We start from the raw sequence: 56,525 nt of genomic DNA on the forward strand, positions 1-56,525 counted from the left end.
ATTGGGCGGCTGCGGAAGGGCTGCTTTCGATCGCAGCGGCCCAGCCCGGACGCTTACCGATCCGGGCAGGTGCCCTGCCTTTCCCCTCGGCGCACGGAGGGGAACGAAAAAAATACGAAGCGGCAACAAAGGGCGAATTATTCGCTTTCGTTTGGCGGTTCGGTGACTCATAGAATCGTCATGCCAATCCGCCCCGAGAACCGCTGGCTCTACCCGATCGATTGGCGGCAGCTGTCGCAGACGGTCCGGTTCGATCGCGCCGGTGCCAAGTGCGAGGGATGCGGCCGACCACATCTGCGCCGTGTGGTCCATCTCGGCGACGGACGCTGGTGGGATGCCGATATCCAGTGCTGGCGGTCGAACCGCGGCAAACGTATTTCGATGAAGGCCGGGTTCGCGCTGGCGTCGGTTCGGGTGACCTATGTGGTCCTGGCCTGCGCGCACCTCGATCACGATCCGGGCAACAGCGCGTCTTCGAACCTCAAGGCGCTATGTCAGCGCTGCCACATGATCCATGATGCAGCCGAGCATCGCTGGCAGCGCTGGTGGAATGTCTTTCGGCTCCGTGCGATCCGCGATCTTTACGAGGATCCTCGCGTCACGCGCGAACGTGTTGCCAGCCGCTAGAGATCGATGTTTCGGGCGCGCATCGCTCCGGTTGCCAGGTCGGCGATCGGCCCCTGCCCTGCGATCACTTATTCGACGTCGGCGACACCATGATCCGCGAGCGTATCCAGCATGAGGCGGACCGCCGCGACGCTCATGTCGTCCAGTACGGTCTTTGTCTCGTCGTTCGCCATGGCTAAGGTCCCGCCGGTGTTTCCAATGGAGAACGAATAGCATGAACATAAGTGACCTGGCCAAGGGCGTCGCCGAAGCGACCGGTTCGAACGAAGCCGATGCAAAGAAGGCGATCACCGCCGTGTTCGACCACATCGCGGCCGCAGCCGTAAAGGGTGAGGAGGTTTCGATTCCAGGGTTCGGAAAGTTCACCGTCAAGGACCGCCCGGAGCGCGAAGGCCGTAACCCCGGCACCGGTGAGGCGATCACGATTGCAGCTTCCAAAAAGGTTGCGTTCACGGCCGCCAAGGGGCTGAAGGACAAGATGTAAGACGTGTGCGCCGGCGAGCGGTCTCGTCGGCGCCAACCTGAGGAACAGGCTCGTGTGCAACCGGTATCGTATGACCGCAAAGGAGGTAGACCTTGCGGTCACCTTCGGTATCCGCCCTCCTTATGAAAAAGACGAGGAATACCCCGTTGGTGACATCTTCCCGACCGGCAAGAAGACCCCATTCTACGGCAAGGTGATCGTGCAGGACGGCGCGGAGCGGAAGCTCGAGCGGATGGAATGGGGCGTGCCGACGCAGGTGCCGAGTGCGCGCAACCCCTCAGTCAAACTTACCAAGTACGTGACGAACGTGCGGAACCTGAACTCCAGCTTTTGGCGATCTATGCTGACGACACCGGCGCGACGCTGCCTGGTCCCGGTCACCGCCTTTTCTGAATATGGATTGGCACCTGGCGAAGACGGCAAGAAGCCGTTGCACTGGTTTGACGTGCCCAGCCGCCCAATCTTCGCCTTTGCTGGCATCTGGCGTCCGACCGAGCGCGGCAACGCCTATGGCTTCCTGACGACCGATCCGAACGCGATCGTGGCACCTATCCACCCCAAGGCCATGCCGGTCATCTTGCACGATGACGATTACGATCTTTGGCTGGCAGCGCCCTGGGACGAACTGAAGGACTTGGTCGCGCCCTACCCATCGCAGTTAATGCGCGTTGAGGGCATGGCATCGGCGGACGCGGAGGATGCCCGATCACCTGTGCTATTCTAGCTGTTGAACCCCCGAAAGGTGACTGACAATGACAGAAGCGACATGGGGCGAAAGTGCCAAGACCCCGGACATCAACTGGCGAATGAGCGCGTCGTTGGGAAACGTACCCCGCGGCGACACCGATATCGCCGAAGTGACGAACCTCGAGCGAGCCGTGCGGGATTGGGTTAGGCTGGACCCTGAGCATAAAGAAGCGGCAACCTTGACCACGGATCATGCCGTTCAGCTCGAAGGGGTTTTCAGTACGACGTTCACTGGCGAAGCTATTGCAGCCTTAGCCGAGCATTTGCCGTCCACTCCAACAGTAGAGGAGTAATCACTATGGTGAAATCCAGCGTCCGTTTCGAGCGCGGTGACGGATATTGGGTGGCGGAGCGTGATAGCATTGGCTTTACCGGCACCACCGTCTTTGGTCCCGTCGAGTTTCTGATCACCAGCGAAGCGTTGGCCGAAATGCTGAACCCGGAGCTGGAAGGAATTGATCCGGAAACTGCGGTCGAGGTCTTCATCGAGTTCGAAAGCGACATTCACCGCATCGCCCAGCGCGAATTTGTGAAACGTTTAGGTGGTGAGCCACCGATCCTGCTGACGACTTCAGACGTGGCGCTTTAGCGTCAAGGCACGTTCGCGATTCAACTGGTTCAGTAATCCGGAGCGAGTTACGATCCGGACTCACGTCGTCTCCATGCCTATTTCAGTATAAGCCGCCCTCTTCTCGCTCCTCCGCGCCTTCCTTTTGCGCTTCCTCAGGATCGTTTGGCTCTTGTTTGTCGGCGACTGGTTTATCCTCAAGGGTATTTTCTGGCCCGTTGTTGTCGTCCGGTAGTTCGTTGACGTCGGCTTCAAAACCGGGCTCTTCGGCTTGTGGGGCGGTCATCATTGTTGCTCTCCTTCAACAAACCGAACGATCCGAGAAACCTATCGGTTGCGAACCGGTGGATGATGCTCGACACCCGCCCGCGAGGGCTCGTTACCGTTCCTGGTGAACTTGATCATGGTGTACCTATAGATGATCGATAGCCGAATGACCCAAAGGCAGACAATTAGCGTCCTCCCTGCGCTTCCAGACTCCGGACATTCATTCAGAAACGCGCCAAAAATCGCCGCAGGCCTTGAGGTGGCACGTGTCCTCGCCGATACCGTCAGTAGGGAATGGGGGGCACCGTTATGATCAATGTGCGGTGGGAGCAGCACCCTGTGGGACACGGCGGCTTTCATACCGGCGTGATGTCCACCTTTGATTCGCCATCCTTTCAGTGGATCTTCGATTGTGGAGCGAAGCGGACCGCCAAGTTCGACGCCTATCTGAGGGATTGGCTCGACAACAATACCCGCCCGGTCGACTGGCTCTTTATCTCGCATTTCGACACTGATCATGTCAGCGGGCTTGATACGCTGATGGCGGGTGCCGTGGTCGACAATGTAATGGTGCCCTACCTCAACGAGCATGAAATTATATTGCAGTTGCTAGAAGAGGCGGGCCGCGGCGCGCTCGATCGCAAGCTCGTCGAGCTTGCCGTCGATCCGGCGGTTTATTTTCTGTCGCGCGGCGCCCGGCGGGTTACCTTCGTTCGCGGTAGTGGCCCGGGCCGCGAGGACATTGGAGGCCCCGAGACTCCACCTGACAAAGGCAGAGGCTGGGAGACGAGATGTAACCCCGCGCCCCGTGATCTCAAGGCGCCGTGCTGGGCGCCCGCCGGCGTCGCGCACGAGTCCGCGGTCCAAGTCATCGAGAGCGACAGCGATCTCACCGTATCGCGGGGTGGGGCGGGAATTCGTTTCAAACCCTATCGCGCGCCGATCACCGATGCTTCAAATGATGGGCTGATCGACGCGGTGCAGGCACTCGTGGGCGCGTCGGTGAAAACCCAAGGTCGGCCCGGGCTTGGCGATCTCGCTTATGCCGTTGCAAACCACGCCCGTACGCCCGCTGGCCGCGCGGACCTCCGCCATTTGTTCAAGACACATCTCGGATCGTCCAACCGTGCCTCGCTGTCGGTGCTCAGCGTGCCAATAGTCGATGAACCGATGACAGCGCATTGGCATGTCGAGCATGCCTCCGACTTCGACGCCGGCAGTGCAGAGCCGGGGTGGCTCAACACGGGTGACGCGGAGCTCTTCGCGTCGGCGGATCTTGCCGACTGGGAGGATTGTTACGCCATCTTCCTTGATTCGGTTCGGGTACTGGCGCTGCCGCACCACGGCTCGGACCACAATTCGAACGGTGCGCTGCAACAGCTTTGCGCCAATGCGACGCTGACCGCGCAGGTCAAGGCGGTGGGCAAGAAGCACCCCGGAGCTAATGTCGCGATGAGCGCCGGCGACCGTTTGGTGCGGGTCACCGAACAGGCAGCGACGAGTGTCCGCATGTATTTTTATGCGGGGTGAAGCGGAGTGATGTTCAGTAAGATCGCGATACCAGGAACGACCCAGAAAGCGACATTCAGCCGGTGATAAGCGCTCCTCAACTCCGGACATTTGTTAATGTCCGTTGGACACCTCGACGAGCTGCGATGGAATCAAAAGGCGGCTTGGACTGGTCGCATGTTTCCATAGTCGACGCCTACGCTATGCAACTGAACTATCTTTGTCAGACTGTTTATCGGATAGCCAAAATACAAACTCCTCCCGCCATCGATCAGTGACATTTGCCTGGGCCAACTTTGACAAATAAGTACAAACAATAAAATATTTACTTGATATAGTAGTCTCAAAAACGTCTGTAAGAGATTTCATCATCTGTGCCTCGCAAGCGGTCAGTTTCAATGCGCCGCAGGTCAAGCAGGTTGACAATTTCTGACCGATGGTACCTAGACTCATCATCTGAGACTTCGAGGGCATCGTAGTCGCCAAATGATTTCATGAATCCTTTAATCATTCTGGCGACCCCGTCGGATGTATCCGTCGGCATAACGATGACGGGACGTTTGCCGCACGCTGCTACCGCAGCACAAGCCCTCAAAATGTCTCCTCGGTCACTGTAGGTAACCCCCTCTGGAGGCATGATAAAAACCGAGTCGCAGTCCGCAACACGAGTGAGTTCTGAATCAATCGCTTCGTTGCCCCATGAAACGAACTCGGCGTCAATGAAACAGTGGGTCAACATCATAAGATCGACCCGAGATTTTACTGCCGCTATTGTCGTTCGGTTGCCCGCAGGACCGTGCCGATGATTAATCAGCAGTCTTCCGGAGAAGCGCTGCTCAATCTCGCGAACGGCTGCTGCTCCGCCATGTCCGTCGGCACGTTCTGACAAGGCGCGGCAATCAAATTCTACACCGTCGTCTTGTACTACGAAGCGCCGAGCCTCGACGGTTATCGTAGCGGCTGTTGCTTGACCATGGCGGAGGGCATTGCTGACAATCTCAATTGCCAAATCACGCGCAGCGGTAGCGACGTTGTCACCCCAGGACAGAAACGCACCGGACTCTATGAAGAGCTCACGGATCCTTGCGCGAGAGCTAGCGAGTTTCCGGACTTCGAGCCCCATCGGCGCGAGAGCGTTGAGATCGGGGTCGTCGTGGCTGAGCAAAGCCGGCCGGGCCAGCATTTGCGACAGCTGTGCACGGCGGATCGCCAACGCCTTCCACGCGCGAAGTGCCCCTACTGTGTAGGTCGCGTCGTCAGCGTCGATCAGCTTGCCGTGATGCGTGCAGCACCAAATCCCATTTTCCGGCGATCGACGAACTTCGTCGGACATTGTCGGATCAACTCGCCGAGCAGCCGGACCGTCAGCGGCAGCGACGATGTGGCAGCCAATCCCTGTATCCGACACGGAGCCTGGTGACTCGTGGGACGGTCCGAAGCATGGGATCGGGCAGCCGGGAAACGCGCAGTGATTGGCCACTTCTCGCGCAAGACTATCGCGTGTGGCCTTAGTGAAGTTGGCGCCGCCGCGACCAGATCGCTCGACCGTTTTCGATTCCACAGCCATTCCCCCCCTTACGTGTTAGCGAGCCGATCGCAGGAACGGCAGCGTTTCTAAAATTTGGCGTTCACCGCCGCTGCTTTGTACAACCGGTGCTGCTCGTCACCTGCTGCAATGGTTAGCCCCCTCCAGACGTTCAGCGTACCGCAAGCCATTTGCCACCATTATCCCCAACTTTGCGCTTTCGACAACACCACGCTTCGTTACGTACGAGACCCAACTTGCGGTTGTTTGCTGTCTGTTTTCGGCTACCGACCTTCTGCCATTCGTTCATGTTGCCCGCATGAAAGATGCTGGGCCTCGACCCTACCCGGTCCGCCGTCAGCTTTCCCAAAAGGGATCGTCGTGCCCGGCTTACATTGCCGGCCTCGGACCGGCTAGGCAGCGGAGCGATCGTCGCGGCGCCAGGCGCGCAGACTAGTTCTACCCACACGGGATAGGCCGGCGTTAGAGGCTCCGCTCACGCCCAGCAGGCGCATGGTGCTTTCGCTGACGCGAGCTGATAGGCCGACGACGATATCGTTGACCTTCACCCTACAACGCGACCGGGCAGGGCTGGTGAACCTCGAGGGCGAGATCAATCTCGAGAACCAGCGCTGCGATGTCGGCGTATCCGGCCTTGGCGGCCACCAAGACACCGTGTTCGTCGTTGCGCGACGAGATGGCGTGCCGGTCGGATGCGGGACTTTGTCCCTGTTTCTCCAGCACGACGTTGAGCTCCTCAAGCTTTTCGTGAGCCGATCGGAGCGACGATCCCGACTCGCGACGCGCCTGATCGACCACGCGGTCGACGAGGCGCGGCGATGCGGGGTCGATACTCTTCACGTCCAGATGGCGGGCAGTAGCCGCGCTTTTTGGAGAAGCTTCGTCGAAGGCAGGGAGGGGCAGGTTATACCACCCGACAATCTTGAGTTCGACATCCGCGTCTGGACGGAGTCTGCCCCGTTCCGCTGGGACACGCCCGCGGGGAAATAGCGCGACGAGCGCGCCGTCTTGAGCGTGGCGCGTGCAACAGAGTCAACTCGGGAGGCGTCCTTGCCGGGGGGCGGGATGCGATGGTCGCGACCACCGCGGGCAGGTACCGGAGAGGTCGGCGCGCGGCGGCCGAACGCAGACGATCAGCAGTTCCAGCTCGTCCGCCGTAGGCGGCAGCTTGAGGGCGCGGTCTGTCATCAAGCAAACTGAACGAATGCCGTTCTGGTCGCTGACCCACAATCGGACGCTCCCGCCCCTCCCCTCGCTTCCCAACTTCCGCCGCTGGTTCAGCTTTGCGAATGACCGATTTGAAGCCGGGCTATCCGCTCGCGAATGTCGTAATCGGGAAGGAAAGCGGACCGGCGGCTTTCGGGAGGGCGTTTGGCGATAGCCGATATCGGGCAGCTGCTGGCTTTTACGAGAAAGGATGGTCAATCGAGAAAGCTTCTCATGCCCGAACACCATTGGCTAGGCGGGGAGCCATGCAATCCATAGCAGATCGGATGAGGAGGGTTTCACACCATCTCGCAGCGACTGCGATCGCGCTGGTGGCTGCTTGCTCCGGCACCGCGACGGCGCAGACCGTCCGCCCGGTCTATCGCGAAATCGGCGACTGGCTGATCGCCTGCGATAACACGCGCGACTGCCTGGCGCGGTACGCACCCGACTCGACCCGGGAGCGCGCAGAGGTCGAGCCGGAAAATATCGGCTTCGACATCGTCCGGAAGGCCGGGCCGAGCGGCGCGATCACGGTCTGGACATGGGCCGAACGCCGGCTGGACCCAGCAGGATTTCACGCATCCGGCGCAGCGCCACTCTCCCTCCTGCCGTGGCGGCTAAGCGACGATGGGCAGGATGCGAAGCTTTCGGGTGATCCGGCGCGTCGTTTCATCCGCGCCATCATCGCCGCGCCGCGGCTCGTGCTGGCTTCAACCGGCACGGGTCATCTCTCGCTACGGGGACTGGCGGCAGTCCTGCTGGCGATGGATGAGGCGCAGGGCCGGGTCGGTAATGCCAGTGCGCTGATGCGTCCCGGTCCGGCCCCGGCCAGCGCAACGCCGCCCCCGGCTCCGCTTCCGGTCGTTCGGGCGGGGCCGACTGCCCCGGCGCTGAGGAACCCGAAGGCGCTGGCCGCGGCAGTGCGGAAGCTCCACTCCGGCATTTTCGCGGCCCATGAATGCGATCGCGAGCCGGATGGTGAAGATGCCGCCTATCCGCTGACGACATCGGACGCGATCGTCGTGCTGGGTTGCAGCCGGTACGCCTATCAAACCTCCGTGCTGGTATTTCGCACGCCCCGTGATCGGCCGGCCGCGGCGATGGTGCTGAAGCTGCCCGATCCCCCGGCAGCCCCGCCGGCCGACGGCGATAGCGTCGGGGAATATATCGAGGGCGGCTACGATCCCGACACCCGCATTTTCCGCGAGTTCGTCAAGGGACGGGGCATCGCCGATTGTGGCAGCGCCACGGAATGGACGTTCGATGGAAAGGCCTTTCGCGTCTCTGCGTTCCAGTGGCAGGCGCGCTGCGGCGGTACGATGCCGGGGGACTGGCCGGTGCTCTATCGTACGCGGCGCTGATCCTGTTCCGGTCTCTGGCGCCGCTCTGCCGGCAGATGGCAGGAACGGGATGTGGTGAACTGGATGAGTGAGCCGGCGCAAAAGTTCATGGTCGAAACGTTGCTGTTTCTCGGCGGCCTGCCGTGGCTCATATGGCGCTGGCTACGCTCCGGCCGACCATCGATCACGCCATTGCCGATCATCAACGATGGTAACGGTGGGAAGATCGTGCCGCTGATCGCCACCTTCAGTGGGTTGCGGGGCCTCCCGTGGATCGGGTTCGCGAGCAACAATCTCAACCCCCGCCTCGTCATCCAATCCGATGGCATCACCTATCGGATCGCAATGCTGCGTTTCCGGGGCTGGGGTGACATCATTCAGGTCGATGTGCAAAGCGTCGGAGCAACGGTGAACCTGAGCTTCGCTTTCCGTGACAGCCTTTTCACCTTCGATGCCAACGTGGGCAGCACCATGCTGGCGGCACAGACATTGGCGTTGTTGCCCGATCATATCGCGCTGACCGATCGGGCAAAGTTACTGCTAATGGGAGGAGGCTGATGCCCGGTCGCCTTTTCCCGCAGATGAACACCCGCTCGACACGATCAGTGCGCTTTCCCAGTGCGATGGTGAAACGGGAACCCACGCATAACGATGTGAAAGGCAACTGAGAACGACAGGTGCCTTGCTACACGATAATACCACGTGTATTGCATAGGTAATACACGCGGAGCGAGACTAATGAGCACGTTGATACGAGTGGCGTACATCATGGCCTTGTTGCCTCTCCCCGCAGCAGCCCAACAGGCTCTTCCTACGCCTTCGAAGATTGCTGCGGTTGAGCGCGGACTAACGCCGGCCGTCGTGCTTTCGGGTATGCCAGCCCCGCGCCGCACGATTGAAGCGGAAATGCGCCGGTTGAACGTGCCTGGAGTCAGTGTCGCCGTACTGCATGGCGGCGTCGTAGACTGGTCTAAGGGTTACGGGGTGACACGAGCGGGTGGGACACCGATAACGCCAGTCACACTCTTTCAGGCCGGCTCGATCAGCAAGGCGATCACGGCGCTGGCTGCATTGCGTCTCGTACAGCAGCAACGCTTGACGCTCGACGGCGATGTCAACGTACAGCTCAGGGGATGGAAGCTACCGACCCCACCCGGTGAACACGTCACGTTACGCGAATTGCTGTCGCATACGGCGGGAACCACCGTCCACGGCTTTCCCGGCTACGCTTCAGGGGTCGTCGTGCCGAGCGTAGACGACGTGCTTGCCGGACGCGTACCTGCAAACACCAAACCGGTCGTCGTAGATACCAAACCGGGGACGATCTGGCGCTACTCTGGCGGTGGCTACACGGTCATCCAGAAACTGATTGGCGATGTGACGGGCAGGCCGTTCGCGCACGTTTTGCGAGACGAAGTGCTTCATCCCGCGGGCATGATGCGCAGCATCTTCGCCCAGCCGCTCGATGCCGTATCTCTAACGACCGCCGCATGGCCACATGACGGAGCGGGCAAGCCTGTACCCGGTGGACCACACACCTATCCGGAGCTGGCCGCCGCTGGTCTCTGGAGCACGCCAACCGATTTGCTGCGCTACGCGATCGCGGTGCGCGACAGTGCGCGCGGCAAGAAGCACACCATTCTCGAACAACCGGTGGCGACGGAAATGCTGACACCCGGCAAAGGGGGGTGGGGCCTCGGCCTTGAGGTCCACCCGACACCTGCCGATCGCGCTTTCGCGCATGGCGGCAGCAACGAGGGATACGAGAACTTCCTGGTTGCCTATACCGGCTCGGGCGACGGGGTGGCCGTAATGACGAACGGTGCTCAAGGTGGCGAGCTGGGATCGGAGATCACCCGTAGCGTGGCTGCCGCCTATGGCTGGCCTAGCTACCACAGCATCGAGCGCGCAAGTATACCGATCCCGGCTGCAACCCGCGCTCAACTAATCGGCGACTACGCAATTCCTGAACTTGGCTCGTTCTCGATCACCGGGGACGGCTCGGGCTTGGCTATCTCGCTCAAGGATGGCGTCAGCGAGCCGCTTTATGCATCGGCGCCGGATACCTACTTCATTTTATCGACCGACTTGTTGCTGCGTGTGGGTCGACGCGAGCCCAAGATCACTGGCCAGTTCGTCATGGGATCGTTCGAATGGCCGTTCGCGAAGGATACGGATATCAAGCCTTAAGACCAGGCGCGCATGGATCAGCGTGTGCGGAGATAGATCGAACCTCCGGATCGCGATCCATTGCAAGCAACTGAACGCCAAGTGCACCGCCGAGAATGGCAGCGGGGCGCTTGGGATGGCGATGCCGGGTTCTCGGTTCATCGCATATACAGTCAGGATCGCCGTTGATCTGACCTGAGACTGGGGGATCAAATATGCTGACATTGGTTATCGCGCTATTGGCTCAGGCCGCAATAACGAAAGCTCCGTCTAAACCTGCCTTGGCGATCGTCACCCGCAGCGGCAACGAATGGCAGCTGGAGTATCGCCTGAATAAGAAAAGCGGCGCATGGCTTTTTCCGGTTTCACAACCTGTATCGGCTACTCAAAAGCCTTGGCGGGAGCGCGCGTGGCGCGTCGTGACGCCCGGCGCCCGCATTGAACGTCGTGGTTCGTATGACGTCCTGGTCCCAACCAATGGCACCTTTGTACCGCTGAAAGTCCGTATCGTATTCACGCCGACCAACGCCACGCTCGACCGGGAGTACGATCCAGCCATTGCCTTCAGCAACGGTGCGACCGCCCTGTATTCAGATCAGTTTGACGTGGTCCCCAGCGACGATCTGAACGCGATCGGCATCAAGGAAGCCGGATTGTCAGTCCAAGATTTGGGAGGATCGCACACTGCGGTGCGCTTTCACGATGTCAGCGGTCCGGTCTTCGCTCAGGGGCGGCGACAAAGCAATCCCGTCTTGACTGGGGGCGAGACGTACGTCGTTTTCGGTTCGAGCAAGGTCGAGGAGAGGGCTGGCGTGGCGATGTTGGCCGACCCGGCGCTGCCGGAATGGCTGAAGGTTGAGGTCGCAGGCTTCGCGCCAAACGTCGCCGAGGCATACGCTTCAAGGCTTGGTAGCCGCACCGATCCTCGTCTGCCACTGCTGTTGATGGGCTGGCGTGGTCCAACGCCAGGAAAGGTTATCAACGACGGTGGTGTCCGCCCCGGCCAGATCGTGTTTAATTTCGAAGGTGAGGGCCTGCTCGATAGTAATGAACGTGCTGCGCAGCGGACACGGTGGTTCATCGCACACGAAATGGCGCATTTTTGGCTGGGTACGTCCGGGGTCGCCTATCGAAAGCCGTCCGAAGCCTGGATCACAGAAGGCGGTGCAGAGATGATAGCATTCACGCTCTTGGCCGCGACGGATCATGGCTATGCGTTAGCCGAGCTTCAGCATGCAGTTCAGGATTGCATCAAGTTCGCGACCAAGCCGGTCATCAGCGCTGGCGAACGGCACGAGAACCGTGCCTTCTATGCCTGTGGCGCGACGTTCGCACTTGCGGCAGGCAGTGCTCAGAAACGTAAAGGAGGTCGAGATTACCTAGACTTCATCCGACCGTTGCTGGATGAACACAAGTCTGATCGGCTTCTGGGAAGCGCGGACTGGTTAACCCACTTCGATGCGGTGTCCGGAAATGGCAAAGCAGGAGGTATCATCAAATCCATGCTATTCGTAGGAGTCGCTGACCCCGCCAGTGCGATAGAGACGCTATTCGAGCAGACCGGTGTACCATATTCTCGGAACGAAAATAAGCTGACGCTGTCCGCTGATGCGATCTAACGAGGTTAATCACCCGATAACGGGGACGAGGCAGATGCCCATCCATCATCAAGGCATGAGTGCGAAACTCTGCGCTTATGCTATTTACGTCAGCATTTGCATTATTGTCGTCCAACTCTGGTTTTCTTATGATTTAGATGGTTTTGTTTCTGGTAGCGAGCCGGCGGAGGGAATGTCTCGTGCGTTTCTTAAACTAATTTTCATAGCAGTTGGATTGATCAGCTTATCAATCGGAGCGGCCACGCCCTTTTTTAAGAATCTGGCAGTGAGGTCTACCCTGCTGGTTGCCTTGATCAGCTTAATGATTTTCACGGCCATTCTCCCTTAACACCCGTTTCGAGCGACTGAGGCATCTCGAGAGAACACGGCTGGCGCGTTCTCATAAGAATTGACGATCGAGAACACTCCGAGGGGTACTGTCAGATTAACCAGGAATTGGTTCGCATTAACGTTTGCGGGTCTGCCAAACCGCTGATGGGCGAGAACGGGCGCGAAAATTTACGTGATCATAGAGGGACATCGAGCACGCTTGCTGGCGCCCTAACCAAGCAGGTAATCAGCGGTGCATAAGGTTTGACAGTGCCATCACTTCCGAGCGCGAGCTCCTACAGTTTCTCGCCTAGCGTCGATGCGCGGCTGCGGCCGTCCGACACCTCGACATCAACGGGACGGCGCACCACATCCGGTCGATCATGACCAGCTATGCCAAGACCGTAGAGGCCATCGCCGCCCTCACACCCGAGCAGTTCCGTGTTACTCAACAGAACGGAACCGAGCGTCCCGGCACCGGCACGCTGCTGAAGAACAAGGAGGCGGGCATCTATGTCGACATCGTCTCGGGCGAACCGCTGTTCGCCAGCACCGACAAGTATGAGGCCGGCTGCGGATGGCCGAGCTTTACCAAACCCATCGATGCCGCCAACGTAAAGGCAACGCGCGACTGGTCGATGCTCATCCCGCGCACGGAAGTGCGCTCCGCGCAGGGCGACAGCCATCTCGGCCACGTCTTCAAGGATGGACCGCGAGACCGCGGTGGCTTGCGCTACTGCATCAACTCGGCGGCGCTTCGCTTCGTGGCACGGGCCGACATGGCGGCGCAGGGCTATGGGGGGTATCTTGACCAGATTGAGGAGCCGCCCGCGACCACGCAGCGTGCAGTGCTGGCCGGCGGCTGCTTCTGGGGAATGCAGGACCTGATCCGCAAGCGGCCGGGCGTCGTCTCGACGCGCGTTGGCTATTCGGGCGGCGAGGTGCCAAACGCGACGTACCGCAACCACGGCGACCACGCCGAGGCGATCGAGATCGTCTTCGACCCCGCCCGCACGAACTTCCGCACGTTGCTAGAGTTCTTCTTTCAGATCCACGACCCGACGACGGTCAACCGGCAGGGCAACGACCGCGGCGCAAGCTACCGCTCGGCAATCTTCTACACAGACGACGTGCAGAAGGCCGTCGCCGAGGAGACTATCGCGGACGTCGATGCGTCGGGGCTTTGGCCGGGCAAGGTCGTGACCGAGCTGTCCCCGGCAGGCGACTTCTGGGAGGCCGAGCCGGAACATCAAGATTATCTCGAGCGCAGACCAAACGGATACACCTGTCACTTCGTCCGGCCAAAGTGGAAGCTGTTACGACGTACGCCTGCTGTCGGGAGCGAGACCGCCGCGGTCTGACTGTAGGCTGATCTGAACCAGCCTCAGCGTGGCGGAAGGGACTAACAAAACGACATTTGCTCGCTTTTTGTCGCCTCCAACTTCGGCCAATCGTTCATTTCGCTAACAAAGACGCTGTTGTTTATGCCGACCAGCGGATTTGGATCCGCCGGATTGGTTCAGCCGTTTGTACAGCAGAGCTGGCATGGTTGCTGCCGCCAACGATCACGGGGAACGAGATGAAACTCTGGCACTCTGCTGCGGTCGCAATCGGGATGGCGCTTGCTGTGCCAGTTGCTGCTCAGGATCTAGCACCGGCCATCGATCTCGGGACCGTTGCGCAAGGTGCGTTGATCCAAGGCACGATGGAGGGTCATGTTGATAGAGCCCGAGCCCGTAAACGGGGGCAGAAGGATACTCTCTTACGTGCCGATGAATGCGCCCGAGCGTGGGGCCGGCGCGAGCAGATGAACCGAGCCCAGCGACAGCGCCTCTACGACCTCTGCCCGCGCTGAGCCGCGCTGCACCGTGCAATCAACGAGCGCCGAACATTGGCGCGCCTCAATCCCCTAGAACTCTCGCTTGACCCACAAGCAGACACTCGCGGGCTCACCCGGTCTTCCCGACTTCGGCCGTTTGTTCATGTACGAATATCGTCGCCGGCGGGACCGCTTTTCATTCTCCTTACATGAGTGGGGACGGCTGGATCGCTGACCATCGCGCGCAATTATCAACGGCTCGTGACCACAAGACCGGTTTTTCACAACGCGGGGTCGCGACCTTTAGCGAGACCATGTAAGCCGATAGATAACTTCAAAGCCGTCATGATCAGACAGCCGAGGACTACCCGGCGAGCCATCGAACATCGCGCGGACGCCAATGGGCGCGATTCTCACACGGGCTCCAGATGAGAAGAATTGTAGATCCTGTGTGTCCATCCACGGGGCGTCTCCGTCCCATGACGTCTTTACAGCGCATGTTGACCGTTCACGACAATATTCGTGAACGAGCTGCATCGGGTGGTGCGCGCGAAAAGAGGAGAAGCGATCCGCTGACCTGGCCATGTTGAAATCACCGGCAAGTATCAGGGCATTGCTAGGATTATGATGATTTTGCAGGAATTGGGCGAGTTCCTGTGTCTGCGCCCGATGCGAAGCCAGATGGCGTTCAGGCGATACCTTCGACGCGCCACGCGCGTTCATATGAGTATTGGCGATGTCGATCGGCTCAGGGGCCCCGGGTAGCTTTATACGCGCCAGTACGACTCCCTTGTTCGCAAGGCAGTCGAAGCCTGCGCAGCTTCGCCGGGAGTATGCATCCGAGATGATCTCGACGATAGGTAGACGGCTGGCGATGATGAGCCCTGAAGACATCAGTTTGACGCCCAACTCGCCTTTGGCCGGGCGGGCGCGATCGGGCAGTTTTGTGCCGATCGAGTAGACGCTTCGCGCCTTTCGCGATGGACCGCGGACGATGACCGGATAGCCGGTACGCGCTACGGCCCGCTTGGCAGCTGGTGAAAACGCTTCCTGGAACAAGACGATATCCGGTGCCTCGCCCCGTTCCCGCAAGTTGCGTAAAATCTCACCAATTTCCCGAAGGTGTTTCGCCCGGCCTTTCCGGGCAGGCCATTGCAATCCCTCGATATTGTAGATCAGAACCTTGAGGTCGATCCCATCGGGTGACGCATGGGCCGGGCTCGACGGCACCGGACCTGCTGCGATCTGTCGCAAGGCCTGACCTGGCGCAGGGTCGATGAGCACTAGCAGTCCGAGCGCACATGCCATTAACCGGGATATCATCGCAGGGTCCGCCTAGAAAAAATCGACCTGGCCGGTACCCAGGCGGTACAGACCACCCCGAACTGCTACCCTGCCCTGCTCGACGATGTCAGCGATGATCTGGCTGGATCGGGCGATCTTTTCAACGGTCAGTCGCACGTTCGCCTGCGTTGTTTGCGCCAGTATGTCCGGCATGCTTTTCGATTCATCGACTGCAGGTCGCATGGCTTCGACGATGCTCGGAAGATGGCCCGGCAGGACATCTCCATGGGTAATGGATTTGATCGCGGCGCTGACGGCGCCGCACGCTTCATGACCCAGCACCAGTATCAGCGGAGTTGAGAGAACGGTCACGGCGTATTCCAGGCTCGCAAGGCCATCCTCGGAGAGGAAGTTGCCAGCGACCCGGACGACGAACAGATCGCCTCGCGCGCTGTCGAACGCGTATTCGGGCGCAATACGCGAGTCCGCACAGCTCAGGATCGCGGCGAACGGGTTCTGACCCGATTGAAGCGCAGCCCGCTCATGCGCAAAGTCATGGCGCTTCGTCGTACCCTCGACGTAGCGCCGGTTGCCGGCGCGGAGGATTTCGAGCGCCCCGGTCGGACTGACCACGTTCTGGGGCTTGGGTACGGTCGATTGGGCCATGACAGACGTCGAAGCGGCAGCGCCGAGACCGGCTAGCGACGCGGCTAGAATGGACCGCCGAGAAACTGGTGGAGCACCCCCGTGCGATGTCATGATCAACTCCATTGCCCTACGACTAGATACGCCCGAAAGAATTGGGGTGATAGCCTTCCGTAGGGTTAAGGGGCCTGCTCAATTCGAGCGAGACCGGAGGCTATTGTCTCGTCCGTCGCACGCATCCACAGTTCAACCTGCTCCATCGAGACCCCGTACCGGTTTGCCAACTGTTCGATCGTCATCTCGAGAGCGTCGTTTTCGAAACCATTTGGTGGCTGGTCGATGGCGCTTGGGCGAGGTTGCGCAGATTGGCGATCTGGGGCAGGCGCCTTATGAGGCGTCGCGAAGGTATCTCTGAACCATTTCTGCGTCGCTGGCGGCGCAGTTGCCAGACCCGGCTCCGCGAGCGCTATCAGCGTGTCGAAGGCAATACGGGCGTCCCGCAGTTCATGCAGGATCGCCAGCAGCTCCTGCGACGTGATCAGGTAGCCGTGCTCGCTGCTGGAATGTTGCGCCGCTATCAGCCGGTGAAGTGCCGCCACGATGTCGAGCACCGGATCGATATCGGGCAGTCTGTCGGCCAGTGGCGCTGCGCGAGACCCGCCCAGCGCAAGGAACGGGTCCAGGGTGCCCGGCCCGAACCGGTGCTCCATACTGGCCAGCGTCACGGCATCCAGATTGGCGTGCTCATGCTTGGCGTTTCTCACCGTGCTGGCAGAGCAACCCAGACGATCCGCGAGTTCGACGTCGTTGAGGTCGTGGCGCCGCTGTACCGCCGAGACGATCGCCTTGACCGCGGCCCGGTATGACCGTGTCGAGGGAGGGTGGCGTCGGCGGTTCATGGCGTGACCTTTCGCAACAGATCGCAGCACTTTGCGTCGGGCACCCGTTGGATGACAAGACGTTGGCGTTGAGGCTCTCGATATGACTGCCAGGCCACGGCGGGTGGCGCAGTAGATGGATGATTGTGATGCGCATCGATCGCAAGATGTTGGGTGATCAGCATGGTGCACTGGAGGAAAGCGCTCGCGCGCTCGGCGCTGTCGTTGATGCTTCAGCGCCGGACCTTGAGGCGCTCGCCAAAGCCAAATGGCAGCTGGGCTATCGCCTCGCCATTCATCTGGCGCATGAGGACCAGCATGTTTACCCTGCGCTGAAAGCCCATGCCAACGGCAGGGTTGCTCACCTAGCCGGCCTTTTCGAGCGCGAGATGGGTGATCTCGATCAGCGGTTTCGGGACTATCTCGCGATATGGTCGAGCAATCGGGTCGTGTCTGAGTGGCCTGCGTTTGTGAAAGAGACCCGTCTGCTGCTGGCAGCGCTCGCCCAGCGCATCAAGCTCGAAGAGCAGGAACTATATCCACTCATCGGGCAGGAAACCGGCCGCTAGGCTAGCGGTGTCGCACGCGCTGCAACTCCCCGACCAGGAAGGCAACGGACCAGCCCAGCAAAAGCACGCCGTTGATGCCCTCGATCGCGCCGACCAGGCGCCACGGTGCAGCCAGTGACGCGTCCGAAAAGCCGATCGCTGCGTAGGTGATGGTAGAAAAGTACACAGAGGCGGCCAACGTCGCCGTCGCACCGATGGCGAGATAGACGATGGCATAGAACCAGATCTCAATGCCGGCGAGCGCCAGCAGCCCGAGGACAACGAAACTGGTATAGGCAGCCCCGGTCTTCGACAGGGGATTGAGCTCCACGTCGACAGCACCACGATCGAGCGCTCGCAGTGAGCGCCCGATCGTCAGCAGGCCAAGACCGTGGAACACGGCCGTCGTCACGACGAGTGCCATCGACAGAACGAGTTCGATCAGCATCGTCTTTGGTACCAGCCAGTCTGCCGCCTAGAACCTGCGCGGCTCATGACCGATCATGTCGCAGGTGCCGCGGAAACCATAGCTCGCAGTTCCCTGCACCGTGATCTTGCCGCTCCGCCGATCGATCACGATGCGGGGTTTGTTGAGGCCATTCAGGCGATAGGTCGCGCGGATGACGTCGGGGCTTACGGACATGTCGTACAGGTCCCACCAACCGCTGTTACCACGCGAGTTGATCGGCGGGATCAGCGACCGCGGCAGGCGGATGCGACCGCCGCCATCCCACGTCTGGACCATTAGCGAAGCGTCGAACACCTCGGTCCTCGTGGTGTTGTAGGTGCCATACTCATAGCGATCTCGGTCACGGTTCCAGGTCCACGTCGTACCGCTTGCGATGCCCGTCTTGGACCCATCACCGAAGCAGACGAGGCCGAGATCGACGTTCCGGCCGTCGACCACCAGCCCACCGGCCGGATACCCCGGTTGATTGCCCCCTGGACGGTAAGGCGGCTGGCCGTAGCCAGGATCGGGCTCATAGCCCGGGCGGGGGCGGCGGGCGGGCTGCCCCTGATAGTTCGGGTTCGGGCGCGTACTAGCCGACTGCCGACAATCGGGTGCCGTGGTTGGCTGGATCGAATTGTAGCGACCGTCCATCGTCGCGATCGTCACGCACTGGCGGCGCGCAGCGTTCCACCAGTTTGTGTAGCTACGATCGTCACCTTGCTGCCCCCCTGTGTTGACATAGCCGCGCCGCTGCAACTCAGCCTCCGCCTGACCTGCGCGTGCGCCGACCATGTCTTCAAGACCTGTCGACTGGGCGTTAGCGATCGTCGGGACAGAGGTTGCCGCCAACAGTAGGGCGGTAAGTGCAGTCGAGCTCTTCATGATTGGCATGACAGTCTCCCTGTTCGTGCTCCGCCGCTTTTTCGGCGGAATGTAGGATATTTACGGCTGCGGAATGATGGCGTCCATGATCGTTGTTGGTTCACCGCCACTGGTCCCGACGGGCGATTGCGTGATCAGGATGGTCGTTCCCGGACGCAGTGCAGCGCGGACCGGCTCATAGAATGCCCGCGGCAGTCGGAGGCGGTTGATGACGGCCTCGTCGAGCGCACGGCCAGCCTCCTCTTCGTGACCAGGCAAGCCAATATAGACCCAGCGAGGCATGCCGTCGGGTCCCGATGTTAGGGTGATGACGTGGCTGCCTGGATCTTTGTCGTTTACCTCGGCGACGCTACGACCGATTTCGACACCACCGCGCATCACAACGACCTGCGCGCCGGACTTGGACACGATGATTGTCATCGGTCCGGACGGCGACCGCTCTGGCCGCCACGTGAACTGCTGCCCGCTCAACAGTGTCTTCTCGATCGGCCTTCCTTTGCCGTCGAAGGGGGCCAGCAAACTCGTACCCGACGTACGGACATGATCAGCTGCCTTGCCGTCGATGACGACGGTCGCGCCGAGCGACGTGATGCCGAACAGATCTCGCGAAAAACCGTACGGCAGGTGCACGCAGCCATGGCTTTCAGGATAGCCCGGCAGGCCGCCTGCATGGAGCGCAACTCCGTCCCAAGTCAGTCGCTGCTGGAACGGCATGGGCGCATCGTTATACTTGCTCGAGCGGTGCTTCGCGTCCTTCTGCAGGATCGTGAACACGCCGGTCGGCGTCTCATGACCGGCCTTGCCGGAGGACACCGACGTCACTCCGATGCGCACGCCGTTACGGTAGACGGTCGCCAATTGCCGTGAGAGATCGACATAGACCAGTACCTGACCTGCAGGAGCGATCCCTGGCGCCCACACCCACTCGCCCGGCTTGAGGCGCTCGGCCATGCGGACGAACTCGGTCGGTGAGCTCGCGGTCGCACCCTGCGCTTCCGCCGGAGACGTGGCCAGGGCCGCCAGTACGGACATACCAAGCCCGACTATGTAACGTCGCATCCAAATGTCCCCCCGGTTCGACCGCAATCAAATAGCCTCTTGGCGATAATGGCAAGCCACCGTTGCGGCCATTACGCGGATCGCACATGATACCGCATGGACTTCATGAAGTGGCTCAATTCGCTGGACGAACTCCTCTATGAGGTGATGAGCTGGCTGCTCTTCTTTCCGATCACGCTCTGGCGCGCGGTGTTCCGGCCGATCGATATCATGACGCAGATCGATAGCGAGGCGGCGTTACCCGAAGACGAGCAATATGCGTCTGTCGTAAGCCCGCCGCTGTTCCTCGCTCTGGCGTTGCTGCTGTCGCACACGGTATCGACCGCGCTTGGCCAAACCGACGCGATCATCGCTAGCCACCATGGTCTGGCGGACCTCGTCAACGACAATGCCAGCGCACTGGTCCTCCGGGTTGTGGTGTTCGCCGCCTTTCCCCTTTTCCTGGCCGCTCGGCTGGTGCGCCGCAGCAAGACCAAGCTCGACCGAGGCTCGTTGCGACAGCCCTTCTACGAGCAGTGCTATCCCGCGGCAGTCTTTGCGCTGGGCGTCAGCGTTGGCGTCAGCGTGGGCCTCGACCATCATCAAACCGCGTCCACGATCGGCCATACGCTTGCCGTGTTGAGCATCGTGAACTTTTGGTTCGTCGAGACACGCTGGTTCGCAAAGACCTTGGGGGTCAGCTACGTGCGGGCCGCGGGCGACGTGTTCGTCGGTCTATTGGAGGGGGCACTGTTCCTGTTCTGCGTCGGATATCTCTTCACGCGGTAAAGGTGAATGGTGGCTTGGTACGGCGCCGGTCACCGGGTCAGTAGTACCTTTGGATCTGCCGGCATTCCTTTCCAGACCATCGGCGTATCCAACAACTCGATCTTCCTGATGGCCTGACCTGCCGGCACATTGATCGCCCAGTTCCGGAAACTATCGCCCAAATTAGGATCGGTCGCGGTCCCCGGTTCGGCCTGATCGCTTTTGAACCATGTTCTGAACGCGCTCTTCAGCACCCGATGAGCGACCGAGCCATCAGCATAGGTTACGCGCACCGTGTAGTCGCAACCGTTAGACTGGCAGTACCATTTGTACTTGCCGGATCCGATGTTGATGTCCGCCAAGTCCTGCGAATTGGTCGGGTCGAAGGTGCGGATCAGATTGCCGGTGAAGCGCAGCGGCGCGTAGATGTACGAGGCTCCCACTGTGCCTGCCCGGCTGAAACCGACGATGATCGCATAGACCGGCACATCGCGTTGCGTGGGCAGGTTATAGTTGATCCCGTACAATCCGCTGCTGACGGTATTGTCACCATCCGGCAACGGCACGCGGGTCTGTGTGATGCTGTTCCAGCGCGAATAGCCGTTCGGTTCGACGAAGATGCGCCCGCCACTGTAGGTATAGGCGCCATTCGCGTCCGTCGCGGTCACGCCCTCGAGCCAGAGCTGGATGCGCGCAGCGTTATAATCCGACAGTTCGGCGAACAGGTAGGAAGGGTCCTGATCACCCGACCCGCTCTGCATCGGATCCTGCTTGTAGCACCGCCCAGACCCATCGAGCTGATGGTTCGTCGCACAATTCTTGTAACTCGATGCCGTCGTCGGGATCAGAGGGCTCAGAAACTGACGTGTTCCAAAGTCGTACCCCCAGGCGGATCCCTTCAGACTGCCGGCAACATAAGGATAAGCCCCATCGGCATAGCCGTCAGCGGCATGCGGCAGCCCAAAAGCATGGCCCTGCTCGTGGAAGAAGATGCCGGTATAGGTGTAGGTCCCCGTTCCGGTCCCTCCGCCAATCGTGCCAAGTCCACCGCCCGGGGACTTGTACTTGCCCGCCGCATCGAGCGGCAGCAGCGCAGCATAATACTGGTTGTCGGTGTTATCCTCACCATTCGCCGCACGCAGCTTGCCGATGATGCCCAGAACCGCACCCAGTTCCTCGAACCCCGCCTTCTCCTGGTCTGCATTCGTCATCAGATATGCAGGGCGGCTTCCATTGGGCGCGACGATCAACCGATCCCAGCTGACATACCCCGCCCCGTGTGTCGCCACGTTGAGGCTCGCCAGCGGCCACTTCGCAAGCAGTTCGCGTTTCACCGCATCGCTTGGTCGCTGCGTAACCGATAGCGGCTGTGTATTGGTTTCGTTCGCGCCGAACAGATAGAAGGGGAGCACGCGTAGTGCCATCGAGCTGTTCGCGCCGATCACCGGCACGACCGGTTGGCTCGGACTGTAGTTCGCCGCAGTGATCCGGAAGCTCGTCCCTGGAGTGATCCAGCCGGCAGGTAGGTCGGCAGTCCAGGCATCGGAGGCATAGGTCGCACCGCCGCCCTCGCTTGTCGGCAGGGATGCTGGAGCGGCCAGTGCGACGGTGCCTATCGGCGCACCACCGCGGATCGCCTCGATCGTTGGCGATGTAACGGTTCCCGTGCCGAACCGCACGATCGCCAACGCAGTTCGACCACCGATCAAATGGAGATTCGTCGTACCGTTCTTCAGCGACCACGTCGTGCCTGCTGCAGGAACGACATGCGTCTGCGCAAAGTCGAGCGAGGCCGATATGGCGGCTGTGGGAGCTGGCGTGGGTGACGGCGTAGGCGTTGGCGCCGGAGCCGGAGCAGGGGTCGGCGTAGGGCTTGGCGCTGGGGTGGGTGTCGGCGCTGGCGTCGGAGATGGTGCAGGTACAACTACGATTGGTGCGCTCTCGGTAGAAGAACCACTACCATCACTGCCTCCGCAAGCGGACAGAAGACATGCACCGGCCACGCTGGCCAAAAGGAACCGCTTACTTACCAACGACCTGACTCCCCCCGCCGCTCTTCGGCAACGCAGGAGTTTCGTCGAATCGATGAACAGCAGATTACCGTCGCCATAGTTGCGTGTGCTGTTTGCGGTGAGCCGTACCAAAGATGGCACAGACCGCAGCGTTGCCCCTGTTCCCCACTCGAGGCCAAGGCAATACCTCCCTGCCAAAGCCCAACATCGATTTTACGCTGCTGCAGACAACATCGATATGTCCGCGTGGCTCACCGCCCAAGGTGCCCGGCAGGGTTCACCTCGTGTCTCTGTGGCTTGGCCGTGTTAGCCTTGCGACGCTGTAACCTGACAGCCACGCATAGACCTCCTCATGAAGCTCAGGAGGCCATGGGCAATCTAACGGTGTATTGTCGACTTTTCGCCCTGCTTTGATGCCCTGCTTATGGGCTAGTTCGAGAATATGCCGTGGCGGTTGCATAATCGCAAAACGTCAATGTCGGAATGCCGTTCCATCACAGCTAGTTACCCAACTTTCTATCATCCCACGGGATCGCTAGCTGGCTCGGTGATAGTCCGAGAACGAGCAACATCGGTACATCGAACGATATGCGATTACCGCATTTCCAGACCGAATCCGTGTACCAACCCCAAATCCATATCCCCAACCGATCTGAGATTGCCAGCAACAAATCAAATACCTAGATGCGCCTCTAGAAATGGAGCCCGTACATGTCTGACACTACCCTCGATCTGAACCCCGTTGAGCTCGCCACGGAATTGACAATCGCGTGGTTAGCCAACCCCAACACGCGGACCAATGCTGACGACGTTCCGGCCTTCCTGAACAAAATGTACGAAACTGTTTCGGTGCTGGTCGGCGGAAACACTGCGACTGCTGAGCCCGAGGCACCTGCTCAAGAATACACTCCGGCCGTGACGGCGCGTAAGTCGCTCGCCAGCCCCGACCACATCATCAGCATGATCGATGGCAAGCCGTACAAGACGCTGCGTCGTCACCTTGCGACTAACGGCATGACGCCAGTGGAGTATCGCGAGCGTTATGGCCTGAAGGCTGATTACCCCATGGTCGCTCCTACTTATTCGGAAGCGCGCCGCACAATGGCCAAAAGCATTGGCTTGGGTCGTAAGCCTGGCCAGACTAATGCAGTCAAGGCGGACGCCAAGCCCACGCCGACTCCGCGCAAGCGCAAGACCGAAGATACAGCGGCGGACTAACTCAGAGGCCTGGCTTCCCGGAAATCAGGAAGCCAGGCTACTGCCAAGCCCTTACTGATTTCGGTCTGTGTCGACCCATCAACCGCCGTCGAGGGCGGGCGGTACGCTTCCCAGCTTCAGCCAATGGTTCACGTTTCGCGTCAAACGCCAGCCCCAGTATCCTCGGGCCCGCATCGCGAATTCGGATAGAATGCTTTCACCTTTTGCCTTTAATCAGAGGCATGTGAAAGCCACTGAGAGCCCATTCGTTCGCGATGTTCCAGACGGAACGTACGTCGAGCTTGTTGCCAGTCTGTGCGGCACGCGCATGCCCGCAGTGATCATGACGCTGTTGTTCCTTATAGTTGGTGCGCTCAGCGTCCGTGCCTCACAGGATATCGCTCTGGCGAGCCTGGTTGCCATGGGAGCGTGCGCGAGCGTGGCCCGCCTTGTCGTTCTGATCCGCGGTAGACGGCTGTGCAACAACACCGAGATGCCCTTAGTCTCCGCCCAGCGCTTTGAGCGCCAATTTGCGCTCACCTATTGGGCCTTCGCGGCTGTCTTTGGTCTGTTTGCCGCGCGATCGTACATGCTGCCACCTGCAGAATGGCAGATGCCCATCGGCATTCTCGTCGTGGGCTACGCTGCTGGAGCGGCATCTACCGTTGCGATGCGTCCTTACATCGTTGTTCCGAGCCTGATTTTCGCAGTGACACCACCGGCTGCCACTCTTTTGTTCCGGGGAGATGTGAATGCCAGTGTATCATCTCTGTGCCTCTTTGCTTTGCTCACAGGCGGCCTTCGTAGCGCCCGCCAACGATATCGTTCGCAGTCGGCCAAGGCGACTACGCGACACGCCTTTGCTCGTCAGGTCAAAACGGATCATCTCACTGGGCTGGGCAACCGTCTCGCTCTTGCCGAGGCATTTGAGACAAACGCCCGGCCAGAACGACACGGACGTGTTGCTTTTCACTATGTTGACCTTGACGACTTCAAGCCGGTCAACGACCGGCTTGGTCATCAGGTAGGCGATAGCCTGCTATGTTTGGTCGCCGATAGGTTGCGGGCATGTAGTAATCCTGGCGACGTGGTTGTTCGGCTCGGTGGCGACGAATTTGTCGTCGTGCAAATCAACTCCGATTCCGACCTCGAAGTTGAACGACAAAGATTACGCATCGAGCAGGCCTTGAACGGTTCATACGTGTTAGAAAGCCATTCGGTGAACTGTGCGGCCAGCGTCGGATCAAGCCGCTGCACTGGTAACAATCAGACTATGAATTGCCTTCTGGTGGCTGCAGACGAAGTGCTGAGACGGAGAAAGGCGGAGCGGAAAAGTCGCAATGGGAGTCCGCCTGTCGATACCGGCAGTCTCAAACAACGTGATGCAATCGATCACGCCTCGGTCGCGGAAGGGCGCACAGACAGCGACTCGGTCACGCACGAAATGTTGAGTGATGGCGAAGTGTATGAACGATTAGCCGTCACCGGCATCGCCGCAACGACTTGGGAGAGTGCGCCGGATGGTCTTATCGAGACCGACAGCCCCAGCTGGCGGACCTATACCGGTCAAAGCTATGATGATTGGAAGGGCTATGGTTGGCTAACCGCAATCCATCCCGACGACCGAGTAGCTACGATGGAGAAGTGGCGTGAGACTGTACACGATCAGCAAGCGGTCAATGCGGAATACCGGTTAAGAGGGAAGAACGGGCAGTACCGTTGGATGAGTGTCCATGCCGTTCCGATGCGCGCTAAGGACGGACGGATTGTCAGGTGGTTAGGTATAAATATCGATATTGACGATCGGAAGCAGTTAGAAATCACGCAGAATATTGAGAATATTCTGACCTAAATCGAGAAGACCCAGATGCGGTCACTCGACCAGCCTTGAGTGCTACCCAAAAGCGGACACCGGTTCATTTCGGAGCAGCGGGCCGCGTGCGGACGCCTTATCGGACAGCAGCTGCATCGCCCGCCAGACGTGGCCCGACACCGCGATGTTGCCGAAGGCATCGAGCGTCTCGGCGTCGAGCGCTAGGCCGCCCATGAGCCGGGGGGTGGACGGGGAGGCTGCGAACACCCGATCCGCCGAATTCGGATACCTGATGAAGTTGGCGGGCATCACCGCGATGGTCGCAGCCGCCTCCCGCAGTGCCGCCGCGAGCATCGCCGACCGATCGGCGTCGAAAGCGGCGCCCATGCGCAGGTCGAGCGGCCCGAAGCCCGACGCCATGAGCGAGCGGAAACCGGCTTTCGCGAACCCCGTCCGGGCCGCTGTTCCGCGGCATTTGCGGAAGGCCGCTCCGGACCAGCGGCAGATACATGCGCACCCACTTAAGCGCGACCGCGCCGACCGGGAGCGTCACGGCGTCCTCGGTTGGGTGGGCCGTCGCGAACCCGGGTTGAGCGTTCAGGAGAGCAAGTCGCAGCTGATGCTCAAGGCGGCTACCGCGCAGCTATGTCCGTCCCCGGTCACATCGTGACATTGAACTGGACCATGCCCGGTTGCCACGACGGGCAACGCTTGCCCGAAGCAGGTTAGTCTCCGGACTCCATTCCGGTTTTGCGGAGGACGTGCGGCAGCGCGATGACGGTGTGCTGAGCAGTAGGTGAGCCGTCGTAGGATAGAGCCGGCGTGGCGTGGAGGGCCAAGGGGCTTTTCGCGGGCTTAGCTGAACTCGGCGATCCAATCCTCGACGTCGGGATGGCCGGCGAGCGCCCGGAGCAGCACCGCGCGCCAGTTCGCGCGTCCGAAGACGTCGGCGCTGTTTCCCGCCTGCAGTAGCAGGAACGCGCGGACGTCCATGCCGCCCGTCTGCAGGTAGGCTGCGCCAGCCTCTAGCATCTCGGCGATTTCGTCGTTGGCGTCCTCGCCGTAGCGTTCGAGCAGGTGGAGGCGGTCGAAGTGCGACCTGATGAGGCGCCAGTCGTCATCATCCATGCCGGCCTGCTCGATCGAGAAGCGCGCTCCGACGCCGCGGAGCGGCGGGGCCACGAGCAGCGCGACCTTCAGGAAGTCTGCGTCCGGGATGGCGTCAAGGTAGAAGTGGACGAACCTGCGCCGGCCGTCGCCGTCCAGCCAGTCGTCGTCCTTGATCGTGTTGCACCTGAAGCAGCAGGGGACGAGGTTCAGCCCGTTCACTGCGAACTCCGGGAACCGCGTCGCCGGCAAGTAGTGGTCGTGCGTCTCGCTCTTGGTGGTGCCGCAATAGGGGCAGTACTTGAGGCGCCGCTGCGGCTGCGCGTCCTTGATGGCCTTCTTGAGGGCGAGCAGACTGAGCGTCTTTCCGTCGTAGCATGCCCGCAGCTGGGACCGGATGGCAAGGAGCGGCGAGTTCCCGATCGCCTCGAGCTCGTCATCGGCCGCGCGGTCCAGCAACTGCTGGTAGCGGTCGGAGATTGCGGCGTGGTGGGCCACCAGCACGGGACGGACGGGTGCTTGCTTGCTGTCGCGGATCGCTACGTAGCGCGATAGGTATGTCGGGTTGTTGCCGAGCGCGAGCAGGTTCCTCATCCGGCGTCCCGTCCGGCGTAGAGCCCGATCAGAAAGGACTGGGCCGCCATGCTCAGGCCGCGGGGGAACAGGGTGAGCACCTCCTCGGCGGACATCTTCTGCGACAGCTGGCGCAGCGCGGCCTTGTAGAGGCTCTCGACCTCGAAGGTCTCGAACACGTGCCTAGTCAGTTCGGTAACGCTCTCGCCGAAGCTCTCGATCTCGAGCAGGTCCCCGACCGTCGTGTCTCCATCGCGTACGAACTGGACGACGCGTTTCGCCGGGATCTCTTGAAGCACGACGGGAGAGTGGGTCGCGACGATCGCGTAGGATTGGAACTGCCGCAGGATGTGGGTCAGGACGACAAACAGGCTGGCGACGGCATTCGGGTGGAGGTGCGTCTCGGGTTCGTCGAAGAGCACGAGGCTGTCGGGGCGGATCCACGCCAGGACGGCGGTGACGAAGTGCACAAGGATCGCCTGCCCGGAGCTCAGCTCGTCGAGGAGGCGATCGCTCCCGGCCTCGCCTTCCGTTTCGTCGGAGATCTCGCGGCGCAGCCGGTCAGCGGTGAGACCCTGCTCGTCTCCAATGATCTCAAAGATGTGCTCGACCCATTCGCTCTCGCGCTGAAGCCCGCGGACGCGGGACCGGTTAGCGTTGTACGACCTCGTTAGGCTGCGCTGCGAGAAGGCGCCCTTCTCATCCCGGATGCCGCAGTAGACGTAGCTGCTGTATGGCGTCGCCTCCGGCCGCCTGAACCGGTCGAAGGCGCTAAACGAGACCGCGATAATCCGTGCGAACACGGGTCGGCCATCGGGAAAGCGCTGCTCCTTGAGCGTGAGGCGCTCCTCCGAGATGCGGTCGATTTGCGACAGGTCCGCCGCCAGCTGAGACAGGAAGAAGGTCTTGCCCACGGCGTTGCGGCCGATGATCGCGGCGATTCGGCCGGGCAGCTTGTCCGTTGGATCGAGGTCGAAGCGCGACGTGGTCGGGATGTCCCCGCCGATCAGCTTGGAGTAGGTGAAGGCCGGTTCGACGTGCGCTTCCTCGCCGCGCACCCACGTCGCGCCGAAGCGGATGGACCGCTGCGCGCCGTTGGTCCGCATCATCCCGTTGCGGAAGGGCGGGTGGGTTTCGAAGTCTGCGGCGAGCGCCGGCATCAGCGCGATGTCGCGTAGGGCCCGCAGGACCTCGACGGCCTCCGCCGTTCCGAATTCCCGACCCAGCCGCTCGTAGTATTCCTCGCCCTGTCCTAGCGAGATGTAGGTGTCGGGGAGCTCGGCGAACGATGCGGGCGGCTTGGTGCGCGACTTGACGATCGTCGAGGACCCGTATGGCGTCTTCTCCAGGATTTTGAGCTTGCCGTAGTCGGTCCGGATGCCGCGTCCATCGAAGTGGTGGAGGTCGAAGCGGACCTGGCTGCTGTAGTCGTCCCACCCGTCTCCCTGTATCACGAATGTGTTGCGCAGCTTCGCCGGGATCGGGGCGCGGTCCTCGATATGGATGAACTTGTAGTCTGCCAAACGCCTGCTCCCGACCCTCTCTCTAATTGATGTCATATCCGACGTGCGGGGCCGGGGCCACACGGTCCGGCCACCGGCGCTCGAAACCGCGGCGACGTCACAAACGCTGTCCGTTGTGTCCAAGGAAAGACGGGGGATTCGATGAGCGAGGCGACATGGGGCAAGGCTGCTTCGCCGGAGATCGACTGGCGGATGAGCGCCGCCCTCGAGAATGTGCCGCGCGGGGACAAGGAGTTCGCTGAGGTGACGAGCCTGCCCGAAGCAGACACCTGTTCATGCTGTTCGATCAAGCCTTCTGCAACTCACGCAGCGACGCTGAACGGCGAAAGGGGATCTCCCGGTAGCGGCCCGTCGCGTGAGGCCCGGTAGTGAGGACGATTGATGTGATCGATTGCCACACCTGCACCGGTTCGCCTAAGCCGTGCCGTGAAGGATCGACACTGTGACCGCTGAGACCGATACGCTCGTCAAACCCGACATGGTGGCGGTGCTTCAACGGACCCACGTCAGCAAGGATCTCCACGGCTTTCTGCTGCCGACGCTCGAGGCGGTGTCGAACGCGATGCACGGGATCGAGGCGCGCTTCGGCGATGACGCCCGCAAGCAGGGCACGATCGAGATCGCGATGTCGAGCATCAACGATCCCCAGCACCTGATGATCTCAATCACCGACAACGGCAACGGTCTCGAGGACGGCAACTACCGCTCGTTCAAGACCCCGTTTTCAGGCCACAAGCTTCAGCAGAATGGCCGCGGCTTCGGCCGCTTTATCGCCTTCAAGGTGTTTAACCGCATCCTCTACTCGAGCCGGTTCGAGGCACTGCCGGCGCCCGACAAGCGCACCTTCCGTTTCGACATCTACCAAGAGGACGAACTCATCTATCATGACGGCGAGCCGGACTTTGGGCATCTCGGCCTTCGCGTCGACTATGACGAGCCCCGCCCCGAGTGGCACGAGCTGATCGCCACGCTCGACGAGAGCGACATCGCTGACCATATTGGCAGCCACTTCCTGCCGCATTTTCTTTACCGCTGGCTGCCCGAAATCACGATCCGGTTCGACGACGCCGAGGCCAACAGCATCACCGCCCACTTCAAGAACGTCTTCGTCCAGTCGGAATCGGGCTCGTTCGACGTCCAGATCGATGGCAGGGCGGAGACGATCGACTACTCGCTGACCAAGGTGCCGCGCACCCGGTCGTTCAAAAACCACAGCCTGCTGTTCGCCGCGGGCGATCGCATCGTCGGCAATCCGCGCGATCTCACCAATCTGCTCGGCCAGCCAGCCTTCATGGACGATCAGGACAAGCCCTACATCGTGATCGGCGTTGTAAGATCGGACGCGTTCGAAACGCGGCTGAACGACGCCCGGACCGGGATTAACATCTCGCCGGCAATCATCGAAGAAATTGTCAGTGCGGTTGGCGACATCATCCAGTCGACAGAAAAGAGCCAGATCGACAAGATCAAGACGACGCAATCGCGCGATCTCGAGACTGCCCTCCTGGAAAATCCGATCCTACGGATCGGGCTCAAGGGTCAGTCGATATCGAGTTACGTCGCGGGCAAGCCGAACAACTGGAAGGCGCAGCAGTTCGTGTCGGACCTCGCGATCGAGCGTTACCGCGTGTCGCGGGATCTAACTAAGGCGATCACCAGCGCGGCCAACGATCCCGACAACTACATGGCCAACATCAAGGACATCGTCGACAAGATCGATGCCTCCAACAAGGAGGCGCTCGCCGAATATGTCGTCCACCGCAAGAAGGTGATCGAGCTGATCGAGGCCGCGCGCAAATATGGCTCGACCGGCACCCACGCGCCTGAGGACACGATCCACGATCTCGTCTTCCACCGCTTCTCGGACAGCGTCGATACCGACTATTTTGAGCATAATCTGTGGCTGGTCGACGACGCGCTGGCGTTCCTGCCGTACATCTCGAGCGACCGCGCGATGCACGGCAAGGGCCGCAAGAAAGGCGACAAGATCGCCGATCTCGCCTTCTTCGATGACAGCCTCGTCCTCGGCGACAACGACGGTACGACGATCACGATCATCGAGTTCAAGCGTCCGAGCCGCGACGATTATCGCTTCGGGGACGTAAAGCACGATCCCGTCATGCAGGTGATCGAGACTCTCAAGGGCGCCACAGCGGCAGGCGGGATCGCACGGACAGATGGCTCGCACTTCGCCTTCCGTGGCGTGGTTCGCCGGTTCGGCTACATCGTTGCAGACCTGAAGCCGTCTCTCGTGACCGTGCTGCGCAACCACGACTTCAAGAACGACTGGAACCCAGACATCTACGTCCGCTATCGGGACAACGAGCAAATCTTCATACAGGCGATGGGTTATGACACGCTTATCGCGCATGCCAAGAAGCGCAACCAAGCCTTCTTCAGCGTTCTGTTCGGCGAATAGACACTCGAAGGCTTATGGCCTTGGCAGCCCATCGATCGGATCCGGAAGGACCCATAACCGGTCATCCATAGCACCCTGCGCACTTCCCAACTTCAGACATTCATTCATGTCTGGAACAGAGGCGATGCCGCCGACATTTCCTCGCCTTCAACGGAGTGCTCGCTGCATTTTGCAAGCGATCTGACGCGCGTTTCGGTTGACCGGATCAACCTCTGTTAGCTTGGCTTTCAACGCCGCAAATCCAGATAGACAGCTGCCATTCGACGTGTATTGTCTGAGCACCACACCAAGGAGACCTGCTGCATGCTGCTACCCATACTCGCTGCGGCAGTAACGCCTGCTGTCACCGCTGCACCACAGCAACCTGTCCAAGTGATGGTGCTGGGTAGCTATCATTTCGGCAACCCTGGTCGTGACAAGGTGAATGCCCATGTCGACGATGTCACCACGCAGCAGCGCCAGCGCGAACTGAAAGCACTGGCTGATGCCATTGCTGAGTTTAAACCAACACGGGTCATGGTCGAGGCGCAACGCCCGGGTCCGACCTACGATGTGACGGACTTCGCAACGTTTTCCCCAAAAATGCTCAAGACCGATCGGGACGAGACAACCCAGATCGGCTACCGCATCGCTGCTCGCGCCGGCCTTCAGTCCGTTCAAGGTATCGACGAGCAACCCGGCAAGGGCGAACCGGACTATTTCCCGATCGGCCGGGTCGAAGCTTATGCAAAAGCTCACGGGCAGCAAGCCTATCTCGACGCCGCCTTTGCGACGGTCCAAGCGTCTGCCAAGAAGTTTGAGGCTGAGCAGGCAACCACCAGCATACCGCGGATGCTGATCCGCTATAATGACCCCTCTACGCCCATGGGTGGACAGGATTCATACTACTCCCTGCTCCGACTTGGTGACGGTAACGAGCAGCCCGGTGCAGATCTGAACGCCATGTGGTACCTCCGCAATGCGAAGATCTTTGCAAAGCTCATCAATGTGGCCAAACCAGGCGATCGCATCCTCGTCGTGTATGGGGCTGGTCACGGGTACTGGCTGCGACACTTCGCCTCGACGACGCCGGGCTACAGTTCAGTTGATGTCAGGCCCTATCTTGAGAAGGCAGCAAGCAAACTGGCGGCGCCGAGATGAACCCGTCGCTCCTTGCCATACCAGCGGCGGTTCTGGTGATCGGTGCGACCAACGTGCCCCGCGACTGGGCAGCGACCTTGCGGGCAGACGCCCAGGCTTATCACGACCAGATCGCCGACAATCACCCTGGTCCCTACAACAAACTCGACCCTGACTTTGCGCGTCGCAACGATGCCGGTCTGGCTTCAGCCTTGCGTCGCGCTGCTACCGTCCGAGACTACCCGGGATATCTGTGGGCGATGCGCGGTTACGTGGCGAGCTTCAACGATGGACATGTCGCGCTCGACCTCGATCAGCCAGCCCCCCTGCCGATCCGCTGGCCCGGCTTCCTGACCGGCTTTGACGGCACCGGACGTCAGGTCGTGATGACCGGAGCGGATGACGCTTCCCTACCGCTCGGAGCAGTACTCGTAAGCTGCGATGGCATTGATGCCGAACACTTGGCTGCCCGCAACGTCGGCGCCTTTCGAGGCAGGTGGGAACTGGTCAGCCAACGTGCGACCAATGGTGGTCGGTTGTTCCTTGACGCCGCCAACCCTTACATCAGGCGTCCAGTCCGCTGCCGCTTCAAGGTCGATGGCAAGCTAAAGGACGCGACGCTCAGCTGGCGCGATCTGCCTGATGCAGACTTCGACACACGTTTTGCCGCAACTGCACCGCGGGCGCGTCCGGAGTTCGCAGCTCGAACGTTTGCTGACGGCACGCGCTGGTTCTCGCTCCCCGGCTTCAACGGTGACCCCGACAGCGCTGATGCCAAGTCCCTAACGCCAATCATCAAATCGATGAGGAAGGACGCCCTCGCGGTCGCAGCGGCACCGCGCATCGTGCTCGACCTTCGAGGCAATGGCGGTGGATCGTCCGACTGGTCGTATCAGATTGCAGCTATCCTCTGGGGCCAGGCTGCGGTGAATGCGCTTCCATCAGGATCGGAAGGCGTTGACTGGCGCGCTTCGGCTGGAAACATCGCCACGCTCGAAGGCTATCGTACCGCCTGGCAGAATTCCACGGATGTCTCGCAGGCGGCGAAAGACTGGGCCGCTCGTACAACAAAGGGCATGACATCTGCCCGCGCGCTCGGGCAGGCGCTCTGGCGTGAAATCGATGCCGACGAAGCAAAAGCAGCGGCGACCGGCGCTGCTCCCGTGCTGAAAGCGCGTGTGTTCGTGCTGACGGACTGGGGATGCGGCTCGGCATGCCTTGATGCGGTCGACCTATGGACCGCGTTAGGTGGCGTTCATGTCGGGCAGGAGACGAGCGCCGACTCGCTCTATATGGACGTACGGCAAGTCGCTTTACCTAGCGGGTTTGCCCGGGCCGTCATTCCGATGAAGGTGTATCGCGGCAGAAAACGCAGTTCGAACGTCCCGGCCAGGCCGGTACATGCTTACACCGGCGACATGCGCAATACCGATCAGCTCGAGCGCTGGATCACCGCTCTTTAGCCTTAAATAGTAAAATGCATCGTCTATTCGATTACTTCGATGGGCGGGCATCCCACGGTAAAAGGGGCATTCTTTTGAAAACGCTATTATCGGCTGCGTTGCTCATTAGTGTGGCGTCTGGAGCGAATGCTGCCCCAACGAGTCCGGTTCGGCTACCGTTGGAAAGCTACCGCAAAGGCGTAGCGGCACGAGTGAAGGTGGCCGGACGGGAGCGACTTTTTCAACTCGACACTGCAGGCGGACTGACGGTGATCTCACCAGCGCTGGCAAAGGAGATAGACTGCCAACCTTGGGGATCAATCACCGGGTTTCACATGACCGGCACGAAGATCACCGCCCCACGATGCGACAATGTTGCAATCCACTGGAAGAACCAGACCCTACAAAGCCCTGTTGCAATCGTCATGGACGTGGGGTCTCCCGACACACCGATCGATGGGCTGCTTGCCCTCGACGCATTCGCCGGACGCACCGTAACCATCGATTTCGCAGGTCGCGAGCTCACGTTGGAAACACGTGAAAGCGAGGCTGGGCGCAAAGCGAACGCGGTAGAGCTTCCTGCTCATTTGGCTCGTGAGATTGGCGGCCTGGCGCTGTCTGTGTTCATTGACGTCCCCACCGAACGTGGACCGGCGCGCCTTGAGCTGGACAGTGGCAATGGCGGCACGATCCTAGTTGCACCAAAACTTCTTCCTCTACTTGGCTTGAAGAAGGTTACCGGCGAGGGGCCGCAACAAGGCCGCTTTCAGATCGCTCCCAGTGTCGAAGCGTCCGGGATGATCTTCAGCCCCGACATCGTGATCGATGGAAACCTTGGCATGCCGTTTCTCAAAGATTGGGTGGTCACCATGGATCTCGCTCAAGGACGGGTTTGGCTCAAACGCAGTGCCGTTGCAGCACCCGCCGGCATGGGGACCCCGCCGCCAGTGAAGCCTGCGGGGTAAGGGGATGCTAGTGAAAATGTTGATGATGGGCGCGTTGCTCGCCGCCCTTCCCGCCGGCCTATCGCAAGACCGCGGCCCACAAACGATAAGCCTCGAGCTTTTTCAAGGTAAGCAGTTCACTGTTCAGGCATCGGTTGGCGGCCGCGAGCGGACCTTCTTGTTTGACACCGGCGAGGGGGTGACAATGATTACGCCAGCCCTGGCCCGCGATCTTGGCTGCGAACCTTGGGGCAACGTCACGGCGTTTCGTATGACAGGAGAGCGACTGGACCTACCACGCTGCGATGACGTTGCTTTTAAAATGGGCAACCACGCCTACACAGCACCGACAACGATCGTCTACGATCTCGGCAAGCTCGATGCCGACACTGCCAAGCTGGACGGCTCGATCGGACTAGACCTCTTCGCTGGCCGTATCATCACTATTCGCTTCGCTAGTCGCCAGTTAGTGATCGAAACACCGGGCTCCCTCGCGGCGCGGATGCAGTCCGGTCTCGAAGTGCCGGTCCGGCTGGTGCGGGGAGCAGAAGGTGCCGCCCTCGACGTCAACATCGGGGTGAACACCCCCCGGGGTCGTGCCTGGATGGAACTGGACTCTGCCAACGCTGGGCCAACCATTTTCGTGTCGCCGCAGATAGCGCCGCTCCTGGGCTTACGCACGGACATTCGGACGGCTCAGCCGGTTAGCGCGACGATTACGCGCGACGTAGTATTTACCGGGCAAGCACGCGTCTTTCCGAATATGATCATGGACGGCAATATCGGCATGCAACTGATGGGCAGGCGCGATCTGACGGTCGATTTGGGATCCGGCCGCGCGTGGATCGGTAAGGCGCAATGACATACTTGCCTGGATTGATCGGCGTTCGGCTCTGGGTAGGCGGCGCGTTAACATGAGTGAGCCAGTGCGAAATGATGCCCACTTCTCCCGCCCCTCCTACCTACCAGGCGTCGAACTCGTATCCGTCGAGTATAGCGAACGAGCCTTTCCCGAGCACAGCCATGCGGAATGGGTAGTCGGCGCGGTCATGGCAGGCTGTGAGGCCCTCGCTGTTGGCGGCAGAACCTACAACGTCGAGGCAGGTCAGGTACTGCGTCTTCATCCCGACCAGCCGCATGCCAACCGAACGACAGGAGGTGAGACCTTACGCTATCGCGTCGCGTACATCCCCGACGAAGCAATACGCCCCTACATCGCCGCGCGCCTGAACGCGCCGCGGTTTGACTCCCCCGTATTGGCTGGCGATCGGTCTCACTCCATCGTTGCTGATGCGCACACTTTATTGTGTCGCCACGACGCGGGGCGATTGGAACAGGAAAGCGCGCTCGCCGATCTGGCTGCAGTCCTGTTCGCCGACCAGGTGAAACAATCGTCGGATGACACCCGCGTATCCAGCGATGCCGTTGCGCGCGCTCGAAGCTACATCGACGCCCACTTCGCCGACGGCTTTGGGCTGGGCACGCTCTCGACCGTATCCGGGATCAGCGTCTTCCATCTTGCGCGTAGCTTCCGCAAGGCAGTCGGGATCACCCCCCTTGCGTACCGCAATCAGTGCCGCATCGTCGCAGCACGACGCCTGCTGTTGGAAGGTCAGCCAATCGCGGAGGTTGCGCTTGATGTCGGCTATGCCGATCAAAGCCATCTCACACGGCAATTCCAACGTATCGTCGGTGTATCGCCGGCACGCTACGCAAACAGGTAAGCTCGCACCGTTTGCCCAACAGCAATATCGTTCAAGGCGGCAAGATTTCTTTCGGCTAACCGCACGGACGACCACCAGCGAAAGCCGATCACATGCACCACCCCATGACCCGTCGCTCGCTGCTTCATGCTGGTATCGCTCTGGGTACGGCTGCGGCATTCCCGCCGGGTATAGCCCAGGCGGGCGAGCCGGCTCATGACGTGACCTATGTCGAGGACTTCGACGAACTCTGGCGGACACTGGACGAGCGCTACTGCTATTTCGGGGAGAAGCGCACCGATTGGAGGGCAGTAAGGCAAATGTATCGCCCACTCGCCGCTGCCGCCCAATCGTCTGAAGCGTTCGCCGGCATTGTTGGCCGGGTGATCGGCGAACTGTACGACGCGCACACCCACTTGAATGATCCGGCACCGGATGCGGCGCGCGGGCCATATTTCGATCTGTGGGTCGAACCCAACCGCGATGGTACGGCGTTTGTCACAAGCGTTCGCGATGGGTCGCCCGCAGCGGATGCGGGCATTACGCCAGGGTACAGCGTATTGGCGATCGACGGCCGGCCGATTGGGCAGATCGCCTCGGACATAATACCGCGCTGTCTTAGCCGTCCAGATCCAGCGGCGACGGCGTTTGCGCTTAACGTGGCGGTATCGGGGCGGCGCGGCATGCCAAGGACGTTAACGGTGCGGTCGACCCCAGGTTCGGAACACGTCGTTCCCGTTCGCGTGAAGCAACCTGTTACGCTCCCCAATGTCGAGAGCCGGATGTTAGCTCATGGCATTGGTTGCATCGTCGTTCGCAGCTTTGCTGACGATGCGGTTGTGACGGCCTTCGACGCGGCGCTGGCAAGTTTCCGGAATGCACCCGGACTCATCATCGATGTTCGTCAGAATGGCGGCGGCGACACCGCGGTCGCCCGCCCGATCATGGGGCGATTCATCACCGAGACGATGCCCTATGCCCGCATGCGCAGGCGCGACGGCAACCGACTGAGTGCTGCCTGGACAGAGACCGTAGAGCCGCGGGGCCCCTTTACCTACACCGGTAAGATCGCTGTCCTCACAACGCGGTGGAGCGCCAGCATGGCGGAAGGCTTTCCCATGGGCATGCGTGGTCTCGGGCGTGCAGCTATCGTAGGAACGCCAATGATGCGGGTAGGTGCCGCGGTCTTTCCGTTACGGCTCGACCGCACTGGTCTAGCGCTGCAATACTCAGCAGAGCCAGTTTACGACGTCCAGGATAAACCCAGATGGGAACTGGAACCCGATGTACCTGTCCTCATGGGCGGCAACATTTTGGAGGCTGCGATACGCTATCTACGATCAGCGTGACCCATCCCCTGCCATTGCGAGCGTCTTGTTCATACTCCAGAATCCGACTGAGATGCGCCGGGTAACAGGGTTGCGACTTGAAAGCGGAGCCCTCTCCATATCGCAAGCAGAGCCGGATGGGCCGCCAGAGGTCACTTCAGCCAGGCGAACGCATCGAACTCGCGTGCGAAGACAGTGCGGGCAGCACGCTCGTATACCTTACGCCCAGCATCGCCATTGGTAAGGACCACGATCGCCAGACCCGACACGAGGTCCACCACGAATAGGTTCGCGACGCCATCGTTGGTGCCCCAGTGCCAAGCGAAACGCCGCCCACCGTCACTCTCCATTCCCCAGCCTAGCCCCCAGTCGAGTGTTCCCTTCACTCGTGTGGTCTTCGTCGAGAGCCCCGGATAGCGCTGTGCGAAAGCTAGGAACCGCGCGTAGTCGCTGGCGGTGGTCCACAATCCGGCTGCCATGTTGGGCGTCATGAATATTGGCATCGCCGGTTTGCCAAGTGCGATGACCGCTTTCTCCCGTTCGCCTAGCGTCCACCGGTCGACTGGTTTCGGCGGGCCAGCATCGCGACGCATCGCATAGCCCGCTGGGCCCTTGTCCACGAGTACACCGCCGCCTCCGTCGTGCGCCCAGGCGACCGCTGGCTCGGTGCCTCGCGCCCATCCATAGGTGCTTCGGCCCATCCCCGCCGGTCGCAGGACCCGCGTTTCAACCACCTGAGCGGCGGTCTGTCCTGTAACTGCCTCGACCAACCGGCCGAGCAGGACGAAGCCCTCGCCAGAGTAGCGGAATCGTGTGCCGGGAGCGAACGCGGCTGTTAGTGACTCGCCCGCTTCGTCGCGCCAATTAGGCAAGCCACTAGAGTGGGAGAGCAGGTGGCGAGGCGTAATCGATGGCGTCGCAGCATCATCCGTGAACGCGAAATGCTCCGCCACCGGACGGTCGAGGTCGATCAAGCCCTCCCGCACCATGTCATGAACCGCGACCGCCAGAACCACCTTCGACAGCGATGCTGCTTCGAACAATGTATCGGGTGTCGCGGGCACCGCATTAGCCTTTGCGTAGCCGACCGCACCAGACGAGATGGCGCCGGAGCGGTCCAGCATTGCCCAGCTCGCGCCCGGTACGGACGCCAGGTCCATCCAGGTGGACATGTTGGCAAGCATGCCGGGTGTCGTCGCGGTTTTTGCATCTGCCGCCATGGCTAGGGCGAGCGTCCCGAAGCACGGGGCAGCGAGCATCGTCCGCCTGGACACCAAATCCATTATCAACTCCCGTCAGCGACCTACTTACTGGCATACAGGTTCGGCGCGACTAGGCTAGCTGAGACCACCGCCGCGGAAAATCGTCGATCGATCCGCGTCAGCGACGACCCAGGTTCGGACGCTCAGGCCCTCCTTGTGGCTTCCCACGACCGGCCGCTTGTTCAGGTTGTGCGTTGGGGCTCTACGGTTCAGCAGACAGAGCGCTTCCGCGATCTAACGTTGCTCGATACGCTGCGGCCGCATCTGCGGCTAGGCGGGTGCGAGCTGCGGACTGACCGTTTCGACAAGCCAGTCAATGAACACGCGGACCCGCGGCGACAGCTGGCGGCTGCTGGGATAGAGGACCGAAACCGGCGTCGGCGTGGGCGGAAAGTCGACCAGCACTTCGAGCAGCCTGCCCGAGGCGAGATCGTCCGCAAAACGATAGCGCGGCGCCTGGACAAGCCCCAGGCCGAGCCGCGCCGCCTCGGCACTCGTTTCGGCGCCGCTGACTAGCACGCGAGCAGGCAGCGCTACCTCCACCACTTTGCCATCGCGCGTGAACTCCAGCGGCAGCGGCTGGCCGGTGCGCGAGGAGACGAAGCCCACCATAACATGCCCGTCGAGGCTGTCCGGTGATCCCGGTGTTCCGAAGTTGGCGAGATATGCTGGGCTCGCGACCGTTATCTCCTCCATGAAGCCAAGCCTGCGCACCACCATGTCGCTGTCCGCCAGCTTGCCGGCGCGCACGACGCAGTCGACGCCCTCTCTCACGAGATCGACGAACCGCTCGCCCTCACCGAGGTGGACGGTAAGCGCGGGATGCCGGGCGAGGAACTCGGGTAATGCCGGGAGCAGGATGGTACGCGCCAAGTTTCCAACGACGTCGACGCGCAGCAGCCCAGCAACCGCGCCACTGGCGCCGCGATCCGCATCCTCCAAGTCGGCGAGGATCGCCACGCAGCGGCGGTAATAGGCTTGGCCCTCGACTGTTGCCTGGACGTGGCGCGTCGAGCGCTGGAGCAAGCGTGTGCCGAGCCGCTGCTCGAGGTCCTTGATCGCAGTGGTGGCGACTGGGCGCGAGATGCTGAGATCGGCCGCCGCAGCGCTGAAGCTGCCGCGGTCGACGATGCGAACGAAGAGGTCGAGGGTGCTGAGCCTGTCCATGTGATCGTTCCGTGAGCCAGAACAATGCTGTCGGCAATGGCGGTCTAATCGAAAGGTCAGCTCTGCCCTACTTTAAGCCATCATCGGAACGGAGCTCGTGATGTCTGAACAGTCCCCAATTGCGCTCGTCACCGGCGGCAGCCGCGGCCTCGGCCGATCGACGGTCGAGGCGCTGGCCCAACGCGGCGTCTCGTCGATCTTCACCTACAACAGCAACCGAGCCTCGGCGGACGAGGTCGTTGCAGCCGTCGAACAAGCAGGCGCGCGTGCGGTGGCGTTGCAGCTAGACACCGGCAACACCGCCGACTTCCCGGCCTTTGCCGACGAGGTCCGGCGCGTGCTGGACCAATGGGTGGCCGAGCGGTTCGACTTCCTCGTCAATATGGCCGGCACTTCGCACGCCGGCGTGTTCGGCAGCATTACCGAAGAGGATTTCGACGCCGCATACCGGGTCCACGTGAAAGGCGTGTTCTTCCTCACGCAGACGCTGTTACCGCTCATCGCCGACGGCGGCCGCATCGTGAACATCTCGTCGGGGCTCACCCGTATCATCTATCCCGGCCGCATCGCCTATGGCGCGATGAAGGGCGCGGTCGAGGTAATGACCCGCTACATGGCTAAGGAACTGGGCTCGCGCCGGATTGCGGTCAACACCGTCGCGCCGGGCGCCATCCAGACCGACTTCAGCGGCGGCGCGGTGCGCGACAATCCCGAGATCGCGCGTCACATCGCCGAGGCGACCGCACTCGGCCGTCCCGGCCTGCCCGACGACATCGGTCCGATGATCGCTTCGCTACTGTCGGAGGACAATCGCTGGGTAAACGCGCAGCGGATCGAGGTCTCGGGCGGGCAGGCGATCTGAGCTATCTGCTGCTCGGCCCAAGGGTGATCGAAGCGGATCGTGTTGGGCGCGCCGCCTGCGTCAGCCTGATCCGCTTGGACCCAGTAGCGGACATTCGCGTGCCCTTCCCCGTTCCCCAACTTCAGACACTCATTCATCTCCGCGCTGACCGCTATCGAGGTCTGATTATCCAGCATGAACGTCGTGATGGAGATAAAACGGAAACCGTCTGCTTACGGAAGGACGGATGACGATAGCCAATCTTGAACGATGATCGTTAGGCGCGTGTCTGAACCAGACAACGTACCTTCGATTGACAAGTGCTGCACGGCATGGCTGATTAAAGGCATGGGGATCGCGATCTCCCCACGAGGCGTCAGCTGAAGAATCGCGTCCAGCTCAACATGCCAAGGACGCGTCATGCCTGCTCACAACTCGATCACCCCAGATAAGCTTGCCCGCCTGGTTGCGCTGGCCGGATCTCCGCGCATCGTTGACCTTCGCAATGCCCCGGTCGAAGCAATACCCGGATCTCTCTTCCGCGCTGATGACGACCCAAGCCGCTGGATCGATGACAGTACGCGGACCACAGTTGTCGTGGACGCAGATGGTGGAGGCAAAGCCGTGTCTGCCGCAGCGTTCCTGCGAAGCGAAGGCAGATCGGCCGAGGTGCTGGAAGGCGGGTTCGTCGCGTGGATGGCCGCCAAATTGCCGACAGTGTCACTAGCGCATTTGCCGGAACGTCACGCAGACGGACGAACCTGGTGGGTCACGCGCGCGAGACCCAAGGTCGACCGCATTGCGTGCCCTTGGTTGATTTGTCGCTTCGTCGATCCCGACGCACGCTTCCTGTTTGTAGCACCGGGGCAAGTGTTGGCCGTTGCCGAACAACAGAAGGCCGAGCCCTTCGACATTGCCGATGAGGGCGTATTCTGGAGCCATCGCGACGAACGCTGCACCTTCGACATGATGGTGGAAGCCTTTGGCCTGGGCACGCATGAACCACTGGTACGGCTAGCGGCGATTGTCCGCGGCGCGGATACCGATCGCCCCGACGTAGCGCCGGAAGCTGCTGGCCTGCTAGCGATTTCGCTCGGCCTGTCCCGAAACTACAGCGACGATCACGAACAACTCGAAGCCGGCATGGCAATCTATGACGCTCTTTACCGCTGGTGCCGCGACGCACAGACCGAAAAGCACAATTGGACCTCACACCAGCCTTCGCGCACCAGGGTGCAGCCATGAGCGCAGCAACGACGGAAGCCGCGGTGCCAGCCCGCCCCGAACCGGTGACGCTTCGTCAGGCTTTCTGGGTCTGGTTGCGCATTGCCATGCTATCGTTTGGAGGTCCGGCCGGACAGATTGCCGTTATGCACCGCATCCTTGTCGACGAGAAGCGGTGGATCGGCGAGCAGCGGTTCCTGCACGCGTTGAACTATTGCATGCTGTTGCCGGGACCTGAAGCGCAGCAGCTTGCCACGTACATCGGCTGGCTGATGCATAAGACAAAGGGCGGTATCGTCGCCGGGGTCCTGTTCGTTATTCCGGGCGCGGTCGCGATCATGGCGCTAAGCTGGGTCTACGTCCTCTATGGACGGGTCGGCATCGTCTCCGCGCTATTCTTCGGCCTCAAGGCGGCGGTTTTGGCCGTCGTGCTACAAGCGGTGGTTCGGATCGGCGGACGCGCGTTGAAATCAACGGCATCCCGGTTGCTTGCCGCTGTCGCGTTCATCCTGATCTTCTTTCTTGGCGCGCCGTTTCCCCTCATCGTGCTCGGCGCCGGCATAATCGGATGGTGGTCCGGTCGCCAGGGCCACACGGCTTTTCGAGGCGGCGGACATGGCGCGTCGAAGAGGGCGACCGTCGCCGATGCCGATACGCTGCTAGGCGAAGACTTGCCCGCACATGCCCGGCCGACTTGGCGAGAGACAGTATGGACCGCACTGGTCTGGCTTGCCTTATGGCTGCTACCGGTGGCGGCGTTGCTCATCACACTCGGCCCAGACGACATTTTCAGCCGCATCGCGACTTTCTTCTCGACGATGGCGATGGTGACGTTTGGCGGGGCCTATGCCGTCCTCGCCTATGTCGCGCAGCAGGCGGTCGAGAGCTACGGCTGGCTTGGGCCAAAAGAGATGCTCGATGGGCTTGGTATGGCAGAGACCACGCCGGGGCCACTGATCATGGTCCTGCAGTTCGTCGGCTTCCTCGGAGCTCACCGCGCGCCGGGGACGCTCTCGCCGCTCCTGGCGGGGACGCTGGGCGGGCTTCTCGCGACGTGGGTGACGTTCGTACCGTGCTTCCTTTGGATCTTCCTTGGCGCACCCTTTATTGAACGCCTGCGCGGCAACGTGGCTGTGGCAACTGCGCTGTCGGCTATCACTGCCGCAGTGGTTGGCGTGGTCCTGAACCTCGCCGTTTGGTTTGCACTGCACACGCTGTTTCGCGAGACCGCCATGATTGCAATTGGGCCTGCGCGCTTTGATGCGCCGGTGCTCGCCAGCATTGATCCGTGGGCAGCGTTGCTCGCCGTAGGGGCGGCAGTGGCAGTGTTCGTCCTGCGCGCCAACGTCATCGTCACGCTGCTCGCGACATCGGCTGCGGGGATCGTCCTTCACTTTCTCGGTCTGGTCGGCTGAAAGCGCCCTGCTTGAGAATGACAAATATCGATCGGGTATGCCAGACACAGGGAAACGTAACCGTTTACGATACTCATCAGACGATAATCACGAATTAGCGGCCTCAATCGAGGTAGTTGACGTGGAACCGATAGCCACAGTAACAATCGTATCCATTCGTTATTCGGCTGACAGGGGACTTTGCATGAAGAAGGCATTCGTTATCGCGATAGCGGCAGGGCTTGTTTCACTGTCGGCATGCAACTCCAGCCCGACCGAGCAGGCAGCCGATAAAATCGAGTCGAATACCGAAGCCGTTGCCGACAATTTGGAAGACGCTGCGGATAACGTTGGCAACGACGCGGCGGAAGCCAACCTCGAGAACAAGGCTGATGCTGTCCGGGCAACTGGCCAAAATCAGGCTGAGGACATGCGGACGAACGACCCTGATACCAACCTCTCGAACGGTATCTAGTTTCACGAGACAGAACGAGCCGCTCCCAAGCACAGCTCGAACTGGAAGGGCATCCAAGGCAACTTGGGTGCCTTTTTCGCTTTCTGTCATAGATCGAAACATTCTTTATTCGATCGCAAACTGCGCCTGCTTATGGCGCCTTCGCTACCGGCGCTCAGCTATCACGGTTGCGCTGAGTCAATTTCGCTATTCCGCGCAAGGAAAGCGCTACTTATAGGCGGGCAACCATTTAGCGGCCGATCCCGGAGCTGTGTTACACCTCGTAGTATCGTTCAACCTCATCCAACCGGAGCGTGAGCGCTCTGCTGGGCAAATAGACAGTTAGTCTCTGTCGTTCATCTTCGCTAAAACGAGCAGCCTTAATCAACAAGGTGCGGATGGTTGCGCGACCGACGACCCTGTCGCCGCCAAGCCAGCCACTGCCAAGCGCAATCTCAGGTGCTAGGATAAGGAGGCCATAAGCGTCAGGTGCGAGATGTTCGATTATGACGATGGTGTCCTTTTAGCCGTGATCGCGCCTCGCCTTTATACTGAGGATCGCTGATTGGCGACCGGCGGGAGTGTGGGCCCATATGCGGGCATCGGGATGCGACTTGTTTCGCCTCGGCGCTGGACGTCCATTCAGGCAGCATTTTATGCGTGCCGATGCCGTTCGTCTCATGAACGTTTTTATATTACCTCGACTTCGAATTACCGCTGCGTCGGCGCCGCCTAGAACCTATTGTAAAACGACAGTAAAGTTGCTTACTAGTATGATCTACCAAATAGACGCCCCATATCGCCCTCGCATCCAACAAGCTTTTTTGATCGTAACTCAGAGATAAAACGGAGGCGAAGAGGGACGCAATGCTGATTGGACATTCGGTTTCCGACGCGTTTGGGCAGATTCAGGCCGTCGATCATGCCATCTGCGAACTGTTGCATCGATCGGAGACCGAACTGATCGGCATGTCGTACGTGGCTATAACGCACCCCGATGATGTTACCTGGAACGCGCCTCTCGTCGACAAACTTCAGGCAAGTGGTGGACCGCTGACCATTCGTAAAAGGTATCTTCGCCCAGATGCATCAGCAATTTGGAGTGACGTACAGGTATCTCGTCTGGGAAAGGGTCTAGATCACGGCAGGCTTGTAGGCACCATCAATCGTGTTGATCCCAGTGCCGTAAAACTATCCCCTGAGTTTTTTTGGCAATCCGCAATTAGAAAATATCGCGATTTGCAGTTATGCCGCACCGAGCTTGGCGATGATTTGTTTAGCGACTATGCTTGGCTGATTTTGCTACAGCTTTATATAGCCGAAGCAGAGGGTATTTGTATTAGTATCAGCCAGATTTCCGGACGTACGCGGTGCAGAGAACAAAGCCTCACCCGATGGCTGAAGGTTTTGGAAGATAAAGACCTGATCGACATATTTAATTCAAGCTTTTGCGCCGGTCAGCTGACGGCTCTCGGCATCGTAAAGGTTGAAAACCTCCTTGAAGGGACCTTTGAAGCTTAGTGAACCTGTAGTTCTTCGCTAACTAGATGCAAAGCTTGCTCCAGATGCGTTGCCGCGAGGGTGATCCCGGCCGCATCCAGCAAAAGAAGCGCTTCGCTCATAAGCTCCCGCGCTCGTGCAACGTCGCTAGGGTCAGAGTCGTTTGCCATTTCCCATTTTTGCAAATCGTACCGTGTGTTGAAAGTGAATTCGCTGTCATCTTGGCCCTCAAGCAGGGATTGCCAACTATGGCGATCAAATACGCATAAGATCGACGCAGCCAAAGCTGCTCTCATCAATATGGTGCTGGACCAAGGGGGTTTCGCATGGTGGACGGGGGCGAACTAGGCCTCGTCGAACTTGGATCTAGTACGGTGAGATAGGAGCAGCGGTCGAGGCCTGATCTACGACCAAAGCGGCTTGTCGAAGCGGATGCGCCAGAAGCTCGTCTCCCCGCCCTCGACGCCAAAGTCGTTGTCGTTGACCAAAAGCAACTCAGTTGGCGACAGGAATGTCATTCCTTCTAGGTCGGCGCTTATCTCGGGTATGTCGTCGCTGCTGAACAGCAGGCGCTTGGCGAGAACGGGCAGCTCCATGTCGTTCGCAGCGCTCATCTCTTCAATCGTAGGCCTTGTGCGTATGTCGAGGTGCTCTGGCTGAAGAACGGATTGCGTGTCCAAGTCGACGCGGTACAATTTGGTCGTAGCCGATCCGCGCTCCAGCACGACGAGGCCGTTACCTGGAAGCCACGCGATCTCGCTGACCTTGATGTCCTCGCGTCCGAACGGCCCGAGCATTCTGTCACGTAGGAAAGTTTTTGGGCGATCAAGCGGGTACAGGTATTGCTCGGTGACGAAACCCGTTCCGGTATCCAGGCGCCACAGGCGGACATGGCGCGCCCGGCGGTGCGCGTCCTCGTCGGGGTGAGCCAATGGGCTTTGAAACGCGAGAAACAGCGATCGTTCGTCGCCAGATAGAGAAAGTGCCTCGAATCCGCGGTTGATCTGCCTGCGAGCAGCAATGGCAGGCAGGCCCGCATGAACCTCTTCGCCACCCCCGTGGTCGATTTGTTGCGGGACCAGGCGTTGGACGATCTGCCCCTTGTCATCCACTCGAACCAGCGCTGGTGCAAACTCGTCGCCAATCCAGAACCCACCCGATGCAAGCGCTACTATACCCTCGCTATCAAGACCCAGACATGACGGACCAATCGGCTTGCCTTGAATGTCGAAGACCGGCTCAAGCACGACATGCTCGCTACTCGCATCCGGCAGGCCCATGACAGGGCTGCCGATCTCGTCGACAAGGCGAATGGTTCGCAGCAGCGTCACCGTGTCGTCATCGATCTGCAGCTCAGCAATCGCCGGACCGATTGTCGGATCCGGCATGATCTTGGCGCCGGAGACGTCAGCAAGTGGGGTGAGCACGTCCAAGCCATAGCGTTCGATCGCGATCGTCACCTTCAGGTTCGGTCCACGATCGCAGACCGCCCAGACACGACCTGGAGGATCTCCATCCCGTGTTGCTAGTCCGGACCCAAAACTCGCACGAAGCGCCAGCTGCCCGCGAGGCGTCGCAATAACACCAAGGGACGCATCGGTCCAATCTAGGCGGCTGACCGTGTAACTCATGGCTTCTCCCATCTGTCTCGCCTTCCCGCTATTGCGGCCTGCATGATCGGCGAGAAGCGCATAGGTGTACGGCAACGGGTTCGCGGTGGTAAGCTGTGTGAGCTGAAAACGGGGTCGGATTTTCATTCCCGTCCGACATCTGGAAGAGATATTTTCCGCAGGCGCAGGTGGGCGATGAGGTTGCGAAGCGTCTTCCCGGCCGCCTTCATCCTAAGCTTGACCGAGTCTGCGTTTGCGCAGGACCAACGTCCAACGGGCTATCCGCGCTCTGCCAACGAACGAGGCGATCAACCGGTTACGGTATCCGCAGTGTACACCGCAGATCTGCGTAGCAACGTAAGGGGCGGGATTCGACGCGGAACACGCTACCTCGACAATCTCGATTTGCAACTTGCTATCGATGCCGACCAACTAGTGGGCTGGTATGGCGCGCGGATGTTCGTGTACGGCATCTATAACAACGGCGCGTCGATCTCGCGCCTTGTTGGCGACGCACAGGCTATCTCGAACATTGAGACCAAGGTTCGTGCGGCACGTCTGTTTGAGGCTTGGCTTGAACAGGATGTAGGGAGCGCCGGGTCAATCAAGGCGAGACTCTATAACCTCAATTCGGAATTCGATACCACGCAGAGCGGTGGACTCTTTCTTCTATCGTCCCACGGTATCGGCGCTGACATCGCGCAGACCGGCCGTAACGGCCCATCGATCTTCCCAATCACTTCGCTGGCCATTCGTGGCGAGGTGAAGTTAGGCGAGCATTGGCTGGGACGGGTGGCGATACTCGATGGCGTTCCAGGCGATCCTGCACATCCAAAGCGCACCGCGATTAAGCTTTCTGGCAAAGATGGCGCACTTGTCGTCGGTGAGGTGAATTACCTTGAGGGCGGTTCAAAAGCGGCAATTGGCGTCTGGAGCTATACCGCGCGCTTCGACAAGCTGCCTCCTTCTCCCGACACCGGTCGCGGCAACAAGGGTATCTATGCTTTTGTTGAGCGGAGGCTCATCGGAACACGAGCGGATGATGCCGTTGGATTAGCGGGCTGGTTGCGGTTCGGCATCGCCGACAAGCGCTATAACCCGATCGGAAGCTATTTTGGCGGTGGTCTGGTCTATACGGGTTTGACCCCAAGCCGCAGTAACGATCAGATTGGCTTGTCGTTCGCATCTGCCAACTTCGGCAATGTGCACAAACGCAGTACGAGTGGTCGGGACGTCGTGATCGAAGCGGTCTACAATGCCGTGCTCACGCCGTGGCTGAGCATTCAGCCCGACGTACAATACGTCGTGAACCCAGGAGGAAACCCTGCACCAGCCGATGCCGTCGTGATTGGCTTACAATTTAAGGTTGGGCAATAACACGTAGTTCAAGAATATTACAGATCTTTGAGACGCTTGTGATACGGTGGATAAAATCGCTCGCCGTTCTACAGCACATAGCAACAAAACCCGTAGTCGACCATTTTAGGCCCTTTCGAACTTTCCACATGCAGACATTTAGGGACGGTTTCTCACCTCACTCTTTCTGCCATTTATTTATTTTAGTCAGGCAGTCATTTCTGAGGCAATCGAACTGACTTGCGTACCGCGCCAAAGGCAGTTTGCGTACCGAGGCTACATGGAAGTTAGGTTGACGATCTTGCGCTACCGATACCGGAGGGCGTTAATTCAATCGAACCGGCTACGCCTTCCCGCTATCGATTAACCGCCAGATTTAGTCAGAATGAACGCTAGCAGGAAGCCCACCACGGCTATCAGCCCACTGTAGTCATGTGTCGCCTCAGTTGCTTCGGGGATCATGGTGTCGATCAGCATGGCCAGTATTGCCCCCGCGGCGACAGCCGTCACGGCCGCGATTAGGTCTGGTCCCGCGTGGGCCAGAGCGACGTTGCCGATCATCGCGGCGAGGCCGGATGCCAGCGCGATTCCGATCCACACCCCGAACACGTAGCGCGCTCTTCGGCCCGCCTTCTTCATACCGGCCGCGCTCGAGAGCCCCTCGGGCACGTTGGACAGGAAAATCGCGGCAACCGTGACGGTGTTGACGCCTGTACCGCCCAGCAAACTGACACCGATGACGACGGACTCCGGGATGCCGTCGAGCAGCGCACCCACGGCGATCGCCAGGCCACCACCACTTCCGGCATCCGGCTGGCGTTCGTCAGCATTCGATCCGGACCGCTTGCGATGCCGCGCACCTCGTTTCGAAATGACGATATTGGCGATCGTGTACACCAGCGCGCCGCCTAGAAAGCCGCTTGCGGTGCAATCAAACCCGCCACGTCTGAAGGCTTCGTCCATCAGATCGAAGGCTACAGCAGATATCAGGACGCCCGATCCGATCGCCATGATGCCGGCGATCAGCCGCTGCGGCAGCGTTACGAACCAGGCAATGGCCGCGCCGAGGATCAGCGCGGATCCCCCCACGAAGCCCCAGAGGCCTGCTTCAATCATCCTTGCTCCATCTGTTCGATTCGACCGTCATAACCCCCCTCAGCTGGAAATCATCTCCCCGACCCGCCGCTCCAGTTCGATGATGTTGAATGGCTTGGTCAGGACCTCCATCCCCTTGTCTAGATGGCCCGCCCCAACGGCTGCGTTTGCGGCATAGCCAGTTACGAAGAGTACTTTCAATTCGGGCCGGGCGACACGGCCAGCATCGGCTACCTGACGGCCATTCAGGCCCCCGGGCAGGCCAACATCGGTAACGAGCAGATCAATGCGCTCGTTCGTTTGCAGAATGGCAACGCCCATCGGTCCATTGCTGGCGGTGAGGACGCGGTACCCGGCGTCGCCCAGGATTTCGCTGACCAATTCGCGGATCGCGATTTCGTCCTCTACCAGCAGAACGGTCTGCCCCTGCTGGGCACGGTGCCGCATTTCCGGTGACGGACCTGCATCGTCGAGATCTTGCGAGCCGACGAGGCGAGGCAAGTAAAGACACATCGTCGTCCCCTGCCCTACTTCGGAATAGATGCGGACCTGCCCCCCGGACTGCCGGACAAACCCGTAGATCATCGACAGGCCGAGTCCGGTGCCCTCGCCGATCGGCTTGGTCGTGAAGAACGGATCGAACACACGCTCGATTATCTCGGGTTCCATGCCGGTTCCCGTGTCCGTCACGCAGAGCGACACATAGTCGCCGGGTGGCAGATCCTGCGCCGCCGCGGCGCGTGCATCGAGCGCCTTATTGCCCGTTTCTATCGTCAGCTGACCGCCTTCGGGCATCGCATCGCGCGCGTTGATGCACAGGTTCAGCAACGCATTCTCGAGCTGCGGCGCATCGACCAGGATCGGCCAAAGGCCGTTGGCAGAGACGACCTTGACCTCGATCGAGGGCCCCAATGTGCGATCGATGATTTCTTCCATCTCGGCGATCAGTCGGTCGACATCTGTTGGTTTGGGCGCGAGGGTCTGCCGACGCGAAAACGCAAGCAGGCGCTGGGTCAGCGCGGCCGCGCGATTGGCGCCGGTCTGCGCCATGCTGATGTAACGATCGACCTTGTCGTACTCGCCCTTCGCAAGCTTGGCGCCGAGCAGCTCTAGCCCACCGGTCACGGCAGTCAGCAGATTGTTGAAGTCGTGTGCCAGTCCGCCGGTCAATTGGCCGACCGCTTCCATCTTCTGCGCCTGGCGAAGCTGTTCTTCTGCCTGCGCCAGGGCTTCGGCCTGCTCCTTTACTGCAGTGACGTCGCGGCCCGTTGCATAGGTCATGTCGCCGGCCGGTGCCGCAACCCAGGATATCCAGCGAACCGAACCATCTTTGTGACGATAGCGCACCTCGACATCCGGCCGCTGGCCATCTGCGGTAAGACGTAATGCCTCGGCTGTTCGTGGATGATCCTCTTCGAGAACGAACTCGTTGACGTGATGCCCGACCAGTGCCGTGGCGTCATACCCCAACATCGCCGTCCACGCCGGATTGACGCGACGAAACACGCCGTCAAAATCGATGACAAGCATGAGATCGGGCGACGTTTCCCACATCCGATCGCGTTCCGCCGTGCGCTCGACGACCTCCTCCTCGAGCGTCTCGTTCAGGTGCACGAGTGCGTCCTCGGCCCGTTTACGTTCGCTGATGTCAATCGAGGATCCCACCAGTCCGACCACGATCCCGTCGGCATCGCGAAAGGGAGCCTTCGTAGACAACCAGGTTGCGCAGGTCCCGTCGGGGAGGCTGATCTCTTCCTCCAGGACCTCCACGTAGTTTTCGGCCATGATCCGCCGGTCGTTGACCTCGATCGCGGCCGCCTGAGAGGGGTCGTCGAGAAACTCACGATCGGTTCGCCCGATGATCGCCGATAACGGCTTGCCGACCAGCTCGGCCGTCCCCCGGTTGGCGGCCAGCATCCGTCCCGAGCGATCCTTGGCATAGACGACCCCCGGCACGGCCTCCATCACCGCCGCCAGGAGCGCACTCGAGTGCCTGACCGCATCTTCTGCGGCGCGACGCTCGTCGATATCAATGACCGAACCGATATATCCGAGGAACTGGCCATCCTGACCGAACCGGGGCGACGCCGCGTCGATTGCCCAACGGTATGAACCGTCGGCGCAACGGAGCCGGTAATCGAGGCGAAACGGTGCCTGCGCAGCATTGGCCTCGAGAAAGATGCGTCCAGCCTCGGCCTTGTCGTCGGGATGGGTTGCATCGAGCCAACCCAGCCCCTCGGCTTCCACAGGCGTTTGACCGGTGAAAATGTACCACTGCCGGTTGAGGTACGTGCAGTTGCCCTGTGGGTCGGTCACCCACATCATCACGGGTGCATGGTCCGCCATGTTGCGGAACCGGTCCTCGCTCTCGCGGACCTCGTCGTATCGACGATCGCGCTGCCTCATCGTCAACCGGAGGTCGAGTTGCGCCATGACCTGCTGTGCCAGAACGCGTAGCGTTTCCTGGTGAAGCGCGGTCCATTCCCGAGAGCGATGGTCCAGTACGCAAAGCGTCCCGATCGGCAGGCCCTCGCCCGTTTTCAGCAATGCGCCGGCATAGGACCGGATATGCGGATCGCCTGTCACCAGCGGATTGCACTCGAACCGCCCATCGACGGCAAGGTTGGAGATCAGAAGGAAATCGTCCTCGAGCAGCGCCTTGACGCAGAACGAACTTTCGAGCGGCGTGCTGCGCACCCCCAATCCAACCTCGGCCTTGAAAAACTGCCGGCCTTCACCGATCAGATTTATCACCGCGATGGGCGCGTCGAGCAGTTTTGCCGTCAGTCCTGCAAGATCATCAAACGACGCTTCACGTGGCGTGTCCATCACCTCGTAGCGTTCCAGCGCCGCAAGCCGCATCGATTCCCGATCGTTTAGTTTTACCGGATTTACCAATGATCTAGCCTTAGGATCGATGCGCATGCTTGATCAAACGGATTAATGGATAACTGGTAATCTGCAACAGACCGGTTATTCAAATCTGCGAAGAGGACGCGCCTTCAGCTGGCGCGTGAACCGCGGCGGACAACACCATCCTGACGTAGCGATGGAAGAGAAAAATCGCCGTCCCGATACACAAGCTAGAGGATGCCGACTGCACCATCGACCCAGATCGCCAAGGCCGCTATTATCACTCCGCAAACGAGAGCCATCCGTAAGACCGACTGGTCAACGAACCGAACAATCAACTCAATCGCACAGCCGAAAACGGCGAAAATGGCGGCAGCCGCAATGAAATCGGCATCTGTCCAACGCACCTCATCGGTGAACAACATCGCGATGGCCGGAAGGAGGAGTAAGACCCCAAGGATAGCCCAAAGGGCCGGACGCCAGCGTCCGAGATTAGCTGCTCGAGAACTGGCCGATACAGTCACAGACACCCTCCATCGACGCTACTTTCACATGCGCCTTGAATGTCTGCAAGTGGGCGAACGCACCCTCCCTTACGGCTTCCGGCCAGACCCAGTTGCAGACGGTCGTGCGCATTCGACCCGCCCCCAACTTCGGACGTCTGTTCATCTCGGGCGGACGATCGTTCGTAGATTTACTGAGCGGTCGCCTAACAGCCGAGTTTGGGTGAGACGCGGGGGGCAGCTCTGCGGACCAAGCGGACGGCTCAGCCCCTTCAAAAACTATTTGCGCACCACGGTCTGGCAATTGCCCTTACTGTCACGCGCCTGAAGGCACTCGTCCAGACGCAAGTGCCTGCAATGCCAGGACATGACCCTTGAAGGCTTTCCGCCCCGCGGCCGTGGCAACGATCCAGGTCCTTTGCCGGGTGTTCACCGTAGCCTTCCGCAACTCGATGTATCCACCATCACTCAACTGCGAAAGATGCTTGGACAGAACGGAATCGCTGACCCCGATGACGTCGCGCGCAGTCCCAAACTCCATCTCGCTCACATCGGTCAGCAATGCCATGAGCTGTAGCCGTGCCGGTGGGTGGATCAGCGGATCCAGCCGTTCAGCGCCCATCTTGCGCTCCATCCAGTTCCCTCCGGTACACCCGCTCCCACACGATGCTCATGATCGTAGCGAACACCACCATGCCGCCACCAACCGCGAACGGCGCCCAAGCCAGACCATAGCGTGTCTTAAGGCCCGTGGCAGCTATCAGAGCAGCCAACCCGACCAGCAGCATCGCGAGCGTCACCCGCCAAGTGCGCCCCGACCGATAACCGCTGACGAAGAACCCGTCCCGCTGCCGATCGCGGGCGACCACCATCGCGGTGGCGGCCATGCAAGCGGCCGCCACGATCAACGGCCATGGCCCGGGCAGCGCAAAGCCGGCGATCAGGCCGCCCAACAGCAATCCCACCACGCCATGGCGCGCTAAGGACCATTTCGCCCGCTTAGCCAACGCCCCGCGTGTAACCCGCATCACGTCCAGCAAACGAGCAGCTTCCTCCTCATTCATGCGCAATTCTCCCGCAGGCCGCCCGCCCGCTTTCCACCTTCACAACTTACGACTTGACGATATGGAAAGCAACATTCACTTTCCAATACGGAAACTGGCACAAGGGAACGAACATGCTGCTCATATTGGCTTGGATTGCCGTCATGCTCATCGCGGGGACATGGTGGGTGCGGAGGGATATCACGGCGTACGCACGCTTCCAGACGCAGTCCGACACGATCGACCGGCAGCGGCTGTACCGGCGATGGCTGATCGAGAGCTTCGTCGTTCTCGTAAGTGCAAGCGTGTTCAGCCTTTGGCTGTCCGACGCGTTATGGCCCTTCAACGGCTTCCCGTCGGCGTTTGCCCCAGCGAGCCGCTTGCTACAGTCCGGTGGGTCGATCTCCGGCGATCAGTGGCTGCCGATAGCGATCGGACTTTTCTTTGGCATGGTTCTATCGGTCGCCATCAAGTGGCGGCAGATCAAGAAAAGCCTAGCGCCAGGGGCAGGTCCGGACCAAGCGCTGATCCCCCGCAACCGTCGCGAAGCAACGCTGGCGCTGTTGCTCAGCCTGAATGCAGGTTTCAGCGAGGAGCTGTTTTTCCGACTGGCGCTTCCGCTGCTGTTTCTGCAGGTCACGGGCTCGCTCACGGTCTCGCTAGTTCTGTCGATGTTGGCGTTCGGTCTGGCGCACGCGCATTACGGTTGGAAGGGGGTGCTTGCCACCACAGCTGCGGGTGCGCTGTTGACAATATACTATCTGCATCACGGATCGCTGCTACGGGTCATGACAGCACATGCGGTCATCGACATAACCGCTTTCTTCATCCGCCCCGCGATCGCGGACCTGATCCTCTCGCGTAAAGCGCCGCGATGGACCATTGCGGCGTCGTGAAGAGACTGGCGTTACCTCGCCCCGCGAGCTGGGCGGATCGTGTGTCCCTTTCGTAAAGCCAGGCCGCTTAACGTATAATAGACCTTAGGCTTTCTTCTAGGGCGCAACTGAACGGTTGGAAATGAGGCGTTACCTGACAGGCAGCTCAGCGTCAGGAGCGACCCACAAGTGGACGTTCAGGCCGCCGCGCTCGCTTCCCAGCTTCGGTCATTCATTCACGTAGACTGGTCCGCTCCCCGTAAGCGACGTGTCGGGGACGCGGAACGGCGAAAAATGGGACAAAGCCGTCGTTCCCGATCCGCCGAGTGAATGACGGCTTCGGGCAGGAGCGGACCTTCAAGGCATGCCCGGTGCCGTGGCTCCGAATGAGCAAGGCTGGCCGTGAACTGTCTGCCGCCTATTAAGCAAAGCGCGGGGCAGCTGCCTCTCGCCGACCTCAGCTAGAAGATCCACGGGGCCTCGGCTAATCTGCGTTCAGTTACCTGCCGTTGCCTTCAGCGCGAGTTGCCGCAGTTCCTCGACGACCTGCGGCGCGCCCGGGATCGGCGCGAGCACGACGTCGAGATCTGCGCGTTCCAGCTTCAACCGGCCGGTGCCGATCGCCACGAGGAATTCAGCCGCCGCCTCGCCCTGGGCGCGCGTCGGGTTGCCGGCGATCCGGCGGATGATCCGCCCGGCGTCCCGACTGAGGGCGGCGTCGCTCGCGAAGTCGAGCTCGGTCGGACGGGCCGCACGGAGCAGGCTCGCCTGGATGATGCCGTCGTTGTAGCGCCCAAAGTTGGCAGGCGAGAGCAGGGTCTGCTGAAACCAGTTGGTCACCAGGGCGTCGCCTTCGCCCCGATCGACGTTCCTGAGCTGCTGGAGGACAGCGGCGACGGTCACGAACACGTCGCTCTGGGCATGGGGGCGGGTCGCGAGCGCCTCCGGCCAGAACGCGAAGCCGGGGCGGAGATCGAGACGCGCGCCGACCTTGTTCGCGAGGAACAGCTCGTTGAGCAGCGGCCGCGAGGATTCCGCCAGTCTGTCCCGGCGCGCCGCCAACGCCGGCGAGAGGCCGGCGCCGCCCTGCAGGTTCAGGAAAGTGTATTCTCGCGTCCAAGAGTTGGCGAAATCGGATCCAGGCAGATCGATCCGCTCGACGATGGCGAGCTGGTGTGGCACCGGGCACTTCGTCATCTCGAGGTCCCGCCGCAGCGCCTCGATGGCCGCCTCGCTCACCGTCCGCGCGAACCCGACCAGGTATATTATCGGACGATCGGAACAGAACGGCCTCAGGTCGCGGCTGATGTCGAGCAGCACGCGCCCGCTGCCGATAACCGACGACACCACCAGCAGCGCTCCCGGCGGCCCCCCGGTGAGGGCTGCCTCCAGCGCGTCGAGGTCGTCGCGATCGTGCAGCACCGGCGTGAAGCCGGCGATCGCCGAGACCCGGGTTGCGAG

General features: G+C 60.6%; 55 protein-coding genes (1 of these 55 running past the window's edge). 32 read left to right on the forward strand and 23 right to left on the reverse strand.

Annotation, left to right across the window (positions count from 1 at the left end; all coding sequences use genetic code 11):
- Positions 1-180 precede the first annotated feature (180 nt).
- The 5 genes from IFS44_RS16000 to IFS44_RS16020 all read left to right on the forward strand — a co-directional run bounded on the left by IFS44_RS16000 (position 181) and on the right by IFS44_RS16020 (position 2,447).
- A complete protein-coding gene (locus IFS44_RS16000) occupies positions 181-627 on the forward strand; it encodes a hypothetical protein (protein WP_192099190.1) in 447 nt (148 codons plus the stop codon).
- Between the two features lie 214 nt (positions 628-841).
- Positions 842-1,111, forward strand: a complete 270-nt coding sequence (locus IFS44_RS16005; RefSeq protein WP_192099191.1) for an HU family DNA-binding protein — start codon at positions 842-844, stop codon at positions 1,109-1,111.
- Positions 1,112-1,163: 52 nt separating this feature from the next.
- Entirely contained in the window at positions 1,164-1,835 is a 672-nt protein-coding gene (locus tag IFS44_RS16010) for an SOS response-associated peptidase (RefSeq protein WP_342366450.1), read from the forward strand.
- Positions 1,836-1,863: 28 nt separating this feature from the next.
- On the forward strand, positions 1,864-2,151 hold the full coding sequence (locus IFS44_RS16015) for a hypothetical protein (RefSeq protein ID WP_192099193.1): 288 nt from the start codon (positions 1,864-1,866) through the stop codon (positions 2,149-2,151).
- 5 nt (positions 2,152-2,156) lie between these two features.
- Complete coding sequence (locus tag IFS44_RS16020; RefSeq protein WP_192099194.1) at positions 2,157-2,447, forward strand: DUF1488 family protein; 291 nt, start codon at positions 2,157-2,159, stop codon at positions 2,445-2,447.
- Between the two features lie 82 nt (positions 2,448-2,529).
- Here the strand turns inward: IFS44_RS16020 and IFS44_RS16025 are convergent, their stop codons facing one another.
- Positions 2,530-2,715 carry a hypothetical protein gene (locus IFS44_RS16025; protein ID WP_192099195.1) on the reverse strand — a complete coding sequence of 62 codons (186 nt, stop codon included), beginning with the start codon at positions 2,713-2,715 and terminating at the stop codon, positions 2,530-2,532.
- Between the two features lie 287 nt (positions 2,716-3,002).
- On the opposite strand from IFS44_RS16025, the gene IFS44_RS16030 reads away from it, so the two are divergent.
- A complete protein-coding gene (locus IFS44_RS16030; RefSeq protein ID WP_192099196.1) occupies positions 3,003-4,223 on the forward strand; it encodes an MBL fold metallo-hydrolase in 1,221 nt (406 codons plus the stop codon).
- Positions 4,224-4,545: 322 nt separating this feature from the next.
- Here IFS44_RS16030 and IFS44_RS16035 read toward each other — a convergent pair whose 3' ends face one another.
- Positions 4,546-5,535 carry a hypothetical protein gene (locus IFS44_RS16035; RefSeq protein ID WP_192099197.1) on the reverse strand — a complete coding sequence of 330 codons (990 nt, stop codon included), beginning with the start codon at positions 5,533-5,535 and terminating at the stop codon, positions 4,546-4,548.
- A gap of 705 nt (positions 5,536-6,240) precedes the next feature.
- Here IFS44_RS16035 and IFS44_RS22940 point away from each other — a divergent pair.
- From IFS44_RS22940 to IFS44_RS16070, 7 genes are all read left to right on the forward strand, one after another.
- Positions 6,241-6,738: a GNAT family N-acetyltransferase gene (locus IFS44_RS22940; protein WP_192099198.1), complete on the forward strand. Its 498-nt coding sequence runs from the start codon at positions 6,241-6,243 to the stop codon at positions 6,736-6,738.
- Positions 6,739-7,037: 299 nt separating this feature from the next.
- A complete protein-coding gene (locus IFS44_RS16045) occupies positions 7,038-8,318 on the forward strand; it encodes a DUF1176 domain-containing protein (protein ID WP_192099199.1) in 1,281 nt (426 codons plus the stop codon).
- A 51-nt stretch (positions 8,319-8,369) separates the two neighbouring features.
- The gene (locus IFS44_RS16050) at positions 8,370-8,855 is read left to right on the forward strand and encodes a hypothetical protein (protein WP_192099200.1); all 486 of its coding nucleotides are present in this window, start codon (positions 8,370-8,372) and stop codon (positions 8,853-8,855) included.
- Positions 8,856-9,035: 180 nt separating this feature from the next.
- A complete protein-coding gene (locus tag IFS44_RS16055) occupies positions 9,036-10,487 on the forward strand; it encodes a serine hydrolase domain-containing protein (protein ID WP_192099201.1) in 1,452 nt (483 codons plus the stop codon).
- 194 nt (positions 10,488-10,681) lie between these two features.
- Positions 10,682-12,085 (forward strand): hypothetical protein, encoded by a 1,404-nt coding sequence (locus IFS44_RS16060; RefSeq protein ID WP_192099202.1) that lies wholly within the window; start codon positions 10,682-10,684, stop codon positions 12,083-12,085.
- Positions 12,086-12,119: 34 nt separating this feature from the next.
- Entirely contained in the window at positions 12,120-12,413 is a 294-nt protein-coding gene (locus IFS44_RS16065; RefSeq protein WP_192099203.1) for a hypothetical protein, read from the forward strand.
- Positions 12,414-12,777: 364 nt separating this feature from the next.
- Entirely contained in the window at positions 12,778-13,755 is a 978-nt protein-coding gene (locus IFS44_RS16070; RefSeq protein WP_192099204.1) for a bifunctional methionine sulfoxide reductase B/A protein, read from the forward strand.
- A 761-nt stretch (positions 13,756-14,516) separates the two neighbouring features.
- On the opposite strand, the gene IFS44_RS16075 is transcribed toward IFS44_RS16070, so the two are convergent.
- From IFS44_RS16075 to IFS44_RS16085, 3 genes are all read right to left on the reverse strand, one after another.
- Positions 14,517-15,467 (reverse strand): endonuclease/exonuclease/phosphatase family protein, encoded by a 951-nt coding sequence (locus tag IFS44_RS16075; protein ID WP_206757850.1) that lies wholly within the window; start codon positions 15,465-15,467, stop codon positions 14,517-14,519.
- 81 nt (positions 15,468-15,548) lie between these two features.
- A complete protein-coding gene (locus IFS44_RS16080; protein WP_197977916.1) occupies positions 15,549-16,163 on the reverse strand; it encodes a carbonic anhydrase in 615 nt (204 codons plus the stop codon).
- Positions 16,164-16,321: 158 nt separating this feature from the next.
- Positions 16,322-17,041 carry a hypothetical protein gene (locus IFS44_RS16085; protein ID WP_192099207.1) on the reverse strand — a complete coding sequence of 240 codons (720 nt, stop codon included), beginning with the start codon at positions 17,039-17,041 and terminating at the stop codon, positions 16,322-16,324.
- 128 nt (positions 17,042-17,169) lie between these two features.
- Between IFS44_RS16085 and IFS44_RS16090 the strand changes: the two genes are divergently transcribed.
- Entirely contained in the window at positions 17,170-17,589 is a 420-nt protein-coding gene (locus IFS44_RS16090) for a hemerythrin domain-containing protein (protein WP_192099208.1), read from the forward strand.
- 1 nt (position 17,590) lies between these two features.
- On the opposite strand, the gene IFS44_RS16095 is transcribed toward IFS44_RS16090, so the two are convergent.
- From IFS44_RS16095 to IFS44_RS16105, 3 genes are read right to left on the reverse strand one after another with little or no spacing between them, the layout of a single operon-like run.
- Positions 17,591-18,016, reverse strand: coding sequence for an ion channel (locus tag IFS44_RS16095; RefSeq protein WP_192099209.1), 426 nt, complete (start codon positions 18,014-18,016; stop codon positions 17,591-17,593).
- 27 nt (positions 18,017-18,043) lie between these two features.
- Positions 18,044-18,910 (reverse strand): hypothetical protein, encoded by an 867-nt coding sequence (locus IFS44_RS16100; RefSeq protein WP_244650366.1) that lies wholly within the window; start codon positions 18,908-18,910, stop codon positions 18,044-18,046.
- Positions 18,911-18,961: 51 nt separating this feature from the next.
- Positions 18,962-19,960 (reverse strand): L,D-transpeptidase family protein, encoded by a 999-nt coding sequence (locus tag IFS44_RS16105; RefSeq protein WP_192099210.1) that lies wholly within the window; start codon positions 19,958-19,960, stop codon positions 18,962-18,964.
- A gap of 105 nt (positions 19,961-20,065) precedes the next feature.
- On the opposite strand from IFS44_RS16105, the gene IFS44_RS16110 reads away from it, so the two are divergent.
- Positions 20,066-20,728, forward strand: a complete 663-nt coding sequence (locus IFS44_RS16110) for a hypothetical protein (RefSeq protein WP_206757851.1) — start codon at positions 20,066-20,068, stop codon at positions 20,726-20,728.
- Between the two features lie 29 nt (positions 20,729-20,757).
- On the opposite strand, the gene IFS44_RS16115 is transcribed toward IFS44_RS16110, so the two are convergent.
- Positions 20,758-22,860, reverse strand: coding sequence for a M66 family metalloprotease (locus tag IFS44_RS16115; RefSeq protein WP_342366451.1), 2,103 nt, complete (start codon positions 22,858-22,860; stop codon positions 20,758-20,760).
- Positions 22,861-23,430: 570 nt separating this feature from the next.
- Between IFS44_RS16115 and IFS44_RS16120 the strand changes: the two genes are divergently transcribed.
- A complete protein-coding gene (locus IFS44_RS16120; RefSeq protein WP_192099212.1) occupies positions 23,431-23,937 on the forward strand; it encodes a MucR family transcriptional regulator in 507 nt (168 codons plus the stop codon).
- Between the two features lie 190 nt (positions 23,938-24,127).
- A complete protein-coding gene (locus IFS44_RS16125) occupies positions 24,128-25,768 on the forward strand; it encodes a diguanylate cyclase domain-containing protein (protein WP_192099213.1) in 1,641 nt (546 codons plus the stop codon).
- 42 nt (positions 25,769-25,810) lie between these two features.
- On the opposite strand, the gene IFS44_RS16130 is transcribed toward IFS44_RS16125, so the two are convergent.
- The 3 genes from IFS44_RS16130 to IFS44_RS16140 all read right to left on the reverse strand — a co-directional run bounded on the left by IFS44_RS16130 (position 25,811) and on the right by IFS44_RS16140 (position 28,932).
- Positions 25,811-26,149 (reverse strand): hypothetical protein, encoded by a 339-nt coding sequence (locus IFS44_RS16130; RefSeq protein WP_056413758.1) that lies wholly within the window; start codon positions 26,147-26,149, stop codon positions 25,811-25,813.
- 435 nt (positions 26,150-26,584) lie between these two features.
- Positions 26,585-27,430: an HNH endonuclease gene (locus IFS44_RS16135; protein WP_056413754.1), complete on the reverse strand. Its 846-nt coding sequence runs from the start codon at positions 27,428-27,430 to the stop codon at positions 26,585-26,587.
- Positions 27,427-28,932: an AAA family ATPase gene (locus IFS44_RS16140; RefSeq protein ID WP_197977918.1), complete on the reverse strand. Its 1,506-nt coding sequence runs from the start codon at positions 28,930-28,932 to the stop codon at positions 27,427-27,429. Before IFS44_RS16140 ends, IFS44_RS16135 begins: the two co-directional genes overlap by 4 nt.
- A 141-nt stretch (positions 28,933-29,073) precedes the next feature.
- Between IFS44_RS16140 and IFS44_RS16145 the strand changes: the two genes are divergently transcribed.
- From IFS44_RS16145 to IFS44_RS16175, 7 genes are all read left to right on the forward strand, one after another.
- Positions 29,074-29,301, forward strand: coding sequence for a hypothetical protein (locus IFS44_RS16145; protein WP_082445141.1), 228 nt, complete (start codon positions 29,074-29,076; stop codon positions 29,299-29,301).
- Positions 29,302-29,374: 73 nt separating this feature from the next.
- Positions 29,375-31,351 carry an ATP-binding protein gene (locus IFS44_RS16150; protein WP_192099215.1) on the forward strand — a complete coding sequence of 659 codons (1,977 nt, stop codon included), beginning with the start codon at positions 29,375-29,377 and terminating at the stop codon, positions 31,349-31,351.
- Positions 31,352-31,654: 303 nt separating this feature from the next.
- Positions 31,655-32,491 carry a DUF5694 domain-containing protein gene (locus IFS44_RS16155; protein ID WP_192099216.1) on the forward strand — a complete coding sequence of 279 codons (837 nt, stop codon included), beginning with the start codon at positions 31,655-31,657 and terminating at the stop codon, positions 32,489-32,491.
- Positions 32,488-33,933, forward strand: a complete 1,446-nt coding sequence (locus IFS44_RS16160) for a S41 family peptidase (RefSeq protein WP_244650368.1) — start codon at positions 32,488-32,490, stop codon at positions 33,931-33,933. The genes IFS44_RS16155 and IFS44_RS16160 overlap by 4 nt, the downstream gene beginning before the upstream one ends.
- A gap of 14 nt (positions 33,934-33,947) precedes the next feature.
- Complete coding sequence (locus IFS44_RS16165; RefSeq protein ID WP_244650369.1) at positions 33,948-34,877, forward strand: aspartyl protease family protein; 930 nt, start codon at positions 33,948-33,950, stop codon at positions 34,875-34,877.
- Between the two features lie 16 nt (positions 34,878-34,893).
- Complete coding sequence (locus tag IFS44_RS16170; RefSeq protein WP_244650379.1) at positions 34,894-35,718, forward strand: retropepsin-like aspartic protease; 825 nt, start codon at positions 34,894-34,896, stop codon at positions 35,716-35,718.
- A 52-nt stretch (positions 35,719-35,770) separates the two neighbouring features.
- The gene (locus IFS44_RS16175; RefSeq protein ID WP_192099219.1) at positions 35,771-36,580 is read left to right on the forward strand and encodes an AraC family transcriptional regulator; all 810 of its coding nucleotides are present in this window, start codon (positions 35,771-35,773) and stop codon (positions 36,578-36,580) included.
- Here IFS44_RS16175 and IFS44_RS21910 read toward each other — a convergent pair.
- Positions 36,565-36,777, reverse strand: coding sequence for a hypothetical protein (locus IFS44_RS21910; RefSeq protein WP_206757858.1), 213 nt, complete (start codon positions 36,775-36,777; stop codon positions 36,565-36,567). The genes IFS44_RS16175 and IFS44_RS21910 overlap by 16 nt on opposite strands.
- A gap of 3 nt (positions 36,778-36,780) precedes the next feature.
- Here IFS44_RS21910 and IFS44_RS16180 point away from each other — a divergent pair, with 3 nt between their 5' ends.
- On the forward strand, positions 36,781-37,908 hold the full coding sequence (locus IFS44_RS16180) for a S41 family peptidase (protein WP_342366452.1): 1,128 nt from the start codon (positions 36,781-36,783) through the stop codon (positions 37,906-37,908).
- 131 nt (positions 37,909-38,039) lie between these two features.
- Here IFS44_RS16180 and IFS44_RS16185 read toward each other — a convergent pair whose 3' ends face one another.
- On the reverse strand, positions 38,040-39,107 hold the full coding sequence (locus tag IFS44_RS16185; RefSeq protein WP_206757853.1) for a serine hydrolase domain-containing protein: 1,068 nt from the start codon (positions 39,105-39,107) through the stop codon (positions 38,040-38,042).
- Positions 39,108-39,419: 312 nt separating this feature from the next.
- Positions 39,420-40,316, reverse strand: coding sequence for a LysR family transcriptional regulator (locus IFS44_RS16190; RefSeq protein WP_192099222.1), 897 nt, complete (start codon positions 40,314-40,316; stop codon positions 39,420-39,422).
- 100 nt (positions 40,317-40,416) lie between these two features.
- Between IFS44_RS16190 and IFS44_RS16195 the strand changes: the two genes are divergently transcribed.
- The 5 genes from IFS44_RS16195 (at position 40,417) to IFS44_RS16215 (ending at position 45,750) form a co-directional block, all read left to right on the forward strand.
- Positions 40,417-41,178 carry an SDR family NAD(P)-dependent oxidoreductase gene (locus tag IFS44_RS16195; protein WP_192099223.1) on the forward strand — a complete coding sequence of 254 codons (762 nt, stop codon included), beginning with the start codon at positions 40,417-40,419 and terminating at the stop codon, positions 41,176-41,178.
- Positions 41,179-41,577: 399 nt separating this feature from the next.
- Positions 41,578-42,402: a chromate resistance protein ChrB domain-containing protein gene (locus tag IFS44_RS16200; protein ID WP_192099224.1), complete on the forward strand. Its 825-nt coding sequence runs from the start codon at positions 41,578-41,580 to the stop codon at positions 42,400-42,402.
- Complete coding sequence (chrA, locus tag IFS44_RS16205) at positions 42,399-43,796, forward strand: chromate efflux transporter (RefSeq protein ID WP_192099225.1); 1,398 nt, start codon at positions 42,399-42,401, stop codon at positions 43,794-43,796. The genes IFS44_RS16200 and chrA overlap by 4 nt, the downstream gene beginning before the upstream one ends.
- A gap of 184 nt (positions 43,797-43,980) precedes the next feature.
- Positions 43,981-44,250: a hypothetical protein gene (locus tag IFS44_RS16210; RefSeq protein ID WP_192099226.1), complete on the forward strand. Its 270-nt coding sequence runs from the start codon at positions 43,981-43,983 to the stop codon at positions 44,248-44,250.
- Between the two features lie 846 nt (positions 44,251-45,096).
- Positions 45,097-45,750 carry a PAS domain-containing protein gene (locus IFS44_RS16215; RefSeq protein WP_192099227.1) on the forward strand — a complete coding sequence of 218 codons (654 nt, stop codon included), beginning with the start codon at positions 45,097-45,099 and terminating at the stop codon, positions 45,748-45,750.
- On the opposite strand, the gene IFS44_RS16220 is transcribed toward IFS44_RS16215, so the two are convergent.
- Both IFS44_RS16220 and IFS44_RS16225 read right to left on the reverse strand, forming a co-directional pair.
- A complete protein-coding gene (locus IFS44_RS16220) occupies positions 45,747-46,013 on the reverse strand; it encodes a hypothetical protein (protein ID WP_192099228.1) in 267 nt (88 codons plus the stop codon). The genes IFS44_RS16215 and IFS44_RS16220 overlap by 4 nt on opposite strands.
- Positions 46,014-46,133: 120 nt before the next feature.
- Complete coding sequence (locus tag IFS44_RS16225) at positions 46,134-47,486, reverse strand: esterase-like activity of phytase family protein (protein ID WP_342366453.1); 1,353 nt, start codon at positions 47,484-47,486, stop codon at positions 46,134-46,136.
- On the opposite strand from IFS44_RS16225, the gene IFS44_RS16230 reads away from it, so the two are divergent.
- On the forward strand, positions 47,403-48,716 hold the full coding sequence (locus IFS44_RS16230) for a carbohydrate porin (RefSeq protein WP_192099230.1): 1,314 nt from the start codon (positions 47,403-47,405) through the stop codon (positions 48,714-48,716). The genes IFS44_RS16225 and IFS44_RS16230 overlap by 84 nt on opposite strands.
- Positions 48,717-49,058: 342 nt before the next feature.
- Here the strand turns inward: IFS44_RS16230 and IFS44_RS16235 are convergent, their stop codons facing one another.
- The 5 genes from IFS44_RS16235 to IFS44_RS16255 all read right to left on the reverse strand — a co-directional run bounded on the left by IFS44_RS16235 (position 49,059) and on the right by IFS44_RS16255 (position 54,210).
- Positions 49,059-49,811, reverse strand: a complete 753-nt coding sequence (locus IFS44_RS16235) for a ZIP family metal transporter (protein ID WP_192099231.1) — start codon at positions 49,809-49,811, stop codon at positions 49,059-49,061.
- Between the two features lie 39 nt (positions 49,812-49,850).
- Entirely contained in the window at positions 49,851-52,715 is a 2,865-nt protein-coding gene (locus tag IFS44_RS16240; RefSeq protein ID WP_192099232.1) for a PAS domain S-box protein, read from the reverse strand.
- Positions 52,716-52,873: 158 nt separating this feature from the next.
- Positions 52,874-53,068, reverse strand: coding sequence for a hypothetical protein (locus IFS44_RS16245; protein WP_192099233.1), 195 nt, complete (start codon positions 53,066-53,068; stop codon positions 52,874-52,876).
- A gap of 394 nt (positions 53,069-53,462) precedes the next feature.
- Positions 53,463-53,780 carry a transcriptional regulator gene (locus IFS44_RS16250; protein ID WP_244650371.1) on the reverse strand — a complete coding sequence of 106 codons (318 nt, stop codon included), beginning with the start codon at positions 53,778-53,780 and terminating at the stop codon, positions 53,463-53,465.
- Positions 53,758-54,210, reverse strand: a complete 453-nt coding sequence (locus tag IFS44_RS16255; RefSeq protein ID WP_056678030.1) for a hypothetical protein — start codon at positions 54,208-54,210, stop codon at positions 53,758-53,760. Before IFS44_RS16255 ends, IFS44_RS16250 begins: the two co-directional genes overlap by 23 nt.
- Before the next feature lie 113 nt (positions 54,211-54,323).
- Here IFS44_RS16255 and IFS44_RS21830 point away from each other — a divergent pair, with 113 nt between their 5' ends.
- Complete coding sequence (locus IFS44_RS21830; protein ID WP_197977919.1) at positions 54,324-55,085, forward strand: CPBP family intramembrane glutamic endopeptidase; 762 nt, start codon at positions 54,324-54,326, stop codon at positions 55,083-55,085.
- Between the two features lie 474 nt (positions 55,086-55,559).
- Here the strand turns inward: IFS44_RS21830 and IFS44_RS16265 are convergent, their stop codons facing one another.
- Positions 55,560-56,525, reverse strand: the final stretch of a protein-coding gene (locus tag IFS44_RS16265; RefSeq protein WP_192099234.1) for a hypothetical protein. It continues 1,212 nt past the right edge of the window; the window shows 966 of its 2,178 coding nt (coding positions 1,213-2,178); its start codon lies beyond the right edge, outside the window — the gene reads right to left on this strand; its stop codon occupies positions 55,560-55,562.

The sequence above is a fragment of the Sphingomonas sp. CFBP 13706 genome (assembly GCF_014842355.1).
Taxonomy (GTDB): Bacteria; Pseudomonadota; Alphaproteobacteria; order Sphingomonadales; family Sphingomonadaceae; genus Sphingomonas; species Sphingomonas aerolata.

Excerpts from the sequence above, each read along its gene's own strand:
- IFS44_RS16000 (WP_192099190.1), top strand. The coding sequence starts at position 181 with ATGCCAATCCGCCCCGAGAACCGCTGGCTCTACCCGATCGATTGGCGG.
- IFS44_RS16005 (WP_192099191.1), top strand. The coding sequence starts at position 842 with ATGAACATAAGTGACCTGGCCAAGGGCGTCGCCGAAGCGACCGGTTCG.
- IFS44_RS16015 (WP_192099193.1), top strand. The coding sequence starts at position 1,864 with ATGACAGAAGCGACATGGGGCGAAAGTGCCAAGACCCCGGACATCAAC.
- IFS44_RS16020 (WP_192099194.1), top strand. The coding sequence starts at position 2,157 with ATGGTGAAATCCAGCGTCCGTTTCGAGCGCGGTGACGGATATTGGGTG.
- IFS44_RS16025 (WP_192099195.1), bottom strand. The coding sequence starts at position 2,715 with ATGATGACCGCCCCACAAGCCGAAGAGCCCGGTTTTGAAGCCGACGTC.
- IFS44_RS16030 (WP_192099196.1), top strand. The coding sequence starts at position 3,003 with ATGATCAATGTGCGGTGGGAGCAGCACCCTGTGGGACACGGCGGCTTT.
- IFS44_RS16035 (WP_192099197.1), bottom strand. The coding sequence starts at position 5,535 with ATGTCCGACGAAGTTCGTCGATCGCCGGAAAATGGGATTTGGTGCTGC.
- IFS44_RS22940 (WP_192099198.1), top strand. The coding sequence starts at position 6,241 with ATGGTGCTTTCGCTGACGCGAGCTGATAGGCCGACGACGATATCGTTG.
- IFS44_RS16045 (WP_192099199.1), top strand. The coding sequence starts at position 7,038 with ATGACCGATTTGAAGCCGGGCTATCCGCTCGCGAATGTCGTAATCGGG.
- IFS44_RS16055 (WP_192099201.1), top strand. The coding sequence starts at position 9,036 with ATGAGCACGTTGATACGAGTGGCGTACATCATGGCCTTGTTGCCTCTC.
- IFS44_RS16060 (WP_192099202.1), top strand. The coding sequence starts at position 10,682 with ATGCTGACATTGGTTATCGCGCTATTGGCTCAGGCCGCAATAACGAAA.
- IFS44_RS16065 (WP_192099203.1), top strand. The coding sequence starts at position 12,120 with ATGCCCATCCATCATCAAGGCATGAGTGCGAAACTCTGCGCTTATGCT.
- IFS44_RS16070 (WP_192099204.1), top strand. The coding sequence starts at position 12,778 with ATGACCAGCTATGCCAAGACCGTAGAGGCCATCGCCGCCCTCACACCC.
- IFS44_RS16080 (WP_197977916.1), bottom strand. The coding sequence starts at position 16,163 with ATGGCCCAATCGACCGTACCCAAGCCCCAGAACGTGGTCAGTCCGACC.
- IFS44_RS16085 (WP_192099207.1), bottom strand. The coding sequence starts at position 17,041 with ATGAACCGCCGACGCCACCCTCCCTCGACACGGTCATACCGGGCCGCG.
- IFS44_RS16090 (WP_192099208.1), top strand. The coding sequence starts at position 17,170 with ATGCGCATCGATCGCAAGATGTTGGGTGATCAGCATGGTGCACTGGAG.
- IFS44_RS16095 (WP_192099209.1), bottom strand. The coding sequence starts at position 18,016 with ATGCTGATCGAACTCGTTCTGTCGATGGCACTCGTCGTGACGACGGCC.
- IFS44_RS16100 (WP_244650366.1), bottom strand. The coding sequence starts at position 18,910 with ATGCCAATCATGAAGAGCTCGACTGCACTTACCGCCCTACTGTTGGCG.
- IFS44_RS16105 (WP_192099210.1), bottom strand. The coding sequence starts at position 19,960 with ATGCGACGTTACATAGTCGGGCTTGGTATGTCCGTACTGGCGGCCCTG.
- IFS44_RS16110 (WP_206757851.1), top strand. The coding sequence starts at position 20,066 with ATGAAGTGGCTCAATTCGCTGGACGAACTCCTCTATGAGGTGATGAGC.
- IFS44_RS16120 (WP_192099212.1), top strand. The coding sequence starts at position 23,431 with ATGTCTGACACTACCCTCGATCTGAACCCCGTTGAGCTCGCCACGGAA.
- IFS44_RS16125 (WP_192099213.1), top strand. The coding sequence starts at position 24,128 with ATGCTTTCACCTTTTGCCTTTAATCAGAGGCATGTGAAAGCCACTGAG.
- IFS44_RS16130 (WP_056413758.1), bottom strand. The coding sequence starts at position 26,149 with ATGGCGTCGGGCTTCGGGCCGCTCGACCTGCGCATGGGCGCCGCTTTC.
- IFS44_RS16135 (WP_056413754.1), bottom strand. The coding sequence starts at position 27,430 with ATGAGGAACCTGCTCGCGCTCGGCAACAACCCGACATACCTATCGCGC.
- IFS44_RS16145 (WP_082445141.1), top strand. The coding sequence starts at position 29,074 with ATGAGCGAGGCGACATGGGGCAAGGCTGCTTCGCCGGAGATCGACTGG.
- IFS44_RS16155 (WP_192099216.1), top strand. The coding sequence starts at position 31,655 with ATGCTGCTACCCATACTCGCTGCGGCAGTAACGCCTGCTGTCACCGCT.
- IFS44_RS16160 (WP_244650368.1), top strand. The coding sequence starts at position 32,488 with ATGAACCCGTCGCTCCTTGCCATACCAGCGGCGGTTCTGGTGATCGGT.
- IFS44_RS16165 (WP_244650369.1), top strand. The coding sequence starts at position 33,948 with ATGCATCGTCTATTCGATTACTTCGATGGGCGGGCATCCCACGGTAAA.
- IFS44_RS16170 (WP_244650379.1), top strand. The coding sequence starts at position 34,894 with ATGTTGATGATGGGCGCGTTGCTCGCCGCCCTTCCCGCCGGCCTATCG.
- IFS44_RS16175 (WP_192099219.1), top strand. The coding sequence starts at position 35,771 with ATGAGTGAGCCAGTGCGAAATGATGCCCACTTCTCCCGCCCCTCCTAC.
- IFS44_RS21910 (WP_206757858.1), bottom strand. The coding sequence starts at position 36,777 with ATGAGCCGGCTCGCCCGCCTGGGCTATACCCGGCGGGAATGCCGCAGC.
- IFS44_RS16185 (WP_206757853.1), bottom strand. The coding sequence starts at position 39,107 with ATGGCGGCAGATGCAAAAACCGCGACGACACCCGGCATGCTTGCCAAC.
- IFS44_RS16190 (WP_192099222.1), bottom strand. The coding sequence starts at position 40,316 with ATGGACAGGCTCAGCACCCTCGACCTCTTCGTTCGCATCGTCGACCGC.
- IFS44_RS16195 (WP_192099223.1), top strand. The coding sequence starts at position 40,417 with ATGTCTGAACAGTCCCCAATTGCGCTCGTCACCGGCGGCAGCCGCGGC.
- IFS44_RS16200 (WP_192099224.1), top strand. The coding sequence starts at position 41,578 with ATGCCTGCTCACAACTCGATCACCCCAGATAAGCTTGCCCGCCTGGTT.
- chrA (WP_192099225.1), top strand. The coding sequence starts at position 42,399 with ATGAGCGCAGCAACGACGGAAGCCGCGGTGCCAGCCCGCCCCGAACCG.
- IFS44_RS16210 (WP_192099226.1), top strand. The coding sequence starts at position 43,981 with ATGAAGAAGGCATTCGTTATCGCGATAGCGGCAGGGCTTGTTTCACTG.
- IFS44_RS16215 (WP_192099227.1), top strand. The coding sequence starts at position 45,097 with ATGCTGATTGGACATTCGGTTTCCGACGCGTTTGGGCAGATTCAGGCC.
- IFS44_RS16230 (WP_192099230.1), top strand. The coding sequence starts at position 47,403 with ATGATCGGCGAGAAGCGCATAGGTGTACGGCAACGGGTTCGCGGTGGT.
- IFS44_RS16225 (WP_342366453.1), bottom strand. The coding sequence starts at position 47,486 with ATGAAAATCCGACCCCGTTTTCAGCTCACACAGCTTACCACCGCGAAC.
- IFS44_RS16235 (WP_192099231.1), bottom strand. The coding sequence starts at position 49,811 with ATGATTGAAGCAGGCCTCTGGGGCTTCGTGGGGGGATCCGCGCTGATC.
- IFS44_RS16240 (WP_192099232.1), bottom strand. The coding sequence starts at position 52,715 with ATGCGCATCGATCCTAAGGCTAGATCATTGGTAAATCCGGTAAAACTA.
- IFS44_RS16245 (WP_192099233.1), bottom strand. The coding sequence starts at position 53,068 with ATGTTGTTCACCGATGAGGTGCGTTGGACAGATGCCGATTTCATTGCG.
- IFS44_RS16250 (WP_244650371.1), bottom strand. The coding sequence starts at position 53,780 with ATGGAGCGCAAGATGGGCGCTGAACGGCTGGATCCGCTGATCCACCCA.
- IFS44_RS16255 (WP_056678030.1), bottom strand. The coding sequence starts at position 54,210 with ATGAATGAGGAGGAAGCTGCTCGTTTGCTGGACGTGATGCGGGTTACA.
- IFS44_RS21830 (WP_197977919.1), top strand. The coding sequence starts at position 54,324 with ATGCTGCTCATATTGGCTTGGATTGCCGTCATGCTCATCGCGGGGACA.